This window comes from Cupriavidus sp. L7L, assembly GCF_004353535.1.
Classification (GTDB): domain Bacteria; phylum Pseudomonadota; class Gammaproteobacteria; order Burkholderiales; family Burkholderiaceae; genus Cupriavidus; species Cupriavidus oxalaticus_A.
The window spans coordinates 453,792-510,302 of record NZ_SMNY01000010.1; the positions used below are offsets into that span (position 1 = coordinate 453,792).

Annotated in this window: 53 protein-coding genes (2 of these 53 running past the window's edge); 31 read left to right on the forward strand and 22 right to left on the reverse strand. The window is 66.9% G+C overall.

Annotated features, from left to right (window positions below):
- The 10 genes from E1J61_RS13765 to E1J61_RS13810 form a co-directional block, all read left to right on the forward strand.
- Positions 1–783, forward strand: partial view of a class 1 fructose-bisphosphatase gene (locus tag E1J61_RS13765; protein ID WP_133094596.1) — the 3' portion only. The gene continues 312 nt to the left of window position 1, outside the view; only the last 783 of its 1,095 coding nucleotides appear in the window; its start codon lies off the left edge, out of view; its stop codon occupies positions 781–783.
- Positions 784–794: 11 nt separating this feature from the next.
- On the forward strand, positions 795–1,673 hold the full coding sequence (locus E1J61_RS13770) for a phosphoribulokinase (protein WP_133094597.1): 879 nt from the start codon (positions 795–797) through the stop codon (positions 1,671–1,673).
- A 28-nt stretch (positions 1,674–1,701) separates the two neighbouring features.
- Entirely contained in the window at positions 1,702–3,717 is a 2,016-nt protein-coding gene (gene tkt / locus E1J61_RS13775) for a transketolase (protein WP_133094598.1), read from the forward strand.
- On the forward strand, positions 3,714–4,427 hold the full coding sequence (gene gph / locus E1J61_RS13780) for a phosphoglycolate phosphatase (RefSeq protein WP_133094599.1): 714 nt from the start codon (positions 3,714–3,716) through the stop codon (positions 4,425–4,427). Before tkt ends, gph begins: the two co-directional genes overlap by 4 nt.
- A 59-nt stretch (positions 4,428–4,486) precedes the next feature.
- Positions 4,487–5,497, forward strand: coding sequence for a type I glyceraldehyde-3-phosphate dehydrogenase (gap, locus tag E1J61_RS13785; RefSeq protein WP_133094600.1), 1,011 nt, complete (start codon positions 4,487–4,489; stop codon positions 5,495–5,497).
- A 12-nt stretch (positions 5,498–5,509) separates the two neighbouring features.
- The gene (locus E1J61_RS13790; RefSeq protein WP_243736856.1) at positions 5,510–6,745 is read left to right on the forward strand and encodes a phosphoglycerate kinase; all 1,236 of its coding nucleotides are present in this window, start codon (positions 5,510–5,512) and stop codon (positions 6,743–6,745) included.
- 36 nt (positions 6,746–6,781) lie between these two features.
- Positions 6,782–7,819 (forward strand): class II fructose-bisphosphate aldolase, encoded by a 1,038-nt coding sequence (fba, locus tag E1J61_RS13795; RefSeq protein ID WP_133094601.1) that lies wholly within the window; start codon positions 6,782–6,784, stop codon positions 7,817–7,819.
- A 68-nt stretch (positions 7,820–7,887) separates the two neighbouring features.
- Entirely contained in the window at positions 7,888–8,184 is a 297-nt protein-coding gene (locus tag E1J61_RS38815; protein WP_133094602.1) for a Dyp-type peroxidase, read from the forward strand.
- Positions 8,185–8,282: 98 nt separating this feature from the next.
- Complete coding sequence (locus tag E1J61_RS13805; RefSeq protein ID WP_133094603.1) at positions 8,283–9,305, forward strand: class I fructose-bisphosphate aldolase; 1,023 nt, start codon at positions 8,283–8,285, stop codon at positions 9,303–9,305.
- A 313-nt stretch (positions 9,306–9,618) separates the two neighbouring features.
- Positions 9,619–11,361 carry a tannase/feruloyl esterase family alpha/beta hydrolase gene (locus tag E1J61_RS13810; RefSeq protein ID WP_133094604.1) on the forward strand — a complete coding sequence of 581 codons (1,743 nt, stop codon included), beginning with the start codon at positions 9,619–9,621 and terminating at the stop codon, positions 11,359–11,361.
- A gap of 92 nt (positions 11,362–11,453) precedes the next feature.
- Here the strand turns inward: E1J61_RS13810 and E1J61_RS13815 are convergent, their stop codons facing one another.
- Complete coding sequence (locus E1J61_RS13815) at positions 11,454–12,077, reverse strand: FMN-binding negative transcriptional regulator (protein WP_133094605.1); 624 nt, start codon at positions 12,075–12,077, stop codon at positions 11,454–11,456.
- A gap of 81 nt (positions 12,078–12,158) precedes the next feature.
- On the opposite strand from E1J61_RS13815, the gene E1J61_RS13820 reads away from it, so the two are divergent.
- Positions 12,159–13,643: a PLP-dependent aminotransferase family protein gene (locus tag E1J61_RS13820; protein WP_133094606.1), complete on the forward strand. Its 1,485-nt coding sequence runs from the start codon at positions 12,159–12,161 to the stop codon at positions 13,641–13,643.
- A 5-nt stretch (positions 13,644–13,648) separates the two neighbouring features.
- Positions 13,649–14,470, forward strand: a complete 822-nt coding sequence (locus tag E1J61_RS13825; RefSeq protein WP_243736867.1) for a DUF899 family protein — start codon at positions 13,649–13,651, stop codon at positions 14,468–14,470.
- A gap of 75 nt (positions 14,471–14,545) precedes the next feature.
- Here the strand turns inward: E1J61_RS13825 and E1J61_RS13830 are convergent, their stop codons facing one another.
- A complete protein-coding gene (locus E1J61_RS13830; protein WP_243736868.1) occupies positions 14,546–15,496 on the reverse strand; it encodes a tripartite tricarboxylate transporter substrate binding protein in 951 nt (316 codons plus the stop codon).
- A gap of 141 nt (positions 15,497–15,637) precedes the next feature.
- On the reverse strand, positions 15,638–16,270 hold the full coding sequence (locus E1J61_RS13835) for a TVP38/TMEM64 family protein (protein ID WP_243736857.1): 633 nt from the start codon (positions 16,268–16,270) through the stop codon (positions 15,638–15,640).
- A gap of 670 nt (positions 16,271–16,940) precedes the next feature.
- Here E1J61_RS13835 and E1J61_RS13840 point away from each other — a divergent pair.
- Positions 16,941–18,968 (forward strand): kelch motif-containing protein, encoded by a 2,028-nt coding sequence (locus E1J61_RS13840; RefSeq protein ID WP_133094609.1) that lies wholly within the window; start codon positions 16,941–16,943, stop codon positions 18,966–18,968.
- Between the two features lie 241 nt (positions 18,969–19,209).
- Positions 19,210–19,674, forward strand: coding sequence for a RidA family protein (locus tag E1J61_RS13845; protein ID WP_133094747.1), 465 nt, complete (start codon positions 19,210–19,212; stop codon positions 19,672–19,674).
- A 17-nt stretch (positions 19,675–19,691) separates the two neighbouring features.
- Here E1J61_RS13845 and E1J61_RS13850 read toward each other — a convergent pair whose 3' ends face one another.
- Complete coding sequence (locus tag E1J61_RS13850) at positions 19,692–20,603, reverse strand: LysR family transcriptional regulator (protein WP_133094610.1); 912 nt, start codon at positions 20,601–20,603, stop codon at positions 19,692–19,694.
- Between the two features lie 304 nt (positions 20,604–20,907).
- On the opposite strand from E1J61_RS13850, the gene E1J61_RS13855 reads away from it, so the two are divergent.
- Positions 20,908–21,618 carry an SDR family NAD(P)-dependent oxidoreductase gene (locus E1J61_RS13855; protein WP_133094611.1) on the forward strand — a complete coding sequence of 237 codons (711 nt, stop codon included), beginning with the start codon at positions 20,908–20,910 and terminating at the stop codon, positions 21,616–21,618.
- Positions 21,619–21,694: 76 nt separating this feature from the next.
- Here E1J61_RS13855 and E1J61_RS13860 read toward each other — a convergent pair whose 3' ends face one another.
- The 3 genes from E1J61_RS13860 to E1J61_RS13870 all read right to left on the reverse strand — a co-directional run bounded on the left by E1J61_RS13860 (position 21,695) and on the right by E1J61_RS13870 (position 27,849).
- Positions 21,695–22,933, reverse strand: a complete 1,239-nt coding sequence (locus E1J61_RS13860; RefSeq protein ID WP_133094612.1) for a polysaccharide pyruvyl transferase family protein — start codon at positions 22,931–22,933, stop codon at positions 21,695–21,697.
- 4 nt (positions 22,934–22,937) lie between these two features.
- Entirely contained in the window at positions 22,938–26,354 is a 3,417-nt protein-coding gene (locus E1J61_RS13865) for an adenylate/guanylate cyclase domain-containing protein (protein WP_133094613.1), read from the reverse strand.
- 97 nt (positions 26,355–26,451) lie between these two features.
- Positions 26,452–27,849 carry a hypothetical protein gene (locus E1J61_RS13870; RefSeq protein ID WP_133094614.1) on the reverse strand — a complete coding sequence of 466 codons (1,398 nt, stop codon included), beginning with the start codon at positions 27,847–27,849 and terminating at the stop codon, positions 26,452–26,454.
- Positions 27,850–28,253: 404 nt separating this feature from the next.
- Here E1J61_RS13870 and E1J61_RS38820 point away from each other — a divergent pair, with 404 nt between their 5' ends.
- Positions 28,254–28,412 (forward strand): hypothetical protein, encoded by a 159-nt coding sequence (locus E1J61_RS38820; protein ID WP_371703993.1) that lies wholly within the window; start codon positions 28,254–28,256, stop codon positions 28,410–28,412.
- Positions 28,413–28,607: 195 nt separating this feature from the next.
- Here E1J61_RS38820 and E1J61_RS38825 read toward each other — a convergent pair whose 3' ends face one another.
- The 3 genes from E1J61_RS38825 to E1J61_RS13885 are packed head-to-tail and all read right to left on the reverse strand — an operon-like array spanning position 28,608 to position 30,116.
- Entirely contained in the window at positions 28,608–29,210 is a 603-nt protein-coding gene (locus tag E1J61_RS38825; RefSeq protein ID WP_371704076.1) for a polymorphic toxin type 22 domain-containing protein, read from the reverse strand.
- On the reverse strand, positions 29,101–29,343 hold the full coding sequence (locus E1J61_RS38225) for a hypothetical protein (RefSeq protein ID WP_243736859.1): 243 nt from the start codon (positions 29,341–29,343) through the stop codon (positions 29,101–29,103). The genes E1J61_RS38825 and E1J61_RS38225 overlap by 110 nt, the downstream gene beginning before the upstream one ends.
- 17 nt (positions 29,344–29,360) lie before the next feature.
- On the reverse strand, positions 29,361–30,116 hold the full coding sequence (locus E1J61_RS13885) for a hypothetical protein (protein WP_207951209.1): 756 nt from the start codon (positions 30,114–30,116) through the stop codon (positions 29,361–29,363).
- Positions 30,117–30,217: 101 nt separating this feature from the next.
- Between E1J61_RS13885 and E1J61_RS13890 the strand changes: the two genes are divergently transcribed.
- Together E1J61_RS13890 and E1J61_RS13895 are read left to right on the forward strand one after the other, a co-directional pair.
- Complete coding sequence (locus tag E1J61_RS13890; protein WP_133094615.1) at positions 30,218–30,424, forward strand: hypothetical protein; 207 nt, start codon at positions 30,218–30,220, stop codon at positions 30,422–30,424.
- A 163-nt stretch (positions 30,425–30,587) separates the two neighbouring features.
- A complete protein-coding gene (locus E1J61_RS13895; RefSeq protein WP_133094750.1) occupies positions 30,588–31,070 on the forward strand; it encodes a VOC family protein in 483 nt (160 codons plus the stop codon).
- An 18-nt stretch (positions 31,071–31,088) separates the two neighbouring features.
- Here E1J61_RS13895 and E1J61_RS13900 read toward each other — a convergent pair whose 3' ends face one another.
- Both E1J61_RS13900 and E1J61_RS13905 read right to left on the reverse strand, forming a co-directional pair.
- A complete protein-coding gene (locus tag E1J61_RS13900; RefSeq protein ID WP_133094616.1) occupies positions 31,089–32,105 on the reverse strand; it encodes an AraC family transcriptional regulator in 1,017 nt (338 codons plus the stop codon).
- A 48-nt stretch (positions 32,106–32,153) separates the two neighbouring features.
- Positions 32,154–33,242 (reverse strand): AraC family transcriptional regulator, encoded by a 1,089-nt coding sequence (locus tag E1J61_RS13905; RefSeq protein ID WP_133094617.1) that lies wholly within the window; start codon positions 33,240–33,242, stop codon positions 32,154–32,156.
- Positions 33,243–33,434: 192 nt separating this feature from the next.
- Between E1J61_RS13905 and E1J61_RS13910 the strand changes: the two genes are divergently transcribed.
- From E1J61_RS13910 to E1J61_RS13920, 3 genes are read left to right on the forward strand one after another with little or no spacing between them, the layout of a single operon-like run.
- The gene (locus tag E1J61_RS13910) at positions 33,435–34,415 is read left to right on the forward strand and encodes a quinone oxidoreductase (protein ID WP_133094618.1); all 981 of its coding nucleotides are present in this window, start codon (positions 33,435–33,437) and stop codon (positions 34,413–34,415) included.
- A 13-nt stretch (positions 34,416–34,428) separates the two neighbouring features.
- Positions 34,429–35,277: a TauD/TfdA family dioxygenase gene (locus E1J61_RS13915; RefSeq protein WP_133094619.1), complete on the forward strand. Its 849-nt coding sequence runs from the start codon at positions 34,429–34,431 to the stop codon at positions 35,275–35,277.
- 23 nt (positions 35,278–35,300) lie between these two features.
- Positions 35,301–36,947, forward strand: a complete 1,647-nt coding sequence (locus tag E1J61_RS13920) for a fatty acid--CoA ligase (RefSeq protein ID WP_133094751.1) — start codon at positions 35,301–35,303, stop codon at positions 36,945–36,947.
- A gap of 171 nt (positions 36,948–37,118) precedes the next feature.
- On the opposite strand, the gene E1J61_RS13925 is transcribed toward E1J61_RS13920, so the two are convergent.
- The 5 genes from E1J61_RS13925 to E1J61_RS13945 all read right to left on the reverse strand — a co-directional run bounded on the left by E1J61_RS13925 (position 37,119) and on the right by E1J61_RS13945 (position 40,901).
- On the reverse strand, positions 37,119–37,403 hold the full coding sequence (locus E1J61_RS13925; RefSeq protein ID WP_133094752.1) for a group II intron maturase-specific domain-containing protein: 285 nt from the start codon (positions 37,401–37,403) through the stop codon (positions 37,119–37,121).
- Positions 37,404–37,702: 299 nt separating this feature from the next.
- A complete protein-coding gene (locus tag E1J61_RS13930) occupies positions 37,703–38,680 on the reverse strand; it encodes a tripartite tricarboxylate transporter substrate binding protein (RefSeq protein ID WP_133094620.1) in 978 nt (325 codons plus the stop codon).
- 122 nt (positions 38,681–38,802) lie between these two features.
- Positions 38,803–39,501 carry a DsbA family oxidoreductase gene (locus E1J61_RS13935; protein WP_133094621.1) on the reverse strand — a complete coding sequence of 233 codons (699 nt, stop codon included), beginning with the start codon at positions 39,499–39,501 and terminating at the stop codon, positions 38,803–38,805.
- Between the two features lie 57 nt (positions 39,502–39,558).
- Positions 39,559–39,762 (reverse strand): DUF1289 domain-containing protein, encoded by a 204-nt coding sequence (locus E1J61_RS13940; RefSeq protein WP_133094622.1) that lies wholly within the window; start codon positions 39,760–39,762, stop codon positions 39,559–39,561.
- Positions 39,763–39,848: 86 nt separating this feature from the next.
- Positions 39,849–40,901 carry a 3-keto-5-aminohexanoate cleavage protein gene (locus E1J61_RS13945; protein ID WP_133094623.1) on the reverse strand — a complete coding sequence of 351 codons (1,053 nt, stop codon included), beginning with the start codon at positions 40,899–40,901 and terminating at the stop codon, positions 39,849–39,851.
- A 256-nt stretch (positions 40,902–41,157) separates the two neighbouring features.
- Here E1J61_RS13945 and E1J61_RS13950 point away from each other — a divergent pair, with 256 nt between their 5' ends.
- The 5 genes from E1J61_RS13950 to phaZ all read left to right on the forward strand — a co-directional run bounded on the left by E1J61_RS13950 (position 41,158) and on the right by phaZ (position 46,012).
- On the forward strand, positions 41,158–42,171 hold the full coding sequence (locus tag E1J61_RS13950) for an AraC family transcriptional regulator (protein WP_133094624.1): 1,014 nt from the start codon (positions 41,158–41,160) through the stop codon (positions 42,169–42,171).
- 239 nt (positions 42,172–42,410) lie between these two features.
- On the forward strand, positions 42,411–42,875 hold the full coding sequence (locus E1J61_RS13955; RefSeq protein WP_133094625.1) for a MaoC family dehydratase: 465 nt from the start codon (positions 42,411–42,413) through the stop codon (positions 42,873–42,875).
- Between the two features lie 56 nt (positions 42,876–42,931).
- On the forward strand, positions 42,932–44,602 hold the full coding sequence (locus E1J61_RS13960) for an alpha/beta fold hydrolase (RefSeq protein ID WP_133094626.1): 1,671 nt from the start codon (positions 42,932–42,934) through the stop codon (positions 44,600–44,602).
- 83 nt (positions 44,603–44,685) lie between these two features.
- A complete protein-coding gene (locus E1J61_RS13965) occupies positions 44,686–45,117 on the forward strand; it encodes a phasin family protein (RefSeq protein ID WP_133094627.1) in 432 nt (143 codons plus the stop codon).
- 61 nt (positions 45,118–45,178) lie between these two features.
- Entirely contained in the window at positions 45,179–46,012 is an 834-nt protein-coding gene (gene phaZ / locus E1J61_RS13970) for a poly(3-hydroxyalkanoate) depolymerase (RefSeq protein ID WP_133094628.1), read from the forward strand.
- Between the two features lie 119 nt (positions 46,013–46,131).
- Here phaZ and E1J61_RS13975 read toward each other — a convergent pair whose 3' ends face one another.
- From E1J61_RS13975 to E1J61_RS13985, 3 genes are all read right to left on the reverse strand, one after another.
- On the reverse strand, positions 46,132–47,298 hold the full coding sequence (locus E1J61_RS13975) for a porin (RefSeq protein ID WP_133094629.1): 1,167 nt from the start codon (positions 47,296–47,298) through the stop codon (positions 46,132–46,134).
- A 93-nt stretch (positions 47,299–47,391) separates the two neighbouring features.
- The gene (locus E1J61_RS13980; protein ID WP_133094630.1) at positions 47,392–47,985 is read right to left on the reverse strand and encodes an alpha/beta hydrolase; all 594 of its coding nucleotides are present in this window, start codon (positions 47,983–47,985) and stop codon (positions 47,392–47,394) included.
- A gap of 9 nt (positions 47,986–47,994) precedes the next feature.
- Entirely contained in the window at positions 47,995–49,338 is a 1,344-nt protein-coding gene (locus tag E1J61_RS13985) for an MFS transporter (RefSeq protein WP_133094631.1), read from the reverse strand.
- A gap of 299 nt (positions 49,339–49,637) precedes the next feature.
- On the opposite strand from E1J61_RS13985, the gene E1J61_RS13990 reads away from it, so the two are divergent.
- On the forward strand, positions 49,638–51,365 hold the full coding sequence (locus E1J61_RS13990) for a SulP family inorganic anion transporter (RefSeq protein ID WP_133094632.1): 1,728 nt from the start codon (positions 49,638–49,640) through the stop codon (positions 51,363–51,365).
- Between the two features lie 74 nt (positions 51,366–51,439).
- Positions 51,440–51,841 carry a hypothetical protein gene (locus E1J61_RS13995; protein ID WP_133094633.1) on the forward strand — a complete coding sequence of 134 codons (402 nt, stop codon included), beginning with the start codon at positions 51,440–51,442 and terminating at the stop codon, positions 51,839–51,841.
- Positions 51,842–51,868: 27 nt separating this feature from the next.
- Here the strand turns inward: E1J61_RS13995 and ppk2 are convergent, their stop codons facing one another.
- A complete protein-coding gene (ppk2, locus tag E1J61_RS14000; RefSeq protein WP_133094634.1) occupies positions 51,869–52,765 on the reverse strand; it encodes a polyphosphate kinase 2 in 897 nt (298 codons plus the stop codon).
- 344 nt (positions 52,766–53,109) lie between these two features.
- Between ppk2 and E1J61_RS14005 the strand changes: the two genes are divergently transcribed.
- The 3 genes from E1J61_RS14005 to E1J61_RS14015 are packed head-to-tail and all read left to right on the forward strand — an operon-like array spanning position 53,110 to position 55,805.
- Positions 53,110–54,570, forward strand: a complete 1,461-nt coding sequence (locus E1J61_RS14005; protein WP_243736860.1) for a DUF3300 domain-containing protein — start codon at positions 53,110–53,112, stop codon at positions 54,568–54,570.
- Between the two features lie 15 nt (positions 54,571–54,585).
- Positions 54,586–55,497 carry a DUF2950 domain-containing protein gene (locus E1J61_RS14010; RefSeq protein WP_133094636.1) on the forward strand — a complete coding sequence of 304 codons (912 nt, stop codon included), beginning with the start codon at positions 54,586–54,588 and terminating at the stop codon, positions 55,495–55,497.
- A 53-nt stretch (positions 55,498–55,550) separates the two neighbouring features.
- On the forward strand, positions 55,551–55,805 hold the full coding sequence (locus E1J61_RS14015; protein WP_133094637.1) for an RNA-binding protein: 255 nt from the start codon (positions 55,551–55,553) through the stop codon (positions 55,803–55,805).
- 47 nt (positions 55,806–55,852) lie between these two features.
- On the opposite strand, the gene E1J61_RS14020 is transcribed toward E1J61_RS14015, so the two are convergent.
- Positions 55,853–56,511, reverse strand: the 3' portion of a protein-coding gene (locus E1J61_RS14020; RefSeq protein WP_133094638.1) for a tetratricopeptide repeat protein. 160 nt of this gene lie beyond the right edge of the window; only the last 659 of its 819 coding nucleotides appear in the window; the start codon falls outside the window, past its right edge — the gene reads right to left on this strand; its stop codon occupies positions 55,853–55,855.

A 56,511-nucleotide genomic window follows, 5' to 3' on the forward strand; every position in this document is an offset into this window, starting at 1 on the left:
GCGCCATACCAGATCCCCGCGTGCTACCCGCGCGGCAAGTACCTGCTGGTGTTCGACCCGCTCGACGGTTCCTCGAACATCGATGTCAACGTTTCGGTGGGCAGCATCTTCTCGGTGCTGCGCGCGCCCGAAGGCGCGGACGCCGTGACGGAGCAGGACTTCCTGCAGCCCGGAACGGCCCAGGTGGCTGCCGGCTATGCGCTTTACGGCCCCACCACCATGCTGGTGCTGACCGTGGGCAACGGCGTCAACGGCTTCACCCTCGATCCGAACCTGGGTGAATTCTTCCTGACGCACCCCGGCCTGCGCGTGCCCGCCGAGACCCAGGAATTCGCCATCAACGCCTCCAACAGCCGCTTCTGGGAGGCGCCGGTGCAGCGCTATATCTCCGAGTGCATGGCCGGCAAGAGCGGCCCGCGCGGCAAGGATTTCAATATGCGCTGGATTGCGTCGATGGTGGCCGAGGCGCACCGCATCCTGATGCGTGGCGGTGTCTTCATGTACCCCCGCGATACCAAGGATCCCGCCAAGCCGGGCCGCCTGCGCCTGCTCTACGAGGCCAACCCGATCGCCTTCCTGATGGAGCAGGCCGGCGGGCGCGCCAGCACCGGCCGGCAGCCGCTGATGGCGGTGGCGCCGGGCGGGCTGCACCAGCGCATCGGCGTGATCTTCGGTTCGCGCAATGAAGTGGAGCGGATCGAGGACTACCACGCCAACCAGTCGGATCCCGACCTTCCCAATCCCCTGTTCAACGAGCGCAGCCTGTTTCGCGCGTCTGCCTGAGGTGCACGGCCATGTCAGAACGCTATCCCATCATTGCCATCACCGGCTCCTCCGGCGCCGGCACCACGTCGGTGACCCGTACCTTCGAGAATATCTTCCGCCGCGAAGGCGTGAAGTCAGTCGTGATCGAAGGCGACAGCTTCCACCGCTATAACCGTGCCGAGATGAAGGTCAAGATGGCCGAGGCCGAGCGCACCGGCAACATGAACTTCAGCCATTTCGGCCCGGAGAACAACCTGTTCGGCGACCTGGAAAACCTGTTCCGCTCCTATGCGGAAACCGGCACCGGCATGCACCGGCACTACCTGCACAGCGCGGAGGAGGCCGCCCCTTTCGGGCAGGAGCCGGGCACCTTCACCGAGTGGGAGCCGTTGCCCGCCGACACCGACCTGCTGTTCTACGAGGGCCTGCACGGCGGCGTGGTCACCGACGAAATCAATGTCGCCCAATATCCCAACCTGCTGATCGGCGTGGTGCCGGTCATCAACCTGGAATGGATCCAGAAACTCTGGCGCGACAAGAAGCAGCGCGGCTACTCCACCGAGGCGGTGACCGACACCATCCTGCGCCGCATGCCGGACTACGTGAACTACATCTGCCCGCAGTTTTCGCGCACCCATGTGAACTTCCAGCGCGTGCCGTGCGTGGATACCTCCAACCCCTTTATCTCGCGCGAGATCCCGGCGCCGGATGAAAGCATGGTGGTGATCCGCTTCGCCAACCCGAAAGGCATCGACTTCCAGTACCTGCTGGGCATGATCCACGACTCGTTCATGTCGCGCGCCAACACCATCGTGGTGCCGGGCGGGAAGATGGAACTGGCCATGCAGCTGATCTTCACGCCTTTCGTGCTGCGCATGATGGAGCGCCGCAAGCGCGCCGCCCTGTAACAACCGCTGAGCTGCGAGGACAAGAAACATGAACGCACCCGAACGCATCGACTCCGCGGCCCGCTGCGCCAACGCGCTGCGCTTCCTGGCCGCCGACGCGGTGGAACAGGCCAGGTCGGGCCACCCCGGCGCGCCCATGGGCATGGCCGAGATGGCCGAGGCGCTGTGGCGGCGCCACCTGCGCCACAACCCTGCCAACCCGGCCTGGCCGGACCGCGACCGCTTCGTGCTGTCCAACGGCCATGCTTCCATGCTGCAGTACGCGCTGCTGCACCTGACCGGGTACGACCTGCCCATGTCGCAGCTGCGCCAGTTCCGCCAGCTGCACGCGGCCACGCCGGGGCATCCGGAAGTCGACGTGACGCCGGGCGTGGAGACCACCACCGGGCCGCTGGGCCAGGGCCTGGCCAATGCCGTCGGCATGGCGCTGGCGGAGAAGCTGCTGGCCGCCACCTTCAACCGCCCCGGCTTCGACATCGTCGACCATCACACCTATGTCTTCCTCGGCGATGGCTGCCTGATGGAGGGCCTCAGCCACGAGGCCTGCTCGCTGGCGGGCACGCTCGGGCTGGGCAAGCTGATCTGCCTGTACGACGACAACGGCATCTCCATCGACGGCGACGTCGCCGGCTGGTTTGCCGATGACACGCCGAAGCGCTTTGCCGCGTACGGGTGGCACGTGATCGCCGGCGTGGACGGGCATGATGCGCACGCCGTCGACGCGGCGCTGCACGCGGCCAGGGCGGAGCGCGACCGGCCCACGCTGATCTGTTGCCGCACCGTGATCGGCCAGGGCGCCCCGGCCAAGGCGGGCGGGCACGATGTGCATGGCGCACCGCTGGGCGCGGCGGAGATCGCAGCCATGCGCGAGGCGCTGGGCTGGGAGGCCGAGCCCTTCACCGTACCGGCGGACGTGGCCGACGCCTGGGACGCAAGCGTCCAGGGCGCGGCGAGGGAGGCTGAATGGGAGGCGCGCTTCGCCGCCTATAGCGCCGTGCATCCCGAACTGGCCGGGGAATTCCTGCGCCGCATCAAAGGCCAGCTACCGGAAGGCTTCGATGCGGCACTGATGGCGCTGCTGGACGCGCCCTCGGCACTGCAGGGCAGGATCGCCACGCGCAAGGCCTCGCAGCTCTGCCTGGAGGCGCTGGCGCCGGCCTTGCCGGAACTGCTGGGCGGCTCGGCCGACCTCACCGGCTCCAACCTGACCAATGTGAAGGCTTCGGTCTGGGTCAACCACGAAGGGCACGGCAACTACGTCAGCTACGGCGTCCGCGAGTTCGGCATGGCGGCGGTGATGAACGGCGTGGCGCTGCATGGCGGGCTGATCCCCTACGGCGGCACCTTCATGACCTTCTCGGACTACTCGCGCAATGCCATCCGCATGGCCGCGCTGATGCGGCTGCGCGTGATCCACGTGCTGACGCATGATTCGATCGGCCTGGGCGAGGACGGCCCCACCCACCAGCCGGTGGAGCATGCCGCGAGCCTGCGGCTGATCCCCAACAACCGGGTCTGGCGCCCGTGCGACGGCGCCGAAACCGCCTACGCGTGGCAGGCCGCGCTGCAGCGCGAGCACGGCCCGACCTGCCTGGTGCTGTCGCGGCAGGCGCTGACGCCGTTCGAGCGCGATGCCGCCCGGCGTGCGGACATCGCGCGCGGTGGCTACGCCTTGCGCGATGCCGCGGGGCCGCGGGTGGTGCTGGTCGCCACCGGATCCGAAGTGGAGATCGCGGTGCGCGCCGCGCAGGAACTGGCCGACGTCGGCATCGCCGCGCGCGTGGTGTCGATGCCGTGCGTGGAGCTGTTCTACGCGCAGGACGCGGCCTACCGCGACACGGTGCTGCCGCCGGGCGTGCCGCGCGTCAGCGTGGAGGCGGGCGCCACCTGGTACTGGCGCGGCGTGGTGGGCGAGGGCGGCGTGGCGCTGGGCATCGACACGTTCGGCGAGTCCGCCCCCGCCGAGGCGCTGTACCAGCACTTCGGCCTGACCCCGGCACACGTCGCGGCTGCCGCGCGCGCCTTGCTGGAGGACAAGCCATGACTGCCGCATCTACCGCATCTAGCGCATCCCTGCCTTGCACCGCAGTGCTGGTCGACCTGGACGGCACGCTGGTCGACAGCGCCCCGGACATCGTCGAGGCCGCCAACCGCATGCTCGCCGATCTCGACAGCGCGCCGCTGCCCTTCGATACGGTGGCCGGCTTCATCGGCCGCGGCGTACCCAACCTGGTGCGGCGCGTGCTGGAGACCGCGCAGCTGGCGCCGCGGGTGGAGGCCGCCGCTGCCGAGGCGCTGTTCCATCGCCACTATGACGACACCAACGGCCGCCTGGGTTCGGTATTCCCGGGCGTGGAAGCGGGCCTGGCCGCGCTCAGGCGCGAGGGCTACCGCATGGCCTGCGTCACCAACAAGCCGCGCGCGCTGGCGGCGCCGCTGCTGGCCATGACCGGCCTGGCGGCGTACCTCGACGTGCTGGTGGCCGGCGATTCGATCGCGCAGATGAAGCCGCACCCCGCACCGCTGCGCCATGCCTGCCGGCTGCTCGACGTCGATGCGGCGCAAGGCGTGCTGGTAGGGGATTCGCCAGTGGACGTGGCCGCTGCGCGCGCGGCCGGCATGCCGGTCTGCCTGGTGCGCTACGGCTACGCCGGCCCCGACGGGCCCGCGGCACTGGGCGCGGATGCGCTGATCGACTCGATCGAGGCACTGCCGGTGCTGCTGACGCCGGCGTGGCTCGCACCCGCCGCCTGATATCCGGCGCGGGCCGGCAAGGATACCAAGACAAGTAAACGGAGACATCAGGAGACATCATGACCATCAAGGTTGCCATCAACGGCTACGGGCGCATCGGGCGCAATGTACTGCGCGCCCACTATGAAGGCGGCAAGCGCCACGATATCGAGATCGTTGCCATCAACGACCTCGGCAACGCCGCCACCAATGCCCACCTGACGCAGTACGACACCGTCCACGGCCGTTTCCCGGGCGAGGTCTCGGTTGACGGCGATGCCTTCCGCGTCAACGGCGACCGCATCCGCGTGGTGGCGCAGCGCAATCCGGCCGAGCTGCCGTGGGCCGGGCTGGGCGTGGACGTGGTGATGGAGTGCACCGGGCTGTTCACCAGCAAGGAGAAGGCATCGGCCCACCTGAAGGCCGGCGCGAAGAAGGTGATCATCTCCGCCCCGGGCGGCAAGGACGTGGACGCCACCATCGTCTATGGCGTGAACCACGGCGTGCTGAAGGCGACCGACACGGTCATCTCCAACGCCTCGTGCACCACCAACTGCCTGGCGCCGCTGGTCAAGCCGCTGCACGAGAAGCTGGGCGTGGTGAACGGGCTGATGACAACGGTGCACTCGTACACCAACGACCAGGTGCTGACCGACGTCTACCACGACGACCTGCGCCGCGCGCGCTCGGCCACCATGTCGATGATCCCGACCAAGACCGGCGCCGCCGCCGCCGTGGGACTGGTGCTGCCCGAGCTGGATGGCCGCCTGGACGGCTTTGCCGTGCGTGTCCCGACCATCAATGTGTCGCTGGTCGACCTGTCCTTCGTGGCGGCGCGGCCGACCACCGTGGACGAGGTCAACGGCATCCTGAAGAGCGCCGCCGAGGCCGAGCTCAAGGGCATCCTGGACTACAACACCGCGCCGCTGGTCTCGGTGGACTTCAACCACAGCCCGGCCTCGTCCACCTTCGACGCCACGCTGACCAAGGTCAACGGCACGCTGGTCAAGGTCTCGGCCTGGTATGACAACGAATGGGGCTTCTCCAACCGCATGCTGGATACCGCGGTGGCGCTGGCCAACGCACGCTGAAGGGTGGCTACGATGAGCATTTCCCATGCTACGGACACGCAACCGAAACCCGCGGCGCCGCACACGCTGGCCGCATTGCTCGCCGCCGGCGGGCTGGCCGGCAAGCGGGTCTTTATCCGCGCCGATCTCAACGTCCCGCAGGACGATGCGGGACAGATCACCGACGATACCCGCATCCGTGCTTCCTTGCCCGCGATCGAGGCCTGCCTGCAGGCGGGGGCCGCGGTGATGGTCACCTCGCACCTGGGCCGTCCCGAGGAAGGCCAGCCGGACCCGCGCCACAGCCTGGCGCCGGTGGGCCGCCGCCTGTCGGAGCTGCTGGGCCGGCAGGTGCCGCTGCTGTCCGGCTGGACCGCGGGCTGCTTCCAGGTGCCGCCCGGACAGGTGGTGCTGCTGGAAAACTGCCGCGTGAACAAGGGCGAGAAGAAGAACAGCGACGAGCTGGCCCAGAAGATGGCCGCGCTGTGCGACATCTACGTCAACGATGCCTTCGGCACCGCGCATCGCGCCGAAGCCACTACCCATGGCATCGCCAGGTATGCGCCGGTCGCCTGCGCCGGCCCGCTGCTGGCCGCCGAGATCGACGCGCTGGGCAAGGCACTGGGCCAGCCGGCGCGTCCGCTGGTGGCGATCGTGGCCGGCTCCAAGGTCTCGACCAAGCTGACCATCCTGAAGTCGCTGGCCGACAAGGTCGACAACCTGGTCGTCGGCGGCGGCATCGCCAACACCTTCATGCTGGCCGCCGGCCTGAAGATCGGCAAGTCACTGGCGGAAGCCGAGCTGGTCGGCGATGCCAGGGCCATCATCGACATCATGGCCAGGCGCGGCGCCTCGGTGCCCATTCCCGTCGACGTGGTCTGCGCCAAGGAATTCAGCGCGACCGCTGCGGCCAACGTCAAGGATGTGAAGGATGTGGCCGACGACGACATGATCCTGGACATCGGCCCCCAAACCGCCGCGTTGCTGGCCGAGCAGTTGAAGGCCGCCGGTACCATCGTCTGGAACGGCCCGGTGGGCGTGTTCGAATTCGACCAGTTCGGCAACGGCACGAAGGTGCTGGCGCAGGCCATCGCCGAATCCAAGGCCTTCTCGATCGCCGGCGGCGGCGACACGCTGGCCGCCATCGCCAAGTACGGCATTGCCGACCGTGTCGGCTACATCTCCACCGGCGGCGGCGCGTTCCTGGAATTCCTGGAAGGCAGGAAGCTGCCCGCACTGGACGTGCTGGAGCAGCGCGCCGCCGGCTGACCCGTATTACCAAGCATCGACTAAAGGAGCTTCACCATGGCACTCATTTCCTTGCGACAGCTGCTGGACCACGCGGGAGAGTACGGCTACGGCGTGCCGGCATTCAACGTCAACAACCTGGAACAGATTCACGCCATCATGGAAGCGGCCGAGGAGACCGACAGCCCGGTCATCCTGCAGGCCTCGGCCGGCGCGCGCAAGTATGCCGGCGAGGCCTACCTGCGGCATATGGTGCTGGCCGCTGCCGAAACCCATCCGGACATCCCCATCGTGCTGCACCAGGACCACGGCTCCAGCCCGGCCGTGTGCCAGGCCTCGATCCGCTCCGGCTTCACCAGCGTGATGATGGACGGCTCGCTGCGCGAAGACATGAAGACGCCGTCGGACTACGACTACAACGTCGAGGTCACGCGGCGCGTGTGCGAGATGGCGCATGCGGTCGGCGTGTCGGTGGAAGGCGAACTCGGCTGCCTGGGCTCGCTCGAAACCGGGCAGGCCGGCGAAGAGGACGGCGTGGGCGCGGCAGGCACGCTGTCGCACGACATGATGCTGACCGACCCGGCGCAGGCGCGCGACTTTGTCGCACGCACCGGCGTGGATGCGCTGGCCATCGCCATCGGTACCAGCCACGGCGCCTACAAGTTCTCGCGCAAGCCCACCGGCGACATCCTGGCGATGGACCGCATCCGCGAGATCCACGAGCAGATCCCCGATACCCACCTGGTGATGCACGGCTCCAGCTCGGTGCCGCAGGAATGGCTGGAGATCATCCGCCAGTACGGCGGCGAGATCAAGGAAACCTACGGCGTGCCGGTCGAGGAAATCCTGCGTGGCATCAGGATGGGCGTGCGCAAGGTGAATATCGACACCGATATCCGCCTGGCCATGACCGGGGCGATCCGCAAGTCGCTGTCCGAGGACCGCAGCGAGTTTGATCCGCGCAAGGCCCTGCTGGCGGCCAAGAAAGGGGCCAAGGGCGTGGTGAAGCTGCGTTTCGAGGCCTTCGGCTGCGCCGGGCAGGCGTCGCGGATCAAGCCGGTGGGGATGGAAAGGATGGCGGGGCTCTACCGCTAGCGACGCTCGCAGTACCACCACCCCGCCACGGCGATCCGGCTGCAGAGCCGCAAGCCGTCAGCAGCCCCATCACCCGTAGCGCGATTTTCATCGTCGCGACCCTTTCACCCGGCGCCGCGCACGCCGAAACCGTGCGGGCGTGGTGCGCGGATGTGGCCGCGCTGGTCCGTGCCGTAGGCAAGCGGGTCCAGGGCGGCAACCTCCTCGAGAACATGTTCGTGGGGCGCCCGCCCGGCAACTATGACCGGCTGCTGGACTTCAGCGAGGCGGTCAGCGGCAACCTGTTCTTCGTGCCGCCTGCCTCGCTGCCGGAGGCGCTTGCCGAACGCCGCCCGGGAGGCGCCGATACCGGTGAGGCTCGGTAGTTCCGCGTGGCGGTCCGCGACGGCCCGCACGCCGGTCGCTTGCGCAATCGCACCGAGGCGCCAATGCTTGTTGTTATACCCCCTCCCGGAGCAACGCCATGGACACAGCAAGCGAACTGCAAGCCACCGTCGACGCCATGGTGCAGGGCGCCAAAGGCCTGCTGGCCGCCGACGAAAGCGGGCCGACCATCGCCAAGCGGTTCGACCGCATCGGTGTGGCATCCAGCGAGGAGAGCCGCCGGGCGTGGCGCAACCTGCTCCTGTCCACGCCGGGCCTGGGCCAGTTCATCAGCGGCGTGATCCTGTACGAGGAGACCCTGGGCCAGCGGGCCGACGATGGCACGCCGCTGCCCGAACTGGCCGCGCGCCAGGGCATCGTGCCCGGCATCAAGGTCGACAAGGGCAAGCTCGCGCTGGCGCACGCACCCGGGGACGAAATCACCGAGGGCCTCGACGGGCTGGCAAAACGGCTTGCCGGCTATCGCCAGCAGGGCGCGCGCTTTGCCAAATGGCGTGCCGTCTACAACGTGTCCGACAAGCTGCCGGGCCGGCTTGCCATTCACGCCAACGCCGAGGCGCTGGCGCGCTATGCCGCGATCTGCCAGGAGGCAGGGATCGTGCCCATCGTCGAACCCGAGGTGCTGATGGATGGCGCGCACAGCATGGCGCGCTGTGCGGAAGTCACCGAAGCCGTGCTGCATGAGGTGTTCGACGCCTTGCAGCGGCATGCGGTGGTGTTCGAGCACATGCTGCTGAAACCCAGCATGGTGCTTCCAGGCAAGGATGCGGGGCAGGCGGCACCGGCAGAGGTTGCCACGCAGACCGTACAGGTGCTCAGGCGCACCGTGCCCGCCGCGGTGCCGGGTATTTTTTTCCTGTCCGGCGGCCAGACGCCCGCCGAAGCCACCGCCAATCTCGACGCAATGAACCGGCTGGGCCCGTTGCCCTGGCGGCTCAGCTTCTCCTACGGGCGCGCCTTGCAGGAGCCGCCCTTGCTGGCGTGGCGCGGTGAACCGGCCAACGCCGCGCTGGCGCAACGGGCGCTGCTGCAGCGCTCGCGGCTCAACGCCATGGCGTGCCTGGGGCAATACGAAGCGGCGATGGAGAACGCCGCGGCCTGATCAGCGCGCAAGATGCCGGCGGGCGTGCTCTTCTATCGCTGAATCGCCGGCGGCCTGCCACGCCGTTTGCAGGTCCTTCCCGATTCGATTGAAAGAACTTCCGGTCGCCGGCCCGGGTGCGCGTGTGACGCGCGCATCCGGCAAACACCCGGCCCTCCGCTTCGGCAATACGGTACATATTTCACGCTCCACATCCGTCTCATCACCTGCGTGCTGGCATGCCGAATGCAGACGCAGGCACCGAGGATTGTCCCGCCGGGGCCGAGGTCCCGGCGGCGCTATCCCGTCCCAGGAGACCCCGTGGAGAAGACAAATGTCAACCGACTTGCAAAGCAGAGTTTTGCCAGTGACCTTCAAACTGGCTCCCGTCCTCGTTGCGACCGTGGCCGGCCTTGTGCTGAGTGCCTGCGGCGGCGGTGACGGTGACAACGATCATCCCCCGCCGGTAAAGACCCCGGTATCGTGCCAGAACTTGCCGGGCAAGACCGTCCCCGCGAGCAGCATCGGCCTGCCTACCAAGGGCGCAACGGTTGCCGAGACCGACATGGTGCCGGCTACCGGCGGCGGGCAGCTGGGCACTGGCGCGTATTGCAAGGTAACGGGGACCATCGCCCCCGTCGATCCGACGGCACCACCGATCCGGTTCGAGATCAACATGCCCGCCAGCTGGAACCAGAAGGTGGTGATGTTCGGCGGCGGCGGCTATGACGGGACCATTCCCAACACGGCAGGCAATGTGCCGGCCGGACCGACTGACCAGCCCTCGCCACTGGCGCGCGGCTATGCCACCTTCGCCAGCGATTCCGGCCACCAGGCGGGTGCGCTCGGCAGCCGCGACGGCTCGTTCGGCGTCAATGACGAGGCGCTGCGCAACTATGCCAGCGACGCGCTGAAGAAGACGCGCGATGTGGCGATCGCGCTGATCCAGATGCACTACCAGGCCGATGGCCCGAAGAAGGCCTACTTTGCCGGCGGATCGACCGGCGGCCGCGAAGCGCTGGCCGTGGTGCAGCGCTGGCCGCAGGACTGGGATGGCGCCATCGTGCTCTATCCCGCCTGGAATGCCGCCAGCCTTGACCTGCAGTTCGGCCGCATCACCCGCGCGCTGGCCGCGCCGGGCGCCTACCCGAACCAGCCCAAGCGCAAGGTGCTATACGACGCCGCCATTGCCGCGTGCGACGACCTCGACGGCGTCAAGGACGGCCTGATCAGCAATGTCGCCGCCTGCAATGCCAGCTTCGACCCATCCACGGCCATGCTCAACGGCCAGCCGGTCCGCTGCGCCAACGGCGCCGACACCGGGGACACGTGCCTGTCCGACGCGCAGATCAACGCGCTGAAGGTGTACAACTCGCAGATCGTGTTCGGCTATGCGCTGGGCAGCGGCGAGACGCAGTATCCGGGCTTCAACGTCTGGGGCGCCGACCTCGGCTTGGCCGGCAACGCATCCGTCCAGCCGACAGTCATTGCCCTGGCGCTCAACATCGATGCCCCGGTCAATCCGATGCCCGCTACCGCGCCGTACATGAGCGTGTTCTGGGACCAGTGGGTGCGCTACTTCGTCACGCGCGATCCGACCTTCAACTCGCTGACGCTCGACCCGCAGAACCCGGGGCCCTGGCAGGACCGCATCAGCCAGCTTGCCGGGCTGCAGGACATCAACAAGACCGACCTGTCCGCGTTCATGAACAAGGGCGGCAAGATCCTGATGGCGCACGGCAAGTCCGATGCGCTGGTCAGCACGCGCGCGACCGAGGACTACTTCACGCGCGTACAGGGAACGATGGGCGCGGGCAATGTCGCCAACTTCATGCGTTACTACGAAATCCCGGGCTACGGACACTCGATAAGCTCGGTGTTCAATGCTTCGTGGGACTCGCTGACGGCGCTTGAGAAGTGGGTCGAGCAGGGCACCGCGCCGGCTTCGCTGACGGTGACCGACACGGTCGGCGTGCCGGGCCGCACGCGGCCGCTGTGCGAATACCCGAGCTGGCCGAAGTACAACGGCGCCGGCGATGTGAACCTGGCATCGAGCTTTACCTGCGCGACGCAATAATGCGGAGGCAGGCGTAGGAAAAAGGGGCGAGCCCGTGCGGCTCGCTTCGTTTTGCTTGCTTGCTCTTTTACTTGCTCTTTTACTTGCCTGCCTTACCAGGCACGACGCATGGACTGCGCGAGTTCGCCGAATCCCCGCGCTTGCAGCGATTCCGCGGCACCCAGCCGGTCGCGCGCTTCCCGGTTCTGGCTCAGCTTGACCTTGCCCTGCAGCGCAGTGACGGCGATCTCGATGCCGACGATATGGCGCAGCATGCCGTCGATGAATTCGGGCGTGGAGTCGCCCATCTTCCACGGCCTGGGCTCGTCCGCTTCGTGCCGGCGCGTCAGGCGCGCGACGATGCGCCGGACGAAGCGTTCGTCGTCATGCACGGTGAGCGTGCCGTGCGCGTGCACCACCTCGTAGTTCCAGGTCGGCACCAGGCGGTGCGTCTCGTGCTTGCTCGGGTACCAGTTTGGCGAGATATAGGCCTCGGCGCCGCGAAAGACGACCATGACCGGCGTGCCGGACGGGCAGCGCTGCCAGACCGGGTTGGCACGCGCCACGTGGGCGCTGAGCACGCCGTGCGAGCCCGCGTCGGCGTCGAACTCGAACGGAATGTGGTCGGCATCCAGCGTGCCGCTTGCCTGGGTGACCAGCATGCCGAGCGGGTGCGCGCGAATGATGCGCGCAAGTTCTTCTGGGCGGGTTTCTGCGAAGTGGGCGGGGATGTACATGGGGCGAACGGGTGTCCTGGCGTCGTAGATACTGTCTCCTGTAACTGGCACAATCGCAAGGTCCAGTTTTCAGGATTTTTTATGGGCCAGTTTCCCCGACTGAACGGCTCGCGGCCGGGCGCCACCGGCGCGGGACGGCGCATCTACGACCTGCTGCGCGGCCAGATCGCGGACGGCACGCTGCCGCCGGGCGCGCCCGCACCGTCCACGCGGGCGCTGGCAGCCGAGTTCGGGGTATCCCGCACCACGGTCACCGCGGCCTATGAGCAGTTGGCGGCCGAAGGCTTTCTCGTCACGTCGGCGGGGCGCGCGGCGCGGGTTGCCAATGCGCTGGCGGCGCCGGCGCCTGCCAGCGCGGCCGGGACGCCGCGCCTTGCCTCCCGTTTGCCGCTGTCCCGCTTTGCACGCCGGCTGGCGGACATCGGCATGCCGGCATTCCCCGACGCGGAACCGCTTCGTTTCGACTTCCGCTATGGCGCGGTGGCGTCGCGGGATTTCCCTACGCTGGCGTGGCGGCGCGCCTATCAGGCCGAACTGCTGCGTCAGCAGGACGGCCTTTACTATGCGGCGCCGGAGGGCGACCCTGCGCTGCGCCGCGCCCTGCAGGGCTATCTGCGGCGGGCCCGCGGGCTTGCCTGCGAGCCCGCGCAAATCGTGGTGGTGAACGGCTCGCAACAGGCCATCGACCTGTGCGCGCGGCTGCTGCTGGATGCCGGCGACGCCTTCGCCTTTGAAGATCCCGGCTACCTGATGGCCCGGTGCTGCTTCGCGGCGACCGGCGCCACCTGTCTGCCCACGCCCGCGGACGAACACGGACTGGATACCGCCAGCCTGCCGCAGCACGAGCGCGTCCGCCTGGCATACGTGACGCCATCGCACCAGTTCCCGCTGGGTGGCGTGCTGCCGGTCGGCCGGCGCATGGAATTGCTGCAATGGGCACAGCGCCACGATGCCTGGATCGTCGAAGACGACTACGACGGCGAGTTCCGCTACGGCCAGCGCCCGATCGACACGCTGCAGTCGATCGACACCGACGGACGCGTGATCTACGTCGGCACCCTCTCCAAGGCATTGTCGCCGCAACTGCGGCTCGGCTACCTGGTGCTCCCTGCCGAACTGGTGCCGGTGTTCCGGCAGGCCAAGCGGCTGGCCGACCGCCATGCGCCGGTGCTGGAGCAGCGCGTGCTGGCCGCGCTGATCGAGAGCGGCGCCTACGAACGCCATGTGCGGCGCATGCGCCGGGAGAACGAGCGCCGCCGTGCGGCGTTGCTGGATGGCATTGCCCGCTACCTGCCCGCGGATGCCGAGGTCAGCGGCACGGCGGCCGGCCTGCATGTGGTGCTGTGGCTGCCGTCGCTGCGCCCGCGGGACGAAGCGGCGCTGGCGGCTGCCGCGCGGGAGCAGGACGTGGGCGTTTATCCGTTGTCGCCGCTGTTTGCCTTGCCGCCGTCGCCAGGACCCACACGACCGGCCGGGCTGGTGCTGGGCTATGCCAGCCTGACGACCCGGCAGATTGAGGAAGGCATGCGCATCCTGGGCGCGGTTATCGCGGCTATGGCCGCGTGAACCCTATGCTGCCGTGCTATCGGATCGCGTCTATGCCGGTGTGCTCGAAGGCGCGGAGAACCGATCCCGGCGTCGACAAGCCTAACAGGGAGCAACCGCAGGAGGCTAGCATGTTGCACGTCACTTACCCCAACGAAAGCGCAGAGTACCGCAAGGCGCGAAACGCACTGCTTGAAGAGGAAATTGCGTTGCGAAGGCATATCGAGGCCGTCGCGGCGCAGCGCCGCGCGCTGCCGCCAGGCGGCGAAGTGCCGCAGGACTACCTGTTCGAGCGGATCGGCGCGAACGGCATGCCCGAAACGGTCGCAATGTCCGGGCTGTTCGGCCCGCATCCCACCCTGGTCCTGTACAGCTTCATGTACGGCCCGGACCGCGATACGCCATGCCCGATGTGCACGCTCTTGCTCGACTCCGTCAACGGCGCGGCCAGGCATATCGGCCAGCGTGCTGCGCTCTATATCGTCGCCAAGTCGCCCATCGCGCGGCTGGTCGCGTGGGCGCGCGAACGGGGATGGGCGCATCTTCAGTTCCTCTCGACCGCGGGCAACAGCTACGACGCCGACTACTTCGGAGACTCAACGAAACTGCCGGCGCAGATCCGGGCGTTGAGCGGCGGGAAGCCCGGCGAGGAATGGGACGACACCGCATTCAACGTATTCCGTCTCGACCACGGCAAGGTCCGCCACTTCTGGGGCAGCGACCTTACCTGGGCACCGGCGGACGTTGGCACGGATCATCGATCCGGCGACGCCGTCAGCGCGCTCTGGGGCCTGCTCGACATGACGCCCGAGGGGCGTGGGCAGTTCATGCCGAAGCTTGCCTACTAACGCCCCGCGAGCGACCAGTCCTTCATCGCAGGATGCCTGACAGCGCAGGCCATTGCGACGGGCCTGCGCTGCCCTTCACTTCTCCTGCATCCTGGCCGCCTTGACGATCTCGCCCAGCCGCTTCCGTTCCGCATTGACGAACTTCACGAAATCCGCACGCGTGCCGCCGACCGGCTCGATGCCGACGGCCTTCAGCTTGGCGGAGGCGTCGGGATCTTTCATGGCCTTGTCGACCGCCGCGGCGACCTTGTCGAGAATGGCGTTGGGCGTGCCCTTGGGCGCGTGGACACCGGCCCAGTGGGCGATCTGCAAATCCGGAAAACCCTGCTCGACCGCGGTGGAGAGCTGCGGGTAGGCCGAGATGCGCTGCGTCCAGGTCGTGGCCAGCGCCTTGAACTTGCCTTCGTGCAGGATGTGCGGCAGCGCGATGATGCTGGCCTCGGAGGTGCCCTCAACCTGGCCGCCCAGCACTGCCGTGGTGCTCTCCGACCCGCTCTTGTACGGCACCGGCTGCAGCTTCGCGCCGTACTTTACGTTCAGGATCTCGGCGACAAAGTGGGGCGTGCTGCCGGTTCCCGCGGTGGCGAAGTTGAAGCCGGTGCCTTTCTTCGAGGCCTCGACAAAGTCGCGCAAGTCCTTGTAGGGCGCGTTCTTCGGCACGACGATCACCGACGGCGCGAGGCCGATCATGGCGACCGGCACCAGGTCGTCGTCCTTGAACGGCATCGACTTCTTGATCATGCTGTTGGAAATGACACCGGCGGCGCTGATCAGGAAGGTGTAGCCATCGGGCTTGCTCTTGGCCACCACGTCCGCGCCGACGGTGCCACCGGCGCCCGGGCGGTTCTCGACCAGTACGGTCTGCCCCAGCTCCTTGGAAGCGCCCTCGGCCGCGGCGCGCGCCATCAGGTCATTGGCGCCGCCAGCGGCGAAAGGCACGACAAAGCGGATGGGTTTGTTCGGCCACTGCCCTTGTGCCGAGGCCGGCGTAGCGGCAATCAGGCTTGCCGTGGCCAGCAGGCCCAAGGCGAATCGATATTTCGTGGTCAAGGCTTGTCTCCGTGTGTGGATCAGGGAATCGGCTCGTCAGCGTATGTCTTTTGTGCCGGTAATCCTATATTCACCCGGGGACTGCCCGCAACGACCTGATCTGAGCCGACGCCCGCCTCAGCGCCGACGCAGGCCGCCAGCCTTGTGCTTCCTGGCCGTACGCAGCGCCAGTCCCGCCAGCACCGCCACGACCGCCAGGATGCCGGCGGCGATGAAGAAGGGCAGGGGCCGGTCGATCGCCAGGCTCTCGCCCGCGACGACGATGCCAATCGCATAGCCCGCTTCGGCGATGGCGATGGCGGCCAGGAACTTCGCGAAGGGGTAGCGCATCGTGCCAAAAAGATAGCCGGGAATTTCGGACGGCACCGCGATGCAGAACAGCAGCACCGCCCAGAATCTGATGCGCTTCGATACGTAGTCCTGGTACTTCGCCAGCTTGTCCGCATAACCGCTGCGGGCAAGCAACGGATAGGCGAGACGGCCGATGCCGTAGGCGGCAACCGCGCCCAGCACCCAGCCGCCCCAGAGCAGAAGAACGGTGAGGGGCTTGCCAAACACGGCGCTGGCCGGCGGCACCAGGACCACGCTCGAGGCGAAAGCGAGCATGGCAGATACGGCGGAGAACAGGAAGAAAACCAGCGCGCCAGCCCCGGGATGCTGTTCCATCGTTGCCTGGGCCCAGGCGATGGCCTGGTCGGCAAAGCCCTTGACGGGCGGGGACAGCACGGCCAGGGCGACCAGCGCCGCCACGGTGCCGACTGCAGACCAGAACCAGATGGTGCGCCGATTGGCAGACAATTTGCTCAGCATATAAAAATTAGAACCGCGGGCAGGGCCGAAGTTTCGATGCGAGAGCACGGTGGATCACGACGGGGGGCGCCGTGTGCGCGGCCACTGGCGGCAATTTCGAGTTTTACCTCGCGGCACAAACTGCAAGAGGTTGACGGCTCATTGCCCCGCTAGAGACATACGAGCCCCGACGTAGTTGTCTCCTCTCTGAAACGATCTGTCCGGTTTGCACTGGCCGGCAATTCTTCCGCCGCAAAATTTCCGAACAGAATCAAGACGCTAGCCCGGTTGGCACCGATCTCGCTTAGCCATTTGAATCAATTCGCTATTCCGGGGAGATGCCGGGCGTGGGCCGGCGATGCCGGCACGCGCTCAAGTTGGCAGTGAAGCTACCGCCCGAAGGCAGTATTGGAGGGCGCAGCCGAGACCAGGGATGTCGTCCCGCGCGCTTCCCTGTCTTGCGACGCTGCGGGTGCACCGCATGTCCAGGGCATAGCCAAATGCGCCACGGAAATCAGAGAAGGAGGGCGCCACCAGTACCTTGGTTGAAACAGCTTTTCAAGGGCTGGGGGCACTGCTGGCTGCAGTCCTCCCGGCTGTTTCCTGCATTGATGGCTTCAAAGGTGGTCGTATGGCAAATCGTCGTAAGGCCCTGTCACTGGCGCTGACAGGCACATGCTCGTTCTGGCTTATCGCCGCGCCGGCCGGTACCGCTGCGGCGGTGGAGGCATGCCCTGCCGCGGGTGCGACGGTATGTGGGGTAAACAGCGGTCTGATTCCCGTGCACAAGGATTTCATCCACACCTCGCTGATATGGAATAAGAAGTACGCGGAATGTCCGAAAATGCTGATCTGGATGCGGCCATCTGAGTACAAGCCGAAGCACTATCTGAATCCGCCGGTGCAGGGTGCTGGCTTCCCGGGATTCAACCAGAAGTACATCGATCTGGTACAGGGCGGTTTCGGGCTCGGACAACTCGACGAAAGCGGCTGGTCGCGCTACAGCTCCGACCTCGAACGTGAAAACACCCAGATCGTGGATGTCTGTGGACTGCAGTCCCTGATCGATACCGGCATATTCACCAAGACGGCTATCGCCGACCTGACCAGCGCGGACATCAGCCATACCGATCCGTTCTTTTCGGACGCAGGCTTTTCCAGGGGACTGGGATATAACCTGTTCTGCACTGGCCACGTGGCTGGCATCGATGGCCGCATCTATGTAGTCGGGTTGCATGACAAGGGCGGCAACAATGGCGGCAGGAAGGTCAATATATTCGACCCCAAGACCGAGCAATGGGTATTCAGGCCCACGCCCTGCGTCAGGTCAGGCTTTGAATCGGATCCGACCGGCACCTTGTCGCATTGCAATCCCCTCGATGAGAACAACACCGACCCGCCGCTCCCCTCGGACCTGAAGTACCAGCGGTGGTACCCCACCGCCGTGACCCTGCCCGACGGGAAGATCCTGGTGCTGTCCGGCTCGGACCAGGATACCAGCGTGGGGGCGGGCAACGCGAGCGCCACCAAGGTACGGCAGGCGGTACCCGAGGTGTACGACCCCAAGACGGACACGACGGTGGCGCTGGAGAGCGCGCGCAAGCTGTTGCCAATGTATCCGCGCGCCTTTGTGGTCCAGACCGGCCCTGGCGAGAAGGACTGGAAGGTCGCGGTGACATCCGAAGTCGTGCCGCCCCTGCCCGGGGAAACGGGCGGCCTCAACATCCGCGGATATGACCCGTTCTTCTACAGCGGCAAGACCTACCTGTTCGATGTCCAGGCAGCGCTGGCCGATCCGCTGATCGCCACGCCGGCGCAAAACCATTGGCAATATGTCGATACCGCGCAGAATGCCCACGACAGTGGTGCCGGGGCCATCATGGTAACGATCAACGCGGATGGCACGTGGTCGCAAAACGTGTTCCTGTTCGGCGGATCGAATGGCGGCAACACACCGGGATCGGCGGTTGCGGAAACCATCAACTTCTCCAGCGCGACGCCAAAATGGACGTCCCTTAGCAACCTGGCCCAGCCGGTCTCCCAGAACAATGTGGTCGTGCTGCCGGACGGGAAGCTGCTGGTCGTTGGTGGTGCCGAGGGCGACGTCAACAGCCTGGTCTACCAGCTGTACAATCCGGCCGACGGCAGCAGGACCGACGTGGCCACTTCGCCGGTGCCCCGGCATGACCATTCCACTGCGCTGCTGATGCCAAATGGCGGTGTATGGGTGATGGGCGGCAACCGGGTCAACCTGATACCGGGATCGCCGCAGACGCAGGCGCAGCGTGACGCCGCCGTACCGGTCATCGAGTTCTACAAGCCGCCGTATTTCTTCAAGGGCGCGAAGCCGGTCATCACCCAAAGTCCCAACAGCATCCACTACGGCAACAGCTTCAAGCTCGACGTCTCCGGTACTGAGGTCGAGTCGGTGGCGCTGGTTCGTACCGGTCCGATCACGCACAACTGGACCTGGGGAAACCGGTACGTGAAGCTGCCGGTGCGGCTTCACAACGACGGCAAGCTGGAGGTCACCGCGCCGCCGCTGCCAGGGCTGGCGATTGCCGGCGACTACGTGCTCTACGCCGTTGGCAAGAACGGGACCGTCAGCGAAGGGCGGCATGTGCTGCTGAAGTCCAAGGGGGAACCTGCGAACGATTAGACATTGGCAGGTATTGACCGCCGGACCCGTCCGGGCCCTTCGTTCGCGAAGCGGCCCCCGACGGGCACGCGGATTTGTTCCATGGCGTTTCTATTCCTGTTCCCGCCGGTGCCTGTATTCCCGGTCAATGCGCACCTAAAGTGAGCCTGACAGGAGAAGGCCGAAGACTGCGCTGCCGCCATTCAGGCCAGCCGCACGGCACTCCCGATTCACAGCACACCCGACCAGACTGGAATACATGATGTCCGTACATGAACGACTTTCGGCGCGCGGACTGGCGCTGCCGCGGCCCCCGCAACCACTGGGCAGCTATACCGCCGTCAGCCAGGCGGGAGACCTGCTCTTCATCTCCGGCCAGTTGCCATTGCAGGACGGCAAGGTGGCCTGGCAAGGCCAGGTCGGCAAGGACCTGACGGTCGGGCAGGGCAAGCTGGCCGCCGAACTCGCGGCGCTCAACGTGCTGGCGCAGATCGATGCCTCCCTGGGTGGCTTCGAGCGCCTGGACCATATCGTTCGCGTCGACGGCCACATTGCCAGCGCGCCGGGCTGGTTTGACCAGCCCGCGGTCCTCGACGGGGCTTCGGACCTGTTCCGCGATGTGCTGGGAGACAAGGCCGGCCATGCACGGACCATTTCCGCGCATTTCCAGCAGCCCGCCAATGCAGCGGTGATCCTCGTGGTGATTGCGCAGCTCAAGCCTGCGTGAGCGCTCCGCGTGGAGATTTACGCGGAAAACTTCTCCACCAGGAAGTCGACGAAGACGCGCACGCGGCGCGTCACGTGCCGCGCCGACGGGTAGAGCAGCACGAACGGCCGCGTGCTGCCGCTGAATTCCCGCAAGACTTCCACCAGCGTGCCGTCGCGCAGGTCCTGTTCCACCACGAAGCGATAGGTCTGGAACAGGCCCGCTCCGGCGCGGACCAGCGTGGCCCCGCCGAGGATGTCTTCGGTCGCCGCATAGCCGCCGGTGGTGACGATATCGGTGTCTTCGCCATTGACGCGGAAGGTCCAGGGAATGCGCCGGCCGCTGCTGGGGCGTTCGAACTGGATGCATTCATGCCTGAGCAGGTCTTCCAGTGACCGGGGCGTGCCGGCGCGCTGCAGGTAGGCGGGCGTTGCCACGACCACCAGCTCGGCATCCTCCAGCTTGCGCGCAATCAGGTTCGAGTCGTCCGGCGCGCGGCCGCGCACCGACAGGTCATAGGTGTCGTCCGCGAAATCGACGTTGCGGTTGCTGATATGCACGTCGACCTCGACTTCCGGGTACTGCGCCCGGAACGCCGGCAGGACCGGCAGCACGCGGTAGTGGGCATAGGGCGTCGGCAGGCTGATCCGCAAGCGGCCCGCGGGCGCTGCGCGCTGGCCGCTGACCTGCCGCTCCGCATCCAATAGCTGCGCCAGCGCGCCCCGGCTTTGCTCGAAATACAGCCGGCCTTCGTCGGTCAGGCGGATCTGCCGCGTGGTGCGCACGAACAGGCGTACCCCCAGCCGTTCTTCCAGCCGCTGCACGGTGCGGCTGACTGCAGGCGGCGTCACGCCGGCCGCGACCGCGGCGGCGGTGAAGCTGCCCAGTTCGGCGGCCAGGCAGAACAGCTCGATGCTGCCGAGCTGGAGGTCATCGAATTGCCTTTTCATCGGGTCGGATCAGGCGGTGCATCGGGTGGCGGGAAGCGGTGTTCCCATCATATGTGGGCCTTTGCCAGAAGTCGATGGCGGCCGTCTAGCGGGCGGAAAAGCGGCCGGGAGTCGACGTTTCGCCGCCTTGGCAACGGTGCTTCCTGCGCCATTTGTTCCGCGCGTGCATAACTGTTTGTTCCGCCGAGGTCTTCGAACCACGGGACGGTTCTCCTAGATTTGAGCCCATCGGAGCCGTCGGCCCGATCGGCCCGAAGGACCTGAAGGACCCGAAGGCCGAATCAACTGACATCGAGGTAAGAAAATGAGTGCAGCACAGAAGGTTGTCGTCATCACCGGCGCATCGCAGGGCATCGGCGCGGAACTGGTCAAGGCATTCCGCGAGCGCGGCCATCGCGTGGTCGCCACCGCGCGCAGCATCAAGCCGTCGGACGACGCGGACATCCTGGCCGTTCCCGGCGATATCGCCGACCCCGCAACGGCGCGCCGCGTCATCGCCGAAGCCGTGGCGAAGTTCGGCCGCATCGATACGCTGGTCAACAATGCCGGCATCTTCGTCGCCAAGCCGTTCACCAGCTATACCGACGAGGACTATGCCACTGTCACGGGTATCAACCTGACGGGCTTCTTCCATATCACGCAGCTGGCCATTGCCGCAATGGAGAAGCAGCGCAGCGGCCATGTGGTCAGCATCACCACCAGCCTGGTCGACCATGCCATCAGCGGCGTGCCGTCGGTGCTGGCCTCGCTGACCAAGGGCGGGCTGAGCGCGGCGACGAAATCGCTGGCGATCGAGTATGCGAAGACCGGCATCCGCGCCAACGCGGTGTCGCCCGGCATCATCAAGTCGCCGATGCACCCGAAGGAAACGCATGAGGCGCTGGGCGCGCTGCATCCGGTGGGGCATATGGGCGAGATGCGCGATATCGTCGACGCCGTGCTGTACCTTGACCGCGCGCCGTTCGTGACGGGCGAGATCCTGCATGTCGACGGCGGCCAGAGCGCCGGGCACTGAGTCTCCTGCCCGCAAGGGATCGACGGCGCGACGGGGCAGTTGCCCTGTCGCGCCGTTTTGCGTTGAGCCACCGGTGCTAGCCGTCCTGAACCAGCTTGAACGCGGCACGGCACGCGGCGGCCCATTCGCGGGCCAGCGCGCTGCGCTGTGCAAGCCCGATTGCCAACGCCTGGTCCATGCTCGCCGCAAGTTTCTCTACGGGTACGGCCGCCGGCGCGCCGGCCGCGCCCCAGGCCGAGGCGAACGCAACCTGCTTGCTGGCTTCGGGCGGTTGCCCGGGCCGCAGCAGGCCCAGCCTCGGCAAGGCAAAGGCGCCTGCGACGATGCCGCCGTGCAGGCTGCTGCCGATGAAGCCCTGGCTGTGCGCGACCAACGCGCAGATGTCCCACAGGTCGAGCGAGCCAAAGAGCGCGACGTGCGCGCTGCGCAGCCGTGCGGCAAGGCGTTGGTAGCAAGCCAGGTCGTCATGCCATGGCGCGGCGCCGGCGCGGAACAGCACCACGCCCAGGTGCCTGTCCCGGGCGACGCGCTCGAGTTGGGAGGCCAGCTGTGCCAGGGTTTCGTCGTCGCCAAAATCGGCGCTGCACTGCACCGCCAGGTATCCGCCCGGGAAACCCGACCCGATGCGGGCGCATTCGCCATGGCCGGCGCGCCGGCGGATGCGATCGCCGAACAGTTCAGCCACCAGCACCGCCGGATCCGGCTCCAGGCGGCAATCGATGCCGTTCGCGGCAAGCACGGCCCGGGTTTGCCGGTCCCTGACGCCGACACTGGTGGCGGCGCCGAGCTTGGCCACCACTTCGGCCCGCATGCCGGACTCGACCGATCCCAGGTCAATGCCACCGGCGGCGTGGACAATGACGCGCCTGACGTTGGCAAACAAAGTGGCAGGCAACAGGTAGGGAGCAAGGTCCGGCACGCCCAGTTGCCGCCGCGCCCACGCCGTGCGCTCGCGCGGATGGCTATCGAGCCGCGCTACCACTGCGCCGGCCTCGTCAGGCGGCAGCAGCATCACGGCGGCTTCCCACGGCGAGCACGTCAGGATTTCGCCGCCCACGTGGATGACCTCGACGGCGGCGTCGCCCACGGTGGCGGACAGATGCGCCAGCGCGCGGACCCGGTGGCCGCCATGGCGCCTCAGGTCGCGCCCGGCAAGACCTCCGAAATAGAGTTTGTCACTGGTGCGGTGCTGGCCGATCATGCGCCGCACCACATGCGCGAGCAGCAGGTCGCCGAAGTTGTGGCGGTCGAAGGCGCCGAACAGGATCGTGAAGGTCGCGGCGCCTGCCTGTTGCCGCGGCCCGGACGCTGGCATGGCATCAACGGGCGGACACGGCCTGCATGTCCGCGCTGTCGAAGCCTTCCGTCAGCCCGGCCCGGATGCCCGCCAGCAACTGGATGGCCGCTTGCTCCTTGCCTTGCTGCCGCCATAGCTGCGCCAGGTCCAGCGCGGCCCGCAATTCCAGCGACCTGGCATGCTGGTGGCGAGCCACTTCCATCGCCTTGTCGAAACACGCTTGCGCTTCGGTGTCGCCTTCAGGCCGCCCCTCGGCAGCCGACCGTTGCCGTACCAGCTCGCCGTTCAGACGGTGCCATTCCGCGTCGCAATAGTGCTCCCCGGTCTGGTCCACCGCGTCCTTCGCCACGGCAAGCGCGTCCAGCCCCGCCTGCCATTGTCCCTGGCGTCCGTAGGCGTGTGCCAGCAGGCAGTGGAAGTGCGAATTCCCCAGGACCGCACCGGTCGCATGATAGGCGTCCAGCCCTTCATGCATCAGCGCGATGCCTGCCTGCTGCTGCCCCTGTTCCGTTAGCGCCCAACCGCGAAGGATGGTGGTCCACGCGCGCCACAGCGGGAAACCCTGCTCGGTCGACAGCGTGATGGCGGCATCGGCGTATTCCTGCGTGAGTTGGGGCTCGCGGCGGAACTGGTGCAGTTCCGCGGCCTGGCACAGGGCATGCGCCAAACTGAAGGGATGGGATATCTGCCGCGCCAGCGCAAGCCCGTCCTGCGCGCACTGGAGGGCCTGGTCCGGATAGCCAAGCGTCCAGAGCACGAGTGCTGACGCCGACAGGGCGCGCACTTCGGGATCCACGCCATGGACATTCAGGTGGGTGAGATGCGGTCCTGCGCCATAGAGCGCGAGGGCAGCGCGCAGATGGGTATGCGCGATGCCGAACCTGCCCAGGTAATACGCGCTCATCCCAAGCGCGACATGCGCTTCTCCCGACAGCTCCGGATCGTTGGTTCGCCCGGCCAGCCGCAGCAGTTGCTTGCCCAGCCGGTAAGCCTTCGCATGCTCCGCCCGCAGCGAGAAATAGGTACGCAGCCCGACCAGCGTCGGGAACAGCTGTAGCGTGTCGCCGCCCTGGCCGCACAAGGCCAGCGCGCGGCTGTAGGTGGCCTCGACCTCGGCGGCGGCAAAGCCCCGGGCGGCGATCAGTGCCGGCCCGATGGCCAGCCGCAGCGCGAGCTCCTGGTGTGCGCGTTCCGGGGTGTCCGGCTGGCGGCCGAGCAATTCCAGGGCGGCATTCAGGTGGCTGATCGCCTCGTGGTAGGCCGAGCGCTGGATGGCCTGCTGTCCCGTGTACTGCAGGTATTCCACCGCCTTCGGGTCGTTGCCGCTGAGGCTGTAATGCCGCGCCAGTTCGCCGTAGTGGTCCTTCAGCTGGTTCTGGAACAGGGCCTCGATCGCCTGGGCGGTGCGCTGGTGCAGCGCGGTGCGCTGCTCCGTCAGCAGGCTGTTGCCGGCCACTTCCTGGGTCAGCGCATGCTTGAAGGTGTATTCGGTGTCGGGAAAGGCCGGCCGCTCGTAGATAAATTCCCCCGCCTGCAGCTGGGCGAGCAGCGGGCGCAACTGCTCATCGGGTTGCGCGACCACCCGCTGGATCAGGCTGAGCGTAAACTCTTTCCCGATCACGGCGAGGGTTTGCAGCAAGTCCTTCTCGGCACGGGACAGCCGGTCGATGCGGGCGGCAAGCACGCCCTGTACCGTGGTCGGGATATGGAGCGCCGTGGGCGTCTTCTCGATGCGGTAGTGGCCGGGCTCGCCAAGCAGCGCCTTTTCCTCGCACAAGGTTTGCACCACTTCTTCCATGAAGAAGGGATTGCCTTCGGTCTTTGCCAGGATCAGGCGCTTGAGGTCCGCCAGCGCCGGATCGTCGCCGAGGAGCGCGGTGAGCAGTTGCCCGGCTTCCGCCAGGCCCAGCGGGTCTAGCCGCAGCGGCGTGTAGCAGTCAAGATGGCTCCAGCCATGCTGGTACTCGGGCCGGTAGTTCAGCAGCAGCAGGATCCTGGCGTTGGCAAGGCGGTCGACGAGTACATCCAGGAAGGCTTCGGTCTCGCTGTCCAGCCATTGCAGGTCCTCGAACAGCAGCACCAGCGGCTGGTTGCGGCTCTCGCGCGCCAGCAGGGTGGTGATCGCCTCGAAGGTGCGCTGGCGCCGGATCAGCGGATCCATGTTCGGCAACGCCGAGCCCGGCTCGCTGATGCCCAGCAGGTGCAACAGGTATGGCAGCACGTCTTCCAGTCCCCGGTCGAGCATCACCACGCGGCCCGCCACCTTTTCGCGGGCCTTCCGTTCGTCGTCGTGAGCCTCGATCTGGAAATAGTTCTTCACCAGCTCGATCAGCGGGAGGTAGGCAAAGGCCTTGCCGTGGGACACCGAGAACGTCTCCAGCTTCAGGCAGCTGCCCGGCGAACGCGCCTTGAATTCATGGAACAGCCGCGATTTGCCGACTCCGGCCTCGCCGACCACCGCAACGATCTGCCCCTGACCCGCCGCGGATCGCTGCAGTGCCTGGTGCAACGTCTCCAGCTCCAGGCCGCGCCCGACGAAGCACGCCAGGCCCCGATGCGCCGACACCTGCAAGCGTGTACGCAGCGGCCCGATGCCGGTCAGCTCGTAGACGGCCAGCGGCATGGGAATGCCCTTGACCTGCGCAACGCCCAGCGGCTTGAAGGCGAAATACCCTTCGGCAAGCCGCTGCGTGGATTCGCTGACGAAGATCGACGAGAGCGCCGCCATGGTTTCCATCCGCGACGCGATGTGGATGGTGTGGCCGACCGGATCGTAGTCCGTGTGCAGATCGTCCTTGCGGATCGAGCGCACCACCACTTCGCCGGTGTGGATGCCGACCCGGATCTGCAGCGAGATGCCTTGCTCCAGCCTGAGCCTGTCGCTGTGGCGCTGCATTGCCTTCTGCATGCGCAGCGCGGCGTAGAGCGCACGCTGGGGGTGGTCCTCGTGCGCGATCGGTGCGCCGAACAGCGCCAGGATGCCGTCGCCCAATGACTTGGCAACGTAGCCCTCGTAGTAGTGCACCGCCTCCATCATCAGGTCGATCACCGGCGTGATCAGCCGGTGGGCGTCCTCTGGATCCAGGTCGTGGATCAGCGCGGTCGAGCCGGCCATGTCCGCAAACAGCACGGTGATGGTCTTGCGCTCGCCGGCGGGCTCGCCGCGGGCTTCCAGCGCCGCCTGCTCGCTGCGGATGCGCTCGGCGAGGTGGGGTGGCGTATAGGACACCGGGGACACCGGGGACACGGGCGAGACCGGCGCGGTGGACGCGGCGGGTGCCAGTTCCCCACAAGGCTCGCCGCATGCACTGCAGAAGCGCGCCGCCGGCGCCAGGGCTTGGCCGCAACTGCGGCACTGGCGGACGAGGGCGCTGCCGCACTGCTGGCAAAAGTTGGCACCCGCGGTGTTATCGCATCCGCACTTTGTGCACTGCGCCATGGGGCCTCCTTGGGGACGCGTCCTTCATAGGATTAGTGCCCAAAGCCGTCCATCGCAAGAGGCGTTGCCAGGGATCGTGGTTCAGCAGGAAAACGCGTTACGAGATGTCTTCCATGTTGTCCTGCTGCGAGCGGATATCCTCCGGACTGAACACGATATACCCGAGCGCCTTCAACAGCTGCACCGCTTCCAGCTCGGCGTCGAGATAGACCGGCCGGTCCGGTCGCCGCAGGCGCGGCGCGGGCTGCCAGCGTGGCAGCCCGCTGGCATGGGGGCCAGCCGCGCCCGGGCCATCCGGTTGCCGCGCGGTCAGGATGCGGCAATGCTCCACGCTGGGCCGCCAGGCCACGTCGACGGCGACATTGAAACGCGCCACGCACAGCCGCAAGCGCTTGAGAGCCTGCAGCCAGCTGATGAAAGTGTCGCGCTTGGATGGCTCGTAGCCCTTGAGCAGCGTAGTGAGCTGATCATGGGCCGCGGGGTTGGCCGCTGCCGGGTCGTCGTCGAGCAACGCAAGCTCCAGCGCGACCTGCTGGCACTTGTCCTGGTCGTAGATCGTGCACTCGCAGTCGAGTACGCCTTCCTGCAGCAGCTCGCACAGCAGCGCCCACACCCGGGGGTTCTTGTCGAGCCGGCCTTCGAGCGTGGGATCGATCTGGCAGAGGATGTCCGGCAGGGGGCGTTCGGCATCCGCCTGCACGGCATGCGCGAACGCCATCGCGTTGTCCGAGGGCGTGTCGCCGCGTGCCAGCCGCTGCAAGGCTGCCTCCTTCAGTTCGTGGATCTCCGCGATGGTGTCGACGGCATGCTTCCAGGCAAACGCTTCCAGTCCGCCCGCCAGCTTGCGAGCGGGCCTGGCAAGCTGGCCTGCCAGCGTCTGGATGAAGCCGGTGCAGATGCTGCACTGACACTCCAGCCGGCCGGCGTGCAGGAAGCCGGCATACAGGCGCTCCCGATGCCCGCAATGCGGGCATTCCACCGAAAACCCTCCCTGCCGTGCCGCGCGTTGCGACGCGAGCAGTCCGTCGACCTGGTAGTGCGCCTGGCCATCGCAGCAAGGGCAGATCCATTCCAGCTTGTGCGCACCGTCGCGCGGCGCGACCGCGCGGTCGAACTGGCGCTCGATCGCGCTGCGCGGAATCCCTTGCGAGCGCCCGAGTACGTCGGCGGAATAGCGCCAGTAGCAGTACGAGTGCGCGGCAGCGGCCGCTTCGGGGCCGAGGCGCTGCAGGGCGGAGATGAGATGCGTGCTGCGCCGGATCTCGTCGGCCTTCGCGTCAACCAGCGCGGCCCCGCCGGGCATCACCGCCTCGAGGGCGGCGCGGCTCTGTGCGAGGAAGTCCGGCACGTGGACGCTGCGGATGAAGTCCTCGTTCTCGAGCCAGAACATATGTCCGGGCAGCGATTCCAGTGCATCGACGCCGGACCTGACTTCCGGCATGCCGGGACAGGCGAGAAACGTGAAGGGTTTGCTGAACAGGAATGCATCGGCCATGTTTTGTCAACGGAGAATCCCGCTCACGGCCGGTACTGCACCGCGTGCGATGGTTTCACCCCATGATTCCAGTCAGGCCGAGCGCGCGGACGGCGCATGCTTCTCACATCAGCCCGTATTTGGGGAGATTCCCCTTGTCCTTGTTATTGTTAATTCTTGTCCGGCTATGTCTTGTACCGCACAGATTCGCCGTGCCGGTTAGGACAGGATAGGCGACGGTCATGGATCCCCGCAATGATCAATAAGCGACGCTTTCACAATGAGAAATGTGCCGCGCAACCATGCCCCGAAAGGGGCAGGATCAGGAACCGGGCCTGCGGACCGAACGCGCTGGCCACACACCGCCGTCGACCAGCCCGGCGGTAATCTCCAGCAACTGCGTCCACACCGTGCTTGCGGCGAGCGTGACCGGCATCGTCGCCGACCGGCAGATCCACACCTGGCGGCTCATGGCCGGCTGCACGATGCGTGCGCATGACACCTGCCCGGCGCGCCATTCCTCCTGCACGGCAGCCTGCGACAGGATGGTGAAGCCGACATCCGCGGCGGCCAGCGCGATTTAAGCGGATGGTCGTCTAACTGCTGCGCCATAGCATTTGCCATTCTGCAATGCTTCAAAGTATCCGTAATTTAAAGATCCAAATATATGCGATCAGCCCAAAGCCCACCGCGATTGCACACCAATAGGCAATTTTCCATTTGCGGGAGAGCTTCTTGTAACGCTCTTCGGTCATTCCTGGCCCAAACATATCTTTCTCCTATTGCGCAGGGAAGCCATATCCCAATGGTGATCCTCCCGCACCCCGGGGGACACTAATTCCATATTCCACCGAGGTTTTCCCTCCATAACTATGATTCAATCCGCCTCCTACTCCAATAATTGGGGCGGCGGGCAAAGGAAAATAGGCAGATGCCGAGCCACCGTCGCCTTGAAGGAAGTTTGAAGTATCCGCTGCCCCTGTGCCGCCAATGATGTTGCCGAATGTCACCGTAAGGCCGGGTTTGAAAGCACTGTAGGGATAGCCACGGCCAACTGCCCACTGACCGAATGTATCTCCGTTGTGTAGATTAATCGCGGCTCCACCGGATACGATATAGAAATTTCCCTGAATTGTTAAATAATCTGAGCCACTGTTTGGCCTTCCTTGGGGAATGCAATCAGAGGATATGCAGGCATTGCCATCAGGAGCATATGGATTGGCTGAGGAATACGTAGGCGTTGAAGCTGGCGCGGGCTTCGTGGTGCCATTGCTATTCCATTGCGTTCTCGATTTGCTCTGTCGTGTACTTCCCGCCGCTGTCTTTTGCCAGCTTGATCGCCAAGGCTCGTTCGTTACTGCCGAGTTGGCGGTTGAAGCGATCCGTGTTTGACGCCGTAGCCGCACCAGACCCGCCGCCTAGAACTGCGCCAATGCCGCCTGCAACGATATTGGCTGCAAGGTTGCCAATCGTTTGGTCAAGATCACTATTCCCTGTATTGACTGAGCTATTCACGCCATTGGCTAGTTCGTTCAGCTTACCGCCGGCGAGTGAAGCCGCGCCTGCACCCGCAGCGCCTGCGATGGTATTGCCGCCGCCCAAGCCGGCCACCAGCGCACCGCCGGCACTGTGGAGAGCGGCGCGATACTTGCCGCCTTCCTTCCAGCCGTCAATATCGGACTGCGCCGCTGCATGGCCGCCTGGTTCTCGGCGCTCGGGTCCTGCTGATACGCTTCCGCAGCTGCCTTGTAGCGATCCTGAGCTGCCTCCTGCTTGGCGTTGGCAACCTGCCCAACGGTCTTAGCAACCGCCTCGCCCGCCGCCTGCGCCGCAGCCATCATGTCCGACTGCTTGTCGAGCACGTTCTTCAGGTCGGGATTCTTGCCTACCGTGGTGTTGGTGGCAGCGGTGTCACGCTTGAGGTCCGCCAGGTCCTGCTTCTGATTGGCCGTGTCACGGATGGTGATGGTGCCATCCGCAATGGCGCTGTGCGCCACGCCGTCCTGACTGCCGCTCTCATGCTGCGGAATCATCAGGTTGATGCCGCCGGTGTTCTTGCCGGAGGTCAGGCCGCTGTTGCTCTTGCCATCCTGTGTGCCGGCGGTAATCCCTCCCGCGACGCGAAAGGCTGGGGAAGGATGGGAGAGGTAGTCCTCGCCGTGCGCGAACAGATCGAGGAGCGGGACGGTGCCGGCCGCGCGTTCCGGTAGCAACCGCTGCGTATCAAGCAGGTAGCGGTGTGCGGCCAGGGCGCCAGCCTGGTAGGAGGCTATGGAGGAAGAGGGCACCCCGGCCAGCATCCTGAGCGGGGGAGATGGATATGACGCGCGCAGTCGCGCATCTCTAGTGCGTTGGGCATGAGGACTCCTGTGACAGTGGAGCCCGCCGGATGCTGGCGATCGGACTGGGCGTGACGATCGGCGGCGGGCTCGTCAGCCTGTTCTCGGTCAAGCTGGGCGTGGCGGCGCCGGCCTACCGGCTCGCCTTCCTCAGCATGGGCCTGGTTACCGTGCTGTCGGGACTGGTGTTCCGCCGCCTCGATGCCAGCCAGATCAATCCGCAGAGCGTGAAGCGCGAGGCGGTGCAGGCACGCTAGCGCCTGCTTATGGCGTTCACGGCATATTGGGGATACGGGGAGATAGGTCTAATATCGACGCCTGAGGCGGACGACCGGCACACCGTGCCCGGCCGGCGCTCTTGAGTGTTGAGTGTTCGACGACCACGGATGCCCCGTGCTCACCTTTCCAAGGAGACACAACATGCCGAGCAAGAATACGATCTGTTTGTGGTACGACCGCGACGCGCTGGATGCCGCGAACTTCTATGCCGAGACCTTCCCCGACAGCGCCGTCAAGGCCGTCCATCGCGCCCCCGGCGATTATCCCGACGGCAAGCAAGGCGATGTCCTGACGGTCGAGTTCACCGTTGCCGGCATTCCCTGCCTCGGCCTCAACGGCGGCCCGCATTTCAAGCACAGCGAGGCGTTTTCCTTCCAGATCGCGACGGACGACCAGGCCGAAACCGACCGCCTGTGGAATGCCATCGTCGGCAACGGCGGGCAGGAAAGCGAATGCGGCTGGTGCAAGGACCGGTGGGGATTGTCGTGGCAGATCACGCCGCGCGCGCTGACCGCGGCGGTATTCGATTCCGATCCCGCGGCGGCCAAGCGCGCCTTCGAAGCGATGATGACGATGCGGAAAATCGATATCGCAAAAATCGAGGCGGCCCGGCGCGGAACCTGATCCCGGCGCGCCTCGAGCCTACGCGTGCTGCGCTTGCTGCGCCTGCTGCGACCGCCACTTCGACACGCTGCAGCCGAACTCGCCGCTGAACCAGCGCGAAAACGTGCTCAGTGAAGTAAATCCCAGCAGCGTGGCCACCTCCGACAGCGGCCTGTCGGGGTTCTCGATATAGCCGACCACCAGCCCCGCACGCACCTGGTTCAGGATCTCGGAATAGCTGGTCCGGTCGCGCGCCAGGCGGCGGTGGATGGTGCGCCGGTCCACCCCCAGGTGCTGCGCCACCCGGTCGACCGAGCACATGCCGGTGGGCAGCAGCACGTAGACCAGCTTGCGCACCTTGTCCGGCGCGGTGGCGTTGGCCTGGGCCAGCAGGCTGCCGAGGTAGCGCTTGACCTGGCCTGCCATCGCGGGGTCGTAGGACGGCAGCGGGGCCTCCAGGTCGGCGGCGGCGCAGACGATGCCGTCGAAGTCCTGGTTGAACAGTGGGTCGATGCCGAACACGCGCATGCAGGTCGCCACGCTGGCGGGTGCGGGGTGCGTGAAGCAGATGCTGCGCGGGCGCCACGAAGTCCCCAGGAACAGGCTCAGCATGCGGAACATCACGCCCACGGCCAGGTCGGTGGCCTGGCGCAGCACGCCGGACTCCTCGCTCAGGACCTGGAGCCGGATGATGACCAGTCCTTCGGATTCCTCCAGGCGCATCGCCAGCGATTCGTTCTGCAGGCCCATGTATCGCACCATGGACTCCAGCGCGCGGCGCAGCGTGGGCTGCTCGCGCACCACGAAGGCCAATGGCCCCAGGTTGGAGAACTGGCGCAGCTCCGCCATGCGCAGGCCGAAGTCGTCCACCTGCGCGGCGCGTGCCGACGCGTCAAGCAGCCGTCCCACCAGCGCGGCAGGGATGCGGATATCGGGATCGAGCAGCACGTCGCGGCTGATCTTGGCCGCACGCATCTGCTGGTGCGGATCGAGGCCGACGGCACGTGCCACTTCAACGTAGTTGGTCAGGCTGGCGCTGCGCAGGTAGTAAGACATCGCGTTATCCGATTGTCGCGAAATGCAAGCCGATGGTGTGCGAAGGGCTCATCGTTGCGTGGCCTCGGCACCGGCACCGGCACCGGCACCGGCACCGGCACCGGCACCGGCACCGGCAGCGCTTGCGTTGCCGCTGGTGTTGCCGTTTGCGTGCCGCCGGCGCCATGCCAGCGGCGGCTCGCCGAACTGGAGCGAGAACCAGCGCGTGAACGTGCTGGCCGAGCTGTATCCCAGCAGCTCCGCCACACGCAGCATGGCGTATTGCGGGTTCTCCACATAGCGCAGCGCCAGTTCGCGCCGCACTTCGTTGAGGATATCGGTGAAGGTTTCGCCGGCTTCGTCGAGCTGGCGCTGCATGGTGCGCAGGCTCAGTCCCAGTCCCTGCGCCACGGCTTCGCAGGTGGCGCGGCCCATCGGCAGCATCAGGTAGACGGCATTGCGCACATCGCGGCCGATGCTGGGCGAGTTGATGCGCGGCAGCGTGTCGACAAAGCGCTCGGCATAGCGCGCCATCGCCGGATCGCCGGTCGGGTTGGGCGCGTCGAGGTCGGCTGCCCGGCACACGATGCCGTTGAATTCGCTGTCGAACTCGAGCGGGCAGCCGAACAGGCGCCGGTGCACGCGCAGGTCGTCGGGCGCCGGGTGCGTAAAGTTGATGCTGAGCGGGCGCCAGTGCGAGCCGAGCAAGGCGCGGCACAGCCGGAACACCACCCCCAGCGCCAGCTCGGTGCCCTGGCGCGAAGGCTGGTCGAGCACGATTTCCTGGCGGATGATGACCGCGCCGCCGGCCTCTTCCAGCAGGATCGACACCGATTCGTTGACCAGGTGCCGGTAGCGGATGATCGTGGCGAGCGCGGCGCGCAGCGTTGGCTGCTGGCTGATCAGCAGGCTCATCACGCCAAAGTCCGATAGCTGCCGGGATTCCGCCATGCGCAGGCCGAAGGTGGGGCAGTCCGCCGCCCTGGCCGCGGCTTCCAGCAGCGTGGCGCAGGCGCCCACCGGGATGCGCTGGTCCGGATCGGCCAGCAGCGCCCGGCTAAGCCTGGCGGTGCGCAGCAAAGGCTGCGTATTGAGGCCAAGCGCGCCGGCCACTTCAAAGAAATTGGTCAGTGCTGCTGCACGTACCAGGGTGTCCAAGGTTGTCTCCCGCTTATGGCGGCTGGCCTTGGGGAAGGCCGCCGCATTGTCTTTGCAGCGGCATGATAGGCGGGCTTGGCATGAAATGCAAAGCCGCTGGAGCCTATTGCAAAGCTGCCGCGGCCGCGGCGACCTACATTGGCAGCATGCGCGGCACACATCGGTGCCGCAACGTTCCAAGGAGACAACTGCATGGCAAAGATCGTCCGCATGTATGAGACTGGCGGCCCCGAAGTGTTGCGTTACGAAGACGCGGCGGTGGGAGAGCCCGGCGCGGGACAGGTGCGCATCCGCCACGTGGCGGTGGGCCTGAACTACGCCGACACCTATTTCCGCAACGGCACCTACCCGGTGCCGCTGCCGTCCGGCATGGGCGTGGAAGCCTCGGGCGTGGTGCAGGCCATCGGCCCGGGCGTGACCAACGTCGCCGTGGGCGATCGCGTCACGTATACCGGCTTTATCAACACGCTGGGCGCCTACAGCACCGAGCGCCTGGTGCCGGCGGCGCCGCTGATCCGCCTGCCCGACACCATCGGCTTCGAGACCGCGGCGGCGATGACCATGCGCGGCCTGACTTCGGCGTACCTGATGCGCCGCATCCATGCGTTCCAGCCGGGCGAAACCATCCTGCTGCACGCGGCAGCCGGCGGCGTGGGCCTGATCGTTTCGCAGTGGGCCAAGCTGCTGGGCCTGACCGTGATCGGCACGGTGTCGAGCGAGGCCAAGGCCGAAGTGGCGCGTGCCCATGGCTGCGACCACATCATCAACTACAGCCATGAAGACGTGGCCAAGCGCGTGCGCGAACTGACCGACGGCGTCGGCGTGTCGGTGGTGTTCGACAGCGTCGGCAAGAGCACCTTCACGTCTTCGCTGGATTCGCTGCGCCGCCGCGGCACCATGGTCTGCGTCGGCACGGCCTCCGGCCCGATCCCGCCGTTCGACCCGGTGCTGCTGGCGATGAAGGGCTCGCTGTTCCTGACCCGTCCGGCGCTGGCCGACTACATCTTCGATCCGGCCGAGAAGGCGCAACTGGCCGGGGAACTGTTCGATCATGTCGGCTCCGGCCGCATCCGGATCGAGATCAACCAGCGCTACGCGCTCGAAGACGCGGTGCAGGCGCATATCGACCTGGAGTCGCGCAAGACCACCGGTTCGTCGATCTTTGTCATCTGAGGAGCCAAAAGCCATGCGAGTCCAACAACTCACCTGCGCGCTGGGCGCCGAACTGAGCGGCGTCAACCTGGCCGATGCCGTGCGCGACGACGGCCTGTTCGCCGAGATCCGCGCGTTGCTGCTGCAGCACCGCGTGCTGTTCCTGCGCGACCAGAAGTTCAGCCGGGCCGAGCATGTCGCCTTCGCCAGCCGCTTCGGCGAACTGGAAGACCATCCGGTGGCCGGCAGCGACCCGGAACACCCCGGCCTGGTGCGCATCTACAAGACGCCCGACCAGCCCAACGACCGCTACGAGAACGCCTGGCACTCCGACACCACATGGCGCGAGGCGCCGCAGTTCGGCGCGGTGCTGCGCTGCTTGGAATGCCCGCCGGTTGGCGGCGACACCATGTGGGCGAACATGGCGCTGGCTTACGAACGGCTGCCCGAGCACATCAAGACGCAGATCGCCGACCTGCGCGCGCGCCATAGCATCGAAGCGAGCTTCGGCGCCGCCATGCCGGTCGAGAAGCGCCTGGCGCTGAAGGCGCAGTATCCCGATGCCGAGCATCCGGTGGTGCGCACGCACCCGGACACCGGCGAGAAGGTGCTTTACGTCAACGCCTTTACCACGCACTTCACCAACTACCACACCGCCGCGCGCGTGCGCTTCGGGCAGGACGCCAACCCGGGCGCCGCCGACCTGCTGCGCTACCTGGTAAGCCAGGCGTACATCCCCGAGTACCAGGTGCGCTGGCGCTGGGCGCCCGACAGCGTGGCGATCTGGGACAACACCGCGACGCAGCACTATGCTGTGATGGATTATCCGCCGTGCCACCGCAAGATGGAGCGGGCCGGCATCATCGGCACCAGGCCGTACTGAACCCTGGATTCGAGCGAATGAATATGCAAGACAACCTGATCACGCCGGCCAAGTCGGCCTACGCCTATCCGCTGCTGGTCAAGCAGCTGCTGACCAATGCCCTGAGCCTCTATGGCGACCAGGAGATCAGCTACCGCGGCGAAATGCGCTACACCTTCCGCGATTTCCGCCGCCGCATCGGCAAGCTGGCGTCTGCGCTGGCTGCGCTGGACATCCGCCACGGCAGCACCGTGGCCGTGATGGACTGGGACAGCCACCGCTACCTGGAATGCTATTTCGGCGTACCGATGATGGGCGCCACGCTGTTCACCGTCAATGTGCGGCTGTCGCCCCAGCAGATCCTCTACACGCTCAACGATGCAGGCGCCGCGATCGTGCTGGTGCACCCGGATTTCCTGCCGGTGATCGAGCAGATCCGCCCGCAGCTCACCGGCAACCCGCGCTTCGTGCTGCTGGCCGATGGGCAGGACGTGCCGAAGTCCAGCGTGCCGTTCGCCGGCGAGTACGAGGCGCTGCTGGAGCATGCGCCCGCGGACTTCGAGTTCGCGGATTTCGACGAGAACACCAAGGCCGCCACCTTCTATACCACCGGCACCACCGGCGATCCGAAGGGTGTCTGCTACAGCCACCGCGAGATCGTGCTGCACACGCTGGCGTCGGCGACGAGCCTGTGCTCGCCGCGCGAAGGACAGCGCATGCATCGTGAAGATGTCTACATGCCGATCACGCCGATGTTCCACGTGCTGGCATGGGGCATCCCGTATGTCGCCGTGATGCTCGGGCTGCGCACGGTGCTGCCGGGCCGCTACCTGCCCGACCAGCTGCTGAAATTGCGCGAGACCGAGAAGGTCACTTTCTCGCACTGCGTGCCAACCATCCTGCAGATGCTGCTGCAGGCCTCCGCCGACGGCAAGCCGGACCTGTCGGGCTGGAAGATCATCATCGGTGGCTCGGCGTTGCCGCCCGCGCTGTGCGAGGCGGCCCTGGATCGCGGCATCGACATCTTCGCCGGCTACGGCATGTCGGAGACCGGCCCGATCGTGTCGCTGGCGCAGCTGCCGCCCGGGTGCGTGCCGAAGGACCGTGCCGAAGAAGTGCGCATGCGCTGCTCCACCGGCCGCCCCGTGACGCTGGTGGACTACCGCATCGTCAGCGAAGACATGCAGGACCTGCCGCACGACGGCAAGAGCCGCGGCGAGATCGTGCTGCGTGCGCCGTTCCTGACCAAGGCGTACTTCGGCAAGCCGGCGGCATCGGAAGACCTGTGGGCCGGCGGCTACCTGCACACGCAGGACGTCGCGGTGATGGGGCAGGACGGCTTCGTGCAGATCGTCGACCGCATCAAGGACGTGATCAAGACCGGCGGCGAGTGGGTGTCGTCGATCGAGGTGGAGAATCTGATCACCGAAGTGCCAGGCGTGCTGGAATGCGCGGTGATCGGTGTCCCCGACGCCAGGTGGGGCGAGCGGCCGATGGCGTTCGTGGTACGCAAGCCGGGCGTGGAGGTGAATGCGGAACAGGTCCGCGCGCACCTGCTGGGCCACGTCGAATCGCAGCGCATCAGCAAGTACGCGGTGCCTGAAGCCGACCGCATCACGTTCGTCGAGGCGATCCCGAAGACCAGCGTGGGCAAGATCAACAAGAAGCAGCTGCGGGAAGACGTAGCCTGAAAGGGAAGGTAAGGAGCTTGGCGCCAGTCCTCGGGCGGGGACTGGCGCTTTTTTTTTGTTGAGCTTGCGAAAGGGCGACGCGCTTTCGCCGGCAATCGGGATAGGGGCAGGCCTCGCGGCCCGGCCCCTCCCACACCACCGTGCGTACGGGTCCGTACACGGCGGTTCGGTCTAGTTAATCGGTTTGCGCACCAATGATGGGAGACCCAGTTCGTCGAAGTACCGGTTTGGCAGGGCCATGCTGAGCGCAGGACTGCAGCTTGGGCGCCACGGCCCGTGCGGACTGCCCACGGTTTGGGAGGCCAAGTCCAGCCCCACGCCGCGGCCCCGCAACTTCCGGAACCGTGCCGGGCTAACCTTCCACTGTTTCCAGAGGAAGTAGCGCAAGCGCCGGCGCAGCCAGCACTCGAGATCGCGCAGCACGCTTGGCCACTCACTGAAGCCGAAGTAGCCCAGCCCAGTGCGACTTCAGGTACCAGGCCTCGTATCTGATTTCTGTTCGTCAGGTCGTGGCTTTGCTCCACGCTTCCTTCAGACCCCACCTCACGGTGGAGCCCTTGCGCTTCGCTAATCCTTCACCACCATCAGGTTGGATAGGGGACTTGCACCCCCGAGCTGTTGGGCATGCTCGGCACACATGAGAAACGCCTCCCGAGGGAGGCGTGTGGGTGCGACGAAGCCTGGTGCCGGCAGTGCTTACTCCCCTCTCCCATTTATGGGAAAGGGAAGCAAACCAGTGGAACAAAAGCGCCCGATCAAGGCTGGATATTGAACGCCTTCACAATCGCGCCGTTGCGCTCGAACTCTTCGTGCAGCGACTGCCCGAGCTGCTGCAGCGACTGTGGCTGCATCGGCTCATAGCTCAGCGCCTGCATCCGCTCCTGCACCTTGGGCGTCGCCGCGGCCTTGTAGGTCGCGGTCTGGATCTTCTGCGCCAGCTCGACCGGCACGCGCGCGGAGGCGATCACGCCGACCCAGTTGCTGAACTCCACATCGGGATAGCCCAGTTCGGCGAAGGTCGGCACCTGCGGCAGCAGCGGCGAGCGGTTCTTCGATGCCACGGCGTACGGCTGCAGCTTGCCCGCCTTGATCATCGGCAGCGACGTCACCATGCCATCGTACATCACGGCGATCTGGCCGCCCATCACCTGGGCCAGCGCTGGCGCCGAGCCGGCGAACGGCACGTGCTGCAGGTCCATGCCGGACTTCTGGTTCACGATCACGCCCGCGTAGTGCGAAGCGGTGCCGGCGCTGTAGGAAGCGAAGCTGAGCTTGCCGGGGTTGGCACGCGCGTAGCTCACCAGGCCGTTGAAGTCCTTGGCGGGCAGCGTCGGCGAGCCCACCAGCAGCAGCCGCGAGCGGGCCACGGCGGCCAGCGGGCGGATGTCCTTCATGGTGTTGTAGGGGGTCTTCAGCACGTGCGGCACTTCGGTCAGCACGTTGGTCGCGGTCACCATGATGGTCTGGCCGTCGGGCGGCGCGGCCAGCATCGCGCTGATCGCGATGCCGCCGCCGGCGCCCGGCTTGTTGTCGACCACCACGGGCGTGCCGAGGTCGGCCGAAAGCTGGTCGGCCAGCAGGCGTGCGATCACGTCCATGGTGCCGCCGGCAGGCGCCGGCACCAGCATGCGCACGGGCTTGCTGGTCCAGGCCATCGCGGCCGGCATCGCCAGTGCCAGCATGGCGGCAACCGCGGCGTGGCGGGGACGGAACAGGGTGGGGCGGGTTGGCATGGTTGTCTCCGTTTAAAGATATGAGATGAAACTTGCCCATGCCAGCCTTCTTGTCGGGATGGTCATGGGCTCAGGTTGAAGAGATGGGGGCGCGCGCCGGTTTGAATACCGGCGGGGGAGCTTCAGCCGGCAGCGAGCGTGGCGCGCTGCTTCGCGCGCGCAAGGGCCCGCTGCATGGCTTCGACCAGCACCGAAGGCGGCCGGGCGCCCGACACGCTGTGCGTGCCGTTGAACACCACATGCGGCACGCCGAAGCCGGTGCGCAGCGGCGGGGCGTCCGGGTCGTGCAGCGGGGGCAGCCAGTCCAGATCGGGCAGGTCGCCGTCGGCGCCTGCGTCAGGCAGTGCGATGCCGCAGGCTGCCGCGGCGCGCCGCAGGACTTGCGGATCGCCGATGTTCTCGGCGCGGATGAAGTAGCGCGTGAACAGCTCGTCCAGCAGCGCCGAAGCGGCCTCGGGGCCGGCTTGCCTGACGGCGTGGCGGACCAGCCGGTGGGCCAGCAGCGTGCTGGGAAAGGTCTCGATGCGATCCAGCGCCAGCGTGATGCCGGCTTCGCGCGCGGCAGCGCAGACTTGCGCCTGGCGCGCGGCCATGGCCTCGGGGCCTCCCAGCCGCGCGAGGTAGAACTCGCGGTAGGGCCTGCCCTCCGGTGGCGTGGTCGGGATCAGCGGATAGGAGTGCCAGGCGACCCGGACGGCAACTTTCGGGTACTCCCGGGCGAGCCATTCAATGGCGGTTTCGAGGTGCTTCTTGCCGATCATGCACCAGGGGCAGATCAGGTCGAAGTAGGCATCGACCGTAAGCGTCGTGGGGTGGGTCATGGCAGCAGCTTGATGGCGCCCGCCGCCGCATGCGTGCCTGGCGGCGGGCGAGGGGAATCAGGGGGCGGACGCGGCTTGCGCGCGGCGCCAGGGCTGGCGGGCGGGCAGCTCGGCCAGCACCTCGGCGCGCCGGGCCTCGGTCATCCGGTCCCAGGTGCCGATTTCCAGCGGGGTCCTGCCGCAGCCCTGGCAATACTTGCCGGCCACGTCCAGGCGGCAGATGTTGAGGCACGGATTGGCGACGGCGGGGGCAGGATTCATGGCTTCAGCGGTGTTGTGGTTCGGGCAGGCGCGCGGGGCGCCGATGCCCGGCCGGGGCGGGACGCCCCGCGGCCGGGCGATGCGCGTCAGGCGCGCACCGGCAGGTTCTTCTGCCCGGGCTTGCGGTTGGGCGCCATGCCGTGCGCCGCAAGGGTTTCCTCGGCGCTGTCGTACCAGGTGCCGATGCGGTAGATCTCGCGCGCTTCCTTGCCCGAGGCGATCTCGCGGCCCAGTTCCTTGGCCACGCGCACGCATTGCTCGATCTGCTGCACCGAGGTCATGCGGTTGCCGTGCTGGTCGATGATCGTGTCCTCGATGCCGCAGCGCGGGTGCAGGCCCATCGCCATCGCCATCATGTTGAACGGCAGCACGTTCTTCAGCAGCGACTCGGCGGTCAGCGTGCAGCCGTTGGGCGCGCGGTGGATGAAGTTGAAGAAGTTGAACGGGTTGGGACCGTCGAAGCCGCCGCCGATGCCGATCCAGGTCAGGTTCAGCGGGCCCATGTACTTGCCGGCGCGCACCATCCGCTCGAGGGTTTCGAGGGCGTGCATGCCGGTCAGCTGGAAGTGCGGCTGGACGCCAGCGTTGCTCAAGCGGCGCAGGTGCTCTTCCACCCAGCCCGGGCCGGCCGGCACGGTCATTTCGCGATAAGCTTCGACGTAGGCCGGATGGGACAGCGAGGTACCCGCGGTGTATTCCGGGTACAGCAGCTCCATGATGTTCATCTGCGTGGTGTTGATCGCCACGGTGACCTGGTCCGGCTTCGGGTCCAGTTCGGCCAGCATGTGGCGGGTGTCGTCCGACAGCCACTTGGCGGCCTGGCCGTCGTCTTCCGGCGCGAACGAGATCGAGCCGCCGACCTGGATGATCATGTCGGGCACGGCTGCGCGCACGCCGGCGATCAGCTCGTTGAACTTCGACAGGCGCTTGGAACCCTTGCCATCCAGTTCGCGCACGTGCAGGTGCAGCACGGTGGCGCCGGCGTTATAGCAGTCGACGGCCTTCTGCACCTGCTCTTCCATGGTCACGGGGATGTCTTCCGGGAAATCTGCCGGCATCCATTCCGGACCGTACGGCGCCACGGTGATGACCACCTTGTCCATGTTCTCGGGGTGCAGGGAATCGTCGAGGAATTGCATGCTGTTGCTCCTGGGTGTTGTCGGCAGGCGGTCCGGGCAGAACCTGCTGGTTCGCGTTCCGTCGGCCTGTTTTCATCGTCATTCGATGGCCTGAAGTATCGGCGAACGGCATGAAGCAATTTGACGATCCGGGACGATCGCTTGACATTTCGGGACAGTCAGGGAAAACACGATGTGCGCGGCCGGGGCAACGTTGCACAGTGTCGGGGCGATGGCGCAGACGCGCCGTATTTTCGTCTCCCACCCGCGGCATCCGATGCCGGTTTTTCAAGTGAATTGCCTGTCCCCCACCGTCCCGGTTTCCTTCGTCCATGGCTTCCTGCCCGGTGCCGATCCTGCGCTGATCGCGCAGCTGGCGGCGCGTTCCGGCATTGCCACGGAGCTGATGGACGAGCCCGCGGCACGCGTGACGCAGGAGCAGTTCTCGACCTTGTACCGGCTGCTGGCGCACGAGCTCGACGATGAGATGCCCGGCATCTTCAGCCGTCCGCTGCGCAACGGCACGCTCAAGTACCTGTGCCTGAGCTTGCTGGATGCGCCACGGCTCGAAGTCGCGCTGCATCGCTTCGGGCAGTTCTTCCGGCTGCTGCTGGATGAGTTCCGCGTGGAGTCGCGGCGCGAAGGCAGTGCCGCGCATGTGGAACTGGTGGAGGCAGTGGCCGGTCCGGCCGTGGGCCCGATGGCACGCGAGCTGATGCTGAAGCTGGTGCATGGCGTGGCGTCATGGCTGATCCGCCACAAGATCCCGCTGCAGGCGGTGCAGCTGCCGTCAGCGCGCCCCGCGCAGGCGAGTGACCATCTCTACCTGTTTCCCGGCCCGGTGCATTTCGGCTGCGAGCGCGGCGGCATTGCCTTCGACGCGGCATTCCTCGACATGCCGGTGCGGCAACGCAAGTCCGACCTTGAGAAATTCCTGGCACGCGCGCCCGAGGACTGGATCTTTGTCACGTTTGCCGAGCCCATGACCTGTCATCGCGTCAGGCAGTACGTGGCGGATTGCCTGCCGGTAGCGCCGACCATCGAAGCCGTGGCGGCGGCGCTGCACTGCTCGGTGCGCACGCTCTGCCGCCGGCTGTCCGCGGAGGGCACCACCTTCCAGGCGATCAAGGACGGCGTGCGGCGCGACATTGCCATCCAGCGCCTGACCCGCTCCGATGACGCGATCACGGCCATTGCCTTCGACGTGGGTTTCGACAATCCGACTGCCTTCCACCGCGCCTTCCGGCACTGGACCGGCAGCACGCCAAACACCTACCGCCGCACGCCTTAGCGCAGCAACGGTGCTGGCAATGCCGGCCGCGCGACTGACAAATCCTGCCATTCGGTGCGCCCGCGGAAGCGCATTGCGCGCACGCCGTGCCACGGCCCTGCAAAGCGGCAAGCATTGTCAGCAAATGGGCCGGTTTTGGTAGCCGTGTTTGCGCGCCGCGCCACTACGATGCGGCAGTACAAACATGCGTGCGCCGACACGGTCGGCATGCACGGACGCCAAAGCAAGCAAGGAGGCATATGGCAATCGAAGGTTACAGCATGGGCACGCTCGGCGCATTCGTCGGCAAGGAACTCGGCGTTTCGGCGTGGATGGAAGTGGACCAGGCGCGCATCGATGCATTCGCGCAATGCACCGGCGACAGCCAGTGGATCCACGTCGACGTGGAGCGCGCGCGCCGCGAAAGCCCGTTCGGCGGCACCATCGCCCACGGCTACCTGACGCTGTCCCTGCTGGCAGGGAAGCTGGTCGACATGGGCGTGGTGCCGGCGGATGCGCGCGCCGCGGTCAACTATGGCGTGGAGAAGACGCGCTTCCTCGCGCCGGTGAAGGCCGGGGCGCGCGTGCGCAATCGCGTCAGGCTGGTGTCGGCCGACAACAAGGGCGACGGCCGCGTGCTGCTGCGCACGGAAAACACGATGGAGATCGAGGGCGAAGCCAAGCCGGCGATGGTGGCCGAAGCCCTGGCGCTTGTCATGGCATGAAACGGTAACAGCGGAAGCAAAAGCAGAAGCAGGAAAGAAAGAGACAGGAGAGCAGTATGACAAATGCAGCCACCATGGAGGCGCCCACCGATTTTCTGGCAGGACCCAATCCCTTTGTCGGGATCCGTCCCGAGGATCTCATCACGGCCGCCCAGCAGATCGGCGCGCAGTGCGTGCAAGAGCCGGTGCTGGTGCTCGAGCAGCAGGCGCAGCTCACCCATGACCTGGTCAGCGTGCTGGACGGCTCGGCACCGATGCCGTCGGCGCGCGACCGCCGGTTCGGCGACGACGCCTGGCGCGACCATCCGCTGTTCCGCATGTCGCTGCAGGGCTACCAGGCCTGGCGCGACGCGCTCGAGGGCACGGTGCGGCGTTCGGTGATGGATCCGCGCAGCAAGCATCGCGCGCAATACTTCATGTCGCTGCTGACCGACGCGCTGGCACCGACCAACACCCTGGCAGGCAACCCGGCGGCGCTGCGCAAGACCTTCGAGTCGTGCGGCATGAACCTGGTCAGCGGCATGATCAACCTGGCCAGCGATGTGCTGACCAACGGCGGCATGCCCGCACAGGTCGACAAGGATGCGTTCAGCGTCGGCACGAACCTGGCTGCCACGCCTGGCGCGGTGGTGTTCCGCAACGAGGTGCTGGAGCTGATCCAGTACGCCCCGACCACCGCGAAAGTGCATGCGCGGCCCCAGCTGATCGTGCCGCCGCAGGTCAACAAGTTCTACGTGTTCGACCTTGCGCCTGGCAAGAGCATGGTGGAGTACATGCTGGCCCAGGGACTGCAGGTCTTCGTGGTCAGCTGGCGCAACCCCACGGCGGCACAGCGCGACTGGAATCTCGATACCTATGTCGGCGCGCTGGTCGAGGCGATCCATGCGATGCGCGACATCACCGGCAGTGCCGATGTCAACGTGCATGGCGCCTGCTCCGGCGCGATGACGATGGCGGCGCTGCTGGGCTATTGCGCCGCCAGTGGCGAGAAGCTCGTGCACGCCGTCACGCTGATGGTGGCGGTGTTCGGCCTCGATGCCGAGTCGCAGCTCGGGCTGTTCAGCACGCCCGAGGCGGTCACGGCGGCGCGGCACGGCAGCGCGTCGCGCGGCGTGCTCGATGGCGAGGCGCTGGGCCGGGTGTTTGCGTGGCTGCGGCCCAACGACCTGGTGTGGAACTACTGGGTCAACAACTACCTGCTCGGCAATGCGCCGCCCGCGTTCGACGTCCTCTACTGGAACAACGACACCACGCGCCTGCCGGCCGGCCTGCATGGCCAGTTCCTGGACATGCTGACGCTGAACCAGCTCGCCACGCCGGGTGCGCTGCAGGTGCTCGGCCACGCCATTTCGCTGTCCGACGTGGACTGCGACAAGTACGTGCTGGCGGGCATGACCGACCACATCACGCCGTGGAAGGCGGTGTACCGCTCGGCGCAGGCGTTCGGCGGGCGCACCGAGTTCGTGCTGAGTTCCAGCGGCCACGTGCAAAGCCTGGTCAATCCGCCCGGCAATGCCAAGTCGAAGTATTTCCGCAGCGGCACGCCCGATGCGAACCCCGAAGCCTGGCTGGACGGCGCCACCGCCGAGCAGGGCTCGTGGTGGGAGCATTGGACCCAGTGGCTGAAGAAGCGCTCCGGCCCGAAGCGCAACGCGCCCGCGGCCCCCGGCAGCCTGCGTTTCGCCCCCTGCGGCGAAGCGCCGGGCCGCTATGTGACCGAGGCGTAGCGCGCATGGCGAGACGCCGCAACATCGCAACACCGCAACATCGCGATCTGAATTTCCCAACCCAACCTTCAGGAGAAAGCAATATGGAATCGACCAACACCGCAGGCGCATCGGCCGCGCAAGCCCCGCACAAGAAGCTGCTCGACTTCGTGCGCAACAACCGCCTGGACCCGGCCGCGGTCCTGGATTCGCGCCGCAAGGACATCGAGGCGCTCGCCAGCGTCAACGTCATGCTGCTCGGAGGCCTGCAATCGCTGGTGCGCCAGCAGGCAGAGTTCCTGTGCGATGCCGCCGCCGACCTGCAGGCGCTGTCGCGCGGCGGCCAGGCCGTCGATGGCAAGGCGCCCGTGAAGCTGGCGGAAGCCCTGCCGCGCTCGCTGCAGAAGGCCGTTGCCGGCGTGCGCGGCCTGACCGACACGCTGTACAAGGCGCAGGCGGACAGCATTTCCGTGGTCGGACGCCGCCTTGCCGAGAACGTCGAGGAGGTGAAGGGGATTCTGCGCCCGAAGCAATAAATTGCGGCGGGCATGGCCGCGCGCCGGCCATGCCCGTGCGCAAACTCTCCAGGACAAGCTGATGACAACAACAGACACCGGCACGCATGCCGGCCAAAAGCTGCAGGTGCTGACCGTGGACCTGGACGGCCAGGTCGTGCGTGCCGGCATCCGGCCCGGCAGCGATGCCGGACCGCCGCTGCTGATATTCAACGGCATCGGCGCCAATCTCGAACTGCTCGCCCCCTTTGTCGATGCCCTGCCGGGCATCGAAGTCATTCTATTCGACGTTCCCGGCGCCGGCGGCTCGCCCGCGCCGATGGTGCCGTACCGTTTTTCCAGTCTTTGCGTGCTCGCCGACCGCCTGCTGTCGTATCTCGGCTATACGGGCCAGGTCGATGCGCTGGGGGTGTCGTGGGGCGGGGCGCTGGCGCAGGAGTTCGCCCGTCTTTATTCGTCGCGGTGCCGGCGCCTGGTGCTGGCGGCCACGTCGCCCGGCGTGATCATGGTGCCGGGCCGCCTGTCGGTGCTTGCCAGGATGATCGGCGTGCGCCGCTATACCGACCCGCAATACCTGCGCCGCGTCGGCGCCGACCTCTACGGCGGCGCTTTTCGACGTGATCCTTCCCTGCTCGACGAACACGGCCAGCACATGCAGCCGCCGGCCGGGCGCGGCTATCTTTACCAGCTGCTCGCGGCATGGGGCTGGAGCAGCCTGCCGTGGCTGGGCTCGCTGCGCCAGCCCACGCTGGTCATGCACGGCACCGACGATCCGATCGTTCCCGCGGTCAATGCCAGGATCCTGGCCGCCCGCATCCCTGGCTCGACGCTGCAGATGGTCGATGATGGCCACCTCTTCCTGGTGACCGGGCCGGAGCATGCGGCCGGCATCGTCCACGGCTTCCTGCGCCGATAGCGGCGGCGTGCGCCTGGCGCACGCCGCATTTCCACCGTCCAAAAAAAATCGGCCGTCCCGGAAAGACCGGGCGGCCGCAAAGAGCATCGCTTGCGGGATCGATGCCGCGAGACGCGTTGTCAGAACTTGTGGCGGATGCCCACTGCCGCGCCGAACATGTTGCTCTGCCCGTTGGCCAGCGCGTAGCTGTTGCCCAGCGACAGGCTGTTGGCGTAGACCGTAGCCAGCGATTCCATCATCAGGCCGGCATTCTTGGCATAGGCCGTGGTCAGGTACACGTCGGTGCGCTTGGAGAACGCGTAGTTGGCGATGAAGGCGACCTGCCACGGGTTGGGGACATGGGTATCGCCATACAGGGTCTTGACGTTGTCGTAGGCGTATTCGAGCGTCAGGCCGATGGCCGGGGTGACCTGGTAGGTGCCGCCGATCCAGTAGAAGTCGTCGCGCTGGATCACCACGTCCGCGGCGTTCTTGTTCTGGCCCCAGCGATAGCCGCCCATGATCTTTGCCGGGCCATACGAATAGCTCGCGCCGACCACGGCCTTCTTGACCTCGCCGTTGCTGGTGCCGATGGTCGGATTCCACTGGTCGTAGCCAACGGTCACGCCGAACGGGCCGCCCTGGTAGGCCACCGCGGCGCCCCACGCGGTGTCGCGCCGGAACTGCCCGGGCACTTCGCCGTTGCCGCCGATCGGCGTGGCAATGCCCACGGTCGCCGGCAGGGCCAGGCCGGTGCCGAAGGACCAGTGCGCCAGCGCGGTGACCGGGCCGAACTGGCCGGTGTACTTGACGGTGTTGTCGGCGCGGAAGTTCGGGCCGGACTGCAGCACCACCGGCTCGTACTGGGTGGCGTAGGCCGCCGGCGAGAAGTTCGCCAGCGCCTCGAACATCGAGGTGTACTGGCGGCCCAGGCTGATCTGGCCGATGCCTGCCTTCTGCAGGCCGACGAAGGCCTGGCGGCCGAACAGGCGGTTGCTTTGCTGCATCGTGCCGGTATCGAGGTTAAAGCCGCTTTCCAGCACGAACAGCCCTTTCAGGCCGCCGCCGAGATCCTCGGTGCCGCGCATGCCCCAGCGCGAGCCGGAGATGCCACCCGAGTTCATGCGGTACACGTCGTTTGCCGGGCCGCGGTTGAACTGGTTGCTCGCCACCGGCACCGCGCCAACATGGTTGGCGTATTCGACGTTGATGTCCACCACGCCATACAGCGTGACGGTCGATGACTGCGCGAGGGCGCTGCCCGAGCAGGCAAGCGCTGCGGCTGCAGCCAGGGTCCTGATCTTCATGGATTGTTTCTCCACTTGTTTCCTTTGGTTTTTGGGATGCGGATATTTCCGTCTCGTTTGGTATTGCCGGGTACTACAAATCAATGCGCTGGATCAGCCGGCGCGCAGCAACTCATCGATCAACGCGGTCGCGCGCGGCCATGGGCCGTAGCCCGCGGCGGGATTGAGGTGGCCGACTTCGCCCAGGTCGACCAGCTTGCTGCCCCAGTCGCTGGCCATTTCGGCGGTGCGCGGGTAGGTCGCCAGCGGATCGTTGCGGCTGGCAGCGAGGATGGTCGGGAAGGGCAGCGGGCTCCTGGGAATGGGCAGCCAGCCGTGCTGCGCCAGCGTGGCGGTGTCCGGGTAGCCGGCCGGCATGGGGGTTTCCAGGTCGGCGGGCGTGGCCAGCAGTGCGCCGCGGATCTTGCGGCGGTTTTCTGCAGCCGAATGTGCGGCCGCATGCGCAGCCCAGTGCGCGGTGATCATGACGCCGGCGCTGTGCGCGACCAGCACGACCGGACCGTCGATCTCGGCCAGCGCGGCGTCCAGCGCGGCAACGCGGGCATCGCGGCTGAGCTTGTCGTGCTCGAGCGGCGGCACCGAGCGCGCGTTGGGCAGCTGTGCCTGGAGCAGGGTCTGCCAGTGCTCGGCAACGTGGTCGCGCAGGCCGGGGACCAGCAGCACGGTGGTGTCAGGGGTAAGGCTCATGGTTCCAGATCAGTGAGAAGTTGCGGGAGCGGCGTCTTCGTTCCGGCTGTCCAGGCGGCGCAGGTCGGCTGCGTAGTAGCGGCGGCCGGCAAGGAAGGCGGCGGCGGCTACCAGCGACGCCAGCGGCACCCACTGCAATGCGCCTTGCAGGCCGATGTGGTCGGCGAGCAGGCCGGTGACGAACGGTCCGGGCGCCAGGCCCAGCAGGTTGTTGGCCAGCGTGAGCGTGGCAAAGGCGGTGGCATGGATGGCCGGGCGCGTCAGGTTGGCGACCGCGGCGCTGGCGGGGCCGGCGGTGCCGCCGACAAACAGCATGCCCGCACCGATCAGCGCCAGTTGCAGGCTGCCCGCGGGGAGCCGGAACGCCGTCAGCAGCAGGCCGCAGCAGATCAGGCTGTAGGTCACCGCGACCGCCCACTTGCGGCAAGGCGCCTGGCGGGCGATCCAGTCGGTCATCGCCCCGCACAGTACCATGCCGACGCCGCCAGCCAGCACGAAGCCCGCCGCGACCACGCCGGCGCGATCGGTGGCCATGCCGTAGTAGCGCGCCAGGTAGCTCGGCATCCAGGTGATCAGGGCGCCCATCACCAGCAGTTGCATGGCGCTGCCGACATAGGCGCAGAGGATCGAGCGCGCCGAGAACAGCGCGGCGAGCAGCGGGCGCATGGCCAGGGCAGGCTCGCGCGATGCGGTCTCGGCGTCCTCGCCCAGCGCCTTGCGCCGGGCCTGCAGCCGCGGTTCGGTCACGACCAGGCGGAACACCGCCACCAGCACCAGCCCGAACAGCGCCATGCCGGCAAAGGCCCAGCGCCAGCCGAAATGGGCCGACAACGCACCGCCCAGCGCCATGCCCAGCACGGAGCCGAACGCGCCGCCGGCGATAAAGGCCGAACTCAGGCTCGCCCGCAGGTGGCGCGGAAACACCGACAGCACCACGGCAATGCCGACGCTGCCGTAGGCCGCCTCGCCGATGCCCACGCACAGGCGCGCGATGAACATCTCGCCGAAGTTGTTCGCCAGCGCGCAGCCCAGCGTGGCCAGGCTCCACAGCGCCGCCATCAGCACCAGGCTCCTGACCCGGCCCCAGCGGTCCGCCAGGATCGACAGCGGGAACGTCAGCAAGCCGACCATCAGCGCCACGATGCCGCCCAGCGCACCGAGCTCGGTGTCACTCAGCGACCACTCGGCCTTCAGCAGGGGGAATACCGCGTTCAGTACCTGGCGGGACATGTAGTCCGACAGCAGCAGGCCAAAGCTCAGGGCAAAGACGATCCAGCCGTAGAGGCCGGATTGCGATGCCTTGCCCGAGGGCGTTGCAATTGCGCGATGGGTGTTAGTGGGTTGCCCGATCATGAAAGCTCTTCCAGTAGTGGCCACGGCTACGCCAGCAGGGGAGGCAATGCTCTTGCAGGCGGCGGGCGCAGGTCGGTTGCGACCCGCGAAGTATCTAAGATTGGCTGTCTCCGGTTTGGCTTTCCGGGACAACGTTTTTGCATTCAGGGACAGTGCGGGAAAACGAGGAGCCGGGCGAGCGGGGCGCGAGCCGTGGCACCGCCCGCGTCTGGCGCCGCCGGCAAGTAACCCGCCCGCGGCATGGCAAGACTGTGCCGCCAACGCCTATATTCGATGCGTATCGGACAATTAAGGCTGCCATGGAATCCGGGAAACTGACGCCCTTCGCAGGACGAGACGATGGCAAGGCCGCCGGGTGGCTGCGCTGGCTGCCAGGCGTCCGGATGCTGAAGTCCTACCGGCCGGACTGGTTGCCGCGGGACCTGGCGGCGGGGCTGGTGCTGACCACCATGCTGATGCCGGTCGGCATCGCCTACGCCGAGGCCTCCGGCGTGCCCGGCGTCTACGGGCTCTACGCCACCATGGTCCCGCTGCTGGTCTACGCCTTGTTCGGGCCGAGCCGGATCCTGGTGCTGGGCCCGGACTCGGCATTGGCCGCGCCGATCCTGGCCGTGGTGCTGCAGGTTGCCGGCGGCGATCCGGCGCGTGCCGTGCTGGTGGCCAGCATGATGGCCGTGGTCTCGGGCGTGGTCTGCATCGTGATGGGGCTGCTGCGCCTCGGCTTCGTCGCCGAACTATTGTCCAAGCCGATCCGCTACGGGTATATGAACGGCATCGCCCTGACCGTGCTGGTGAGCCAGCTGCCCAAGCTGTTCGCCATCCCGGTCGAGGATGCCGGGCCGCTGCGGGAGATGGTTGCGCTGGGCAGCGCCATCGTGGCCGGGCAGACCAACTGGTACAGCTTTGCCGTCGGCGCCGGCAGCCTGGCCCTGATCCTGGCCCTGAAGCGCTTCGAGCGCGTGCCGGGCATCCTGATCGCGGTGGTCCTCGCCACGCTCGCGGTGAGCATGTTCGGCCTGGACCAGCATGGGGTGAAAGTGCTGGGCAAGACGCCGCAGGGGCTGCCCGCCTTTGTCGTGCCGTGGCTGGACGGCGCCGACCTGATGAAGATCGTGCTGGGCGGATGCGCGGTGGCGCTGATCGCCTTCGCGGACACCAGCGTGCTGTCGCGCACCTATGCCGCGCGCACCAATACCCGCGTGGACCCCAACCAGGAAATGGTGGGGCTGGGTGCCGCCAACCTGGCGGCGGGACTGTTCCAGGGCTTTCCGATCAGCAGCAGCGCCTCGCGCACGCCAGTGGCCGAAGCCGCCGGCTCCAAGACCCAGGTCACCGGCGTGGTGGGCGCGCTGGCCGTGGCCGTGCTGCTGATGTTCGCGCCCAACCTGCTGCAGTACCTGCCGAGCAGCGCGCTGGCCGCGGTGGTGATCGCCGCGGCCATCGGCCTGTTCGAGTTCGCCGACCTGAGGCGCATCTACCGCATCCAGCAATGGGAGTTCTGGCTGTCCATGGTGTGCTTCGCCGCGGTGGCCGTGTTCGGCACCATCCAGGGCATTTTCCTGGCCGTGGTGATCGCCGTGATCGAATTCCTCTGGGATGGCTGGCGGCCGCACTATGCCGTGCTGGGGAAGGTGGAGGGGCTGCGCGGGTACCACGATACCGAGCGCTACCCTGAGGCCAGGCGGATCGACGGACTGGTGCTGTTCCGCTGGGACGCGCCGCTGTTCTTTGCCAACGCCGAGCTGTTCCAGGAACGCCTGATGGAAGCGATCGACGCCTCGCCGACGCCGGTGCGCCGCGTGGTGGTCGCCGCCGAACCGGTGACCAGCGTCGACGTCACGTCGGCCGACATGCTGCGCGATCTGAGCGCCTGTTTGCGCGAGCGCGGCATCGACCTGCATTTCGCCGAGATGAAGGACCCGGTGCGCGACAAGCTCAAGCGCTTCGAGCTGATGGAAGCGTTCGGCGACAAGTTCCACCCTACCGTGGGCAGCGCGGTCGATGATTACCTTGGCAAGGAAGACTGATGCCGTACGCGGCCGGCGCCAGCGTCTGCAGCTCACGCCACGCTTGCCAGGGCACCACGTCGAAGGAGCCTTACATGAACCGCCGATTCCGGGTCTTGCCCGCGCTGGCATGCGCCGGCGCGTGCCTTGCCGCGCTGGCGCCGGCAGGGATGGCCTTTGCCTACTTTGATCACTATCTCTCCGGCACCGTTGTCGGCACGCTGACGCAGAAGCAGTTCGACGTGCTGAACGACGTCTTCCGCAGGACGCTGGACCAGGGGGCCGACGGTGCGCGCGTGCCGTTCACGCTGCCGCCGGACACCCGCGAGCGCAAGGTCGAAGGCGCGTTCACGCCGCTGCGTTCCCGGCAGGACCATGGCGACCGGTGCCGGCAGCTGCACAGCGAGTTCCGCCGTGCCGGCGTGTCCGAGAGCTGGACCGGCTGGTATTGCAAGGAGAAGAACGGCGACTGGAAGTCGCGCAAGCTGCGCGACTAGGCCGCCGGCTGCCTCGTACTCCTCGTACTAATACCGCGACTCCACATGCCGGTAGGGGTAGTGGGGCTCCTGGTATCCGTGCGCCTTCTGCCGGGCCGGCAGCTTGACCGGCTTGCGCTCGATCTCCTGGTACGGGATCCGGTCCAGCATGTGCCGGATGATGTTCAGCCGCGCCCGCCGCTTGTCATTGGAATCGGCGACGTACCACGGCGCGAAGTCGCTGTCGGACGCCTCGAACATGGCGTCGCGCGCGCGCGAATAGTCGTACCAGCGGCTGTACGAGCGCAGGTCCATGTCGGTGAGCTTCCAGGTCTTGCGGTCGTCGTGGATGCGTCCTTTCAGGCGGCGCGTCTGCTCATCCGGGCTGACTTCCAGCCAGTACTTGATCAGGATAATGCCGGAATTGACGATGGCCCGCTCCACCAGCGGGACGGCGCGCAGGAACTCCTCGGCCTGGGTCTCGGTGCAGAATCCCATCACACGCTCGACGCCGGCACGGTTGTACCAGCTGCGGTCGAAGATCACGATCTCGCCTGCCGCGGGCAGATACGGCAGATAGCGTTGCATGTACATCTGGCTCTTTTCGCGATCGGTCGGGGCCGGCAACGCGACCACGCGGAACACGCGCGGGCTGACGCGTTCGGTGAGCGCCTTGATGGTGCCGCCCTTGCCGGCGCCGTCGCGGCCTTCGAAGAGCACGCAGACCTTGGTGCCGCTCGCCTGCACCCAGCGCTGCAGCTTGACCAGTTCGCCGTGCAGGTGGCGAAGCTCCTTCTGGTAGTCCTTCTCGGACATGCGTTCCTGCAGCGGCTCCCGCCCTTCGTCCTGCCGGTCCTCGGCGTCATCGCGCGGGCGTGGCGGCTCGGTCTCGGCCGCGGCCTGCTCCCTGTCCTTGTCGTGGCGCTTGTCTTTATGCTTGGCCATGGTTCTCCTCCATAGGTCCATAGGGTTCGAGCATCGGGAGAGGTGGCAAGGCATACGGCGGCCCGGCCTGTGTCATGCGGCACCTCATCACAATAGCAAAACCGCGGGCATTGGCCGCGTTGTCCGGACCGGCGGGCGGCAAAAGTTTTTCCTATTTCACTTTCGCAAAGTTTTCATCTCTGGAGGCGGCGCCGGCACCTATAGTTTGTCAGGGCAATACATCGTGATCGCTGATTACCTTTTCCAGGCCTGGCGCGGACACGGCGCGGACGGCAGGCCGGAAGTTGAGCCCCGTAACGGCGCCCGGCGACGGGGCAAGGGAGACGGCCATGGAGGGGCGGGGAATGCGTCTTTGGCGCCGTGTCGGCGCCTGCCTGTGCGCGGGCCTGGCATGGCTGGCGCTGAGTGCCCATGCGCAGAATGCGCCAGCCCAGCCGGCACCGTTCAAGCCGGAAGAACTCGAGGCCCTGGTTGCGCCCATCGCCCTCTATCCCGATTCGGTGCTGTCGCAGGTGCTGATGGCCTCCACCTATCCGCTCGAGATCGTGCAGGCGGCACGCTGGGTCAAGGCCAATCCCAAGGTGAAGGGTGACGCCGCGCTGAAAGCGGTCGAGAGCCAGACCTGGGATGTCAGCGTCAAGTCGCTGGTGGCGTTCCCGCAGGTGCTGGAGCCCATGAGCGACAAGCTCGACTGGACGCAGAAGCTGGGCGACGCGTTCATCGGCCAGGAGAAGGAAGTGCTCGACGCCGTGCAGCGGTTGCGGGCGCGCGCGCAGCAATCGGGCAATCTCAAGTCGAACGAGCAGCAGAACGTCATTGTAGAACCTGCGCCGGCGCCGTCGGCACAGGCAGCGCAGTCGGCAGCGCCGGCGCAAACCATCGTGCGGATCGAGCCGGCGAACCCGGAAGTCATCTACGTGCCGGCTTACAACCCGACGGTGGTGTACGGCGCCTGGAGCTATCCCTCCTACCCGCCGTATTACTGGCCCCCTTATCCTGCCTACTATCCCGGCGCCGCGCTGATGACCGGCTTTGCCTGGGGCGTTGGCCTGGCCGCTGCGGGCGCGATTTTCGGCAACTGCAACTGGGGCGGGGGCGACGTCAACATCAACGTCAACAAGGCTGCCAATATCGACCGCAATTTCGACCGCACCAAGGTGCAGGGCGGAGGGAAATGGCAGCACGACGCCTCGCACCGCAAAGGGGTGGCGTACCGGGATAACGCGACGAGCGAAAGGTTTGGCGGGCGTGATGCGGCTGCCGCCAACCGCCGCAACGAGTTCCGCGGCCGCGAAGGCGCGGGTGGCGTGTCCGACCGCATGGCGGGCGGGGATCGCGGTGGGCGCGGCGGCGTCGGTGACCGCGGCGGCGTTGGCGACCGCGGCGGCGTTGGCGACCGCGGCGGTGTTGGCGACCGCGGCGGTGTTGGCGACCGCGGCGGTGTTGGCGATCGCGGCAGCGTCGCGGACAGAGGTGGCAATCGTGGCGGTGCGGGCGATCGCGCCGGCGTGTCCGACCGGGCAGGGGTGTCCGATCGCGCCGGGGCGTCCGACCGGGCTCGCGCTTCGGACCGGTCCGCTGGCGGTGGTCGCGACAACGCATTCCAGGGCGTAGGCGGCGGAGGCGCGGCCGCGCAGCGTGACTTCGACCGCGGCCGCGCCAGCACGCAGTCAGCCTCGTTCCGCGACGGTGGCGGTCAGCGTGGCGGCGGTGGCGGCTTCAGCGGCGGCGGCGGCCGTGGCGGCGGGGGCTTCGGCGGTGGCCGCGGTGGTGGTGGCGGTGGCCGTGGTGGCGGACGGCGTTGAGCGGGGGACAGCGATATGCAGCGCACGCAACGATCGGGCCTGGCCTGGCCCTGCCGCAAGGCGTTGTCCCTTGGAGGGCTGCTGCTCGCCCTGGCGGCGGCGCCGGCCTACGCGCAGAAGAGTTTCGCCACGCCCGAGGCGGCAATGAACGCATTCGGCGAAGCGGTTGCCACCAGCGACGACGCCGCCATGAAGTCACTGCTCGGCGCCCGCTATACCGACCTGATCCCGCCGGTCGGCGCCGAGATCCGCTACAGGTTCCTTGAGGCATGGCACCAGTCGCACGCGATTCGCCCAGACGGACCAGACCGCGCCCGCATTGCCGCGGGCAATGACGGCTGGACCATGCCGGTGCCGCTGGTGAAGACTGCCAAGGGCTGGCATTTCGACACGCGCGCCGGCGTCGATGAGATGCGCCTGCGCCGCATCGGCCGCAACGAACTGTCGGTGATGCAGACCTTGCTCGCCGTGTGCGACGCGCAGAACGAATATGCGCAGCTGATGCGCCAGGACCGCGGCGTGACAGCGTACGCCTCGAAGCTGGTCAGCTCGCCCGGCAAGCACGATGGCCTGTACTGGCCAACGCGCCCCGGCGAACCGGAAAGCCCGCTGGGCCCCGCCTTTCTCAGCGCGGAGCATCGCAGCGCGCCGGGCGCGGGCTACCATGGCTACCGCTACCGGCTGCTGACGTCGCAGGGCTCGCACGCGCCGGGCGGCAAGTATGACTATGTCGTCGATGGCAAGCTCTTTGGCGGGTTTGCGGTGATCGCCTGGCCGCTGCGGTACGGGGATACCGGCGTCAAGAGCTTCATGGTGAGCCACGACGGCCGCGTCTACGAGCGCGACCTGGGTCCGGACAGTGCGGCAAGGGCCGCTGCGATCCGGTCCTTCGACCCCGGCCCGGGGTGGACCGAGGTCAAGCCATGACGCCCCGGGCGGCGGAATGTCCGTCGCCCTTGTTCCAACAGCGGAGGTGATCCATGTCCGTTCTCATGCTCAGCAACATCGATGCCGGCGTCACCGACGAAGAAATCGGCGCCTTCCTGGTGAAGTACGGCTTCCCGGAATACAACAGCATCGAACATATGGAAGGCGACGGCACCCGGCCCGCGGTCAGGCTGACCTTCGACACGCTCGACGACGAGACCCTGGACAAGCTCAAGGGCCGCATCCACCAGATGTTCTGGCACGGCCACAAGGTCAGCGCGCTGGTCATGCGGGATCGCTTCAGCTGAAGCGGGCGTCACTTCGCGGCCATCGGCCCGTGCGGCCGCCCGTACTGCTAATCCGCCCGGTTGAGCTTGCGATACTGGTTGAAGTGCCGCACCGCCTTCTGGAAGTGCCCCAGTTCATGATGCAGCCGCGCGGCGTTGTAATGCGCATCCGCATCGCCGGGCGCAAGCGCGATGCAGCGATCGTAGGCCGCCAGCGCCGACTGCGGCGCACCAATATCTTCCAGCGCGACGCCCAGGTTGAAATGCAGCTGCGGCGCGTCCGGCAGCCAGCCCAGTGCGCCTTCATAGAGCGCGATCGCGTCGTCGAAGCGCTGCTGGTCCGACAGCAGGCAGCCCAGGTTCAGGTAGGCGTCCAGCATGCCGGGCGCCAGCGACAGCGCGCGCCGGTAGCCGGCTTCCGCGGCGACGGCATCAACGGGCTCGAGCGCCTGCGCGCGCGCAAAGGCTTGGCCGGCCGCTGTTTCGCCGGCGGCGGCACGCGCCAGTTCCACCACGCGCACATTGTCCGGCGCCGGCTCGAATTCCATCAGCCGCTGCCCGCTCTCCACCAGCCACGCGCCATGCCGGTCGCGCACCGAGACCTTGCCGCTGCTGGCGGACATGCGCACGCCTGACAGGTGCCGGTCCGGCGCCAGCCGTTCGAGCCGCTGCAGCGCCCGCAGGATCTGCGCCGGTGCCACGCGTGCCTGGTGCAGCGAGGCCGCGG

Bases quoted from the DNA above. Each gene is read 5' to 3' on its own strand.
- E1J61_RS13770 (WP_133094597.1), top strand. From the start codon at position 795: ATGTCAGAACGCTATCCCATCATTGCCATCACCGGCTCCTCCGGCGCC.
- tkt (WP_133094598.1), top strand. From the start codon at position 1,702: ATGAACGCACCCGAACGCATCGACTCCGCGGCCCGCTGCGCCAACGCG.
- gph (WP_133094599.1), top strand. From the start codon at position 3,714: ATGACTGCCGCATCTACCGCATCTAGCGCATCCCTGCCTTGCACCGCA.
- gap (WP_133094600.1), top strand. From the start codon at position 4,487: ATGACCATCAAGGTTGCCATCAACGGCTACGGGCGCATCGGGCGCAAT.
- E1J61_RS13790 (WP_243736856.1), top strand. From the start codon at position 5,510: ATGAGCATTTCCCATGCTACGGACACGCAACCGAAACCCGCGGCGCCG.
- fba (WP_133094601.1), top strand. From the start codon at position 6,782: ATGGCACTCATTTCCTTGCGACAGCTGCTGGACCACGCGGGAGAGTAC.
- E1J61_RS13805 (WP_133094603.1), top strand. From the start codon at position 8,283: ATGGACACAGCAAGCGAACTGCAAGCCACCGTCGACGCCATGGTGCAG.
- E1J61_RS13810 (WP_133094604.1), top strand. From the start codon at position 9,619: ATGTCAACCGACTTGCAAAGCAGAGTTTTGCCAGTGACCTTCAAACTG.
- E1J61_RS13815 (WP_133094605.1), bottom strand. From the start codon at position 12,077: ATGTACATCCCCGCCCACTTCGCAGAAACCCGCCCAGAAGAACTTGCG.
- E1J61_RS13820 (WP_133094606.1), top strand. From the start codon at position 12,159: ATGGGCCAGTTTCCCCGACTGAACGGCTCGCGGCCGGGCGCCACCGGC.
- E1J61_RS13825 (WP_243736867.1), top strand. From the start codon at position 13,649: ATGCTGCCGTGCTATCGGATCGCGTCTATGCCGGTGTGCTCGAAGGCG.
- E1J61_RS13840 (WP_133094609.1), top strand. From the start codon at position 16,941: ATGGCAAATCGTCGTAAGGCCCTGTCACTGGCGCTGACAGGCACATGC.
- E1J61_RS13845 (WP_133094747.1), top strand. From the start codon at position 19,210: ATGTCCGTACATGAACGACTTTCGGCGCGCGGACTGGCGCTGCCGCGG.
- E1J61_RS13850 (WP_133094610.1), bottom strand. From the start codon at position 20,603: ATGAAAAGGCAATTCGATGACCTCCAGCTCGGCAGCATCGAGCTGTTC.
- E1J61_RS13855 (WP_133094611.1), top strand. From the start codon at position 20,908: ATGAGTGCAGCACAGAAGGTTGTCGTCATCACCGGCGCATCGCAGGGC.
- E1J61_RS13860 (WP_133094612.1), bottom strand. From the start codon at position 22,933: ATGCCAGCGTCCGGGCCGCGGCAACAGGCAGGCGCCGCGACCTTCACG.
- E1J61_RS13865 (WP_133094613.1), bottom strand. From the start codon at position 26,354: ATGGCGCAGTGCACAAAGTGCGGATGCGATAACACCGCGGGTGCCAAC.
- E1J61_RS13870 (WP_133094614.1), bottom strand. From the start codon at position 27,849: ATGGCCGATGCATTCCTGTTCAGCAAACCCTTCACGTTTCTCGCCTGT.
- E1J61_RS13890 (WP_133094615.1), top strand. From the start codon at position 30,218: ATGCTGGCGATCGGACTGGGCGTGACGATCGGCGGCGGGCTCGTCAGC.
- E1J61_RS13895 (WP_133094750.1), top strand. From the start codon at position 30,588: ATGCCGAGCAAGAATACGATCTGTTTGTGGTACGACCGCGACGCGCTG.
- E1J61_RS13900 (WP_133094616.1), bottom strand. From the start codon at position 32,105: ATGTCTTACTACCTGCGCAGCGCCAGCCTGACCAACTACGTTGAAGTG.
- E1J61_RS13910 (WP_133094618.1), top strand. From the start codon at position 33,435: ATGGCAAAGATCGTCCGCATGTATGAGACTGGCGGCCCCGAAGTGTTG.
- E1J61_RS13915 (WP_133094619.1), top strand. From the start codon at position 34,429: ATGCGAGTCCAACAACTCACCTGCGCGCTGGGCGCCGAACTGAGCGGC.
- E1J61_RS13920 (WP_133094751.1), top strand. From the start codon at position 35,301: ATGCAAGACAACCTGATCACGCCGGCCAAGTCGGCCTACGCCTATCCG.
- E1J61_RS13930 (WP_133094620.1), bottom strand. From the start codon at position 38,680: ATGCCAACCCGCCCCACCCTGTTCCGTCCCCGCCACGCCGCGGTTGCC.
- E1J61_RS13935 (WP_133094621.1), bottom strand. From the start codon at position 39,501: ATGACCCACCCCACGACGCTTACGGTCGATGCCTACTTCGACCTGATC.
- E1J61_RS13940 (WP_133094622.1), bottom strand. From the start codon at position 39,762: ATGAATCCTGCCCCCGCCGTCGCCAATCCGTGCCTCAACATCTGCCGC.
- E1J61_RS13945 (WP_133094623.1), bottom strand. From the start codon at position 40,901: ATGCAATTCCTCGACGATTCCCTGCACCCCGAGAACATGGACAAGGTG.
- E1J61_RS13950 (WP_133094624.1), top strand. From the start codon at position 41,158: ATGCCGGTTTTTCAAGTGAATTGCCTGTCCCCCACCGTCCCGGTTTCC.
- E1J61_RS13955 (WP_133094625.1), top strand. From the start codon at position 42,411: ATGGCAATCGAAGGTTACAGCATGGGCACGCTCGGCGCATTCGTCGGC.
- E1J61_RS13960 (WP_133094626.1), top strand. From the start codon at position 42,932: ATGACAAATGCAGCCACCATGGAGGCGCCCACCGATTTTCTGGCAGGA.
- E1J61_RS13965 (WP_133094627.1), top strand. From the start codon at position 44,686: ATGGAATCGACCAACACCGCAGGCGCATCGGCCGCGCAAGCCCCGCAC.
- phaZ (WP_133094628.1), top strand. From the start codon at position 45,179: ATGACAACAACAGACACCGGCACGCATGCCGGCCAAAAGCTGCAGGTG.
- E1J61_RS13975 (WP_133094629.1), bottom strand. From the start codon at position 47,298: ATGAAGATCAGGACCCTGGCTGCAGCCGCAGCGCTTGCCTGCTCGGGC.
- E1J61_RS13980 (WP_133094630.1), bottom strand. From the start codon at position 47,985: ATGAGCCTTACCCCTGACACCACCGTGCTGCTGGTCCCCGGCCTGCGC.
- E1J61_RS13985 (WP_133094631.1), bottom strand. From the start codon at position 49,338: ATGATCGGGCAACCCACTAACACCCATCGCGCAATTGCAACGCCCTCG.
- E1J61_RS13990 (WP_133094632.1), top strand. From the start codon at position 49,638: ATGGAATCCGGGAAACTGACGCCCTTCGCAGGACGAGACGATGGCAAG.
- E1J61_RS13995 (WP_133094633.1), top strand. From the start codon at position 51,440: ATGAACCGCCGATTCCGGGTCTTGCCCGCGCTGGCATGCGCCGGCGCG.
- ppk2 (WP_133094634.1), bottom strand. From the start codon at position 52,765: ATGGCCAAGCATAAAGACAAGCGCCACGACAAGGACAGGGAGCAGGCC.
- E1J61_RS14005 (WP_243736860.1), top strand. From the start codon at position 53,110: ATGCGTCTTTGGCGCCGTGTCGGCGCCTGCCTGTGCGCGGGCCTGGCA.
- E1J61_RS14010 (WP_133094636.1), top strand. From the start codon at position 54,586: ATGCAGCGCACGCAACGATCGGGCCTGGCCTGGCCCTGCCGCAAGGCG.
- E1J61_RS14015 (WP_133094637.1), top strand. From the start codon at position 55,551: ATGTCCGTTCTCATGCTCAGCAACATCGATGCCGGCGTCACCGACGAA.